Consider the following 56,280-nt stretch of genomic DNA (forward strand, 5'->3'; position numbering starts at 1 on the left):
CTGTCATTGCTCCGGCGACCGCGCCGGCCAGCGTGGCGATGGCGGTGGCGGTATAGGGGTCCATGCCGCCGCTGACAAGTGTGGCCGCAGTGGCTCCACCCAAGGGAAAACTGCCGTCGACAGTGAGATCGGGGAACCGCAGGATGCGAAAAGAAATCAGCACGCCCAATGCAACCAGCCCGAAAATCAGGCCGATCTCAAGCGCACCCCATAGAGAATAAAGTGACATGTAGCAGCTCGTTGACGAATAAAAATAAACAGGCGGGCTGCTGCAACAACCCGCCTGTTCTGCCTGATCGCGATTTTAATCAATATTGGGGCGGTTCGCGGCGAAGCGGCTATTTAACGACCTTGGTGGCCGTTTTTACGAATGCCTCGGACAGCTTGACGCCCTGCTTTTCAGCAGCACCAGGGTTGACATACAGCTCGAGCTTGTCGCTGGTTTGCGAGGCAATGCCGCCCGGCTTCTCGCCTTTGAGAATACGGACGACCAGTTTGCCGGTCTGGATGCCCAGATCGTGATAATTGACACCCAACGCTGCAATGGCGCCACGCTTGACGCTGTCGGTATCCGAGGCGACGAGCGGAATCTTGGCGTCGTTGCCGACCTTGACCAGGGACTCGTACGCAGATACTACGTTGTTGTCGGTATTGGTGTAGATGACGTCAACTTTGCCCACCAGGCTTCGGGCCGCCGCACCAACGTCGACCGTGCGCGCCGCGGAGGCTTCGACCAGCGACATGCCGGACTTCGGCAGGAGTTCGCGCATGCGTTTGACCACCACGACGGAGTTGGCCTCGCCAGGGTTGTAGACCATACCCACCCGCTTGGCATTGGGCACAACCTTTTTGATCAGATCAACCTGCTTCTCGAGCGCCAGCGCGTCGGACACGCCCGTTACATTGGTGCCGGATGGCTCCATGGAGGGAACGAGCTGCGCCGCAACAGGATCCGTAACGGCAGAATACACCACAGGAATCGACTTGGTTGCCGCTACGACAGCCTGCGCCGAAGGCGTGGCGATGGCGACGATGACATTGGGGTTGTCACCTACATACTTGCGAGCGATCTGCGCCGCAATAGCGGTATTGCCCTGCGCAGTCTGGAACTGCCACTTGAGGCCGCTTTTCTCGGTATAGCCCGCCTGTTCCAGCGCTTGTTTCACACCGTCTTTCACTGCGTCGAGCGCGGGATGCTCCACAATCGAGGTGACGGCCACAGATTGCGCGCCTGCCGGCGCATGTGCCAGCACTGCAAGCGTTGCCGCGACGCCCGCGAGCAGGCGGGCCGATTTCATCAAACGCATAGGATCTCCTTCTGGAAAACGAACATCGCCGGGCCATTGCCCGCGGTGGGCGTAAGTCTAACGCGTTGGCGTGTCGCGCGCCTCAAGGATATCCCTGTTAGAAGGCGGCCGGCAATGCATGCATAGCATGGTCCGCCCTCACCGGTGACTCGATTGGCGGGCGTGGCCTCGTCGCCCTTTGTTTGTTTTACCTTTAAACAGTCAGGTAAGCGCCGCCATTCAGGCTGGCGAGCAACGCTCTGGCCCAGCGCCGCGCTGGCAAGCCATACTGGCTTTCCACACGTTCCGCCCTGCGCAGCAACTGCCCTGTCGTCACATCCAGCACCGGCCCCTTAAAAGCCAGCACCACACGATTGCCGGCATCGATTTCGGGCAGCATCAGCACACGGCCGCCAAACGCTTCGCGGATGTTGCCAATATTGCGTGGAAAACTGGCATGGTTGCCAAAAAGATTGACCGCCATGACGCCGATGTCACCCAACACCGTGCGGCAACCTTCATAGAAGCCCACGCTGTCACGCACCGGCCCTTGGGCCTCGCTATCGTACAAATCCACCATCAAGGCGCGGAAACGGCCTGCATTGGCGCCGTCCGCAACCCAGACGCCGGCGTCGGCGTGGGTAACGGTGGAGCGGCTGGCGCCCGGCAGGCGGAAATACATCCGGCAGGCCGCCGTCACGGCCGGGTTCCACTCGACCGTGACAACAGACGCAGGCGTGTGTTTCAGGGTATAGCGCAGGAGCGAGCCCGCGCCCAAGCCCAAGACACCGATTTCGTCCTGGCGGGTGGGTTCCAGGAACAGCAGCCAAGCCATCATCTGCTGGGTATACGCCAACACCAGCTCGGCCGGCCGAGCCAAACGCATGGCACCTTGTATCCATTCAGTGCCGAAATGCAGGTAGCGCACGCCGTCCTGTTCGGACAGCGTGGGTTCGTCGGACGCGTTATACACGTTCGAAAATCGCCGCAATGCCCTGGCCACCGCCTATGCACATCGTCACCAGCGCATAGCGGCCTTGCACGCGCACCAACTCGTGCAAGGCCTTGGCAGTGATGATGGCGCCGGTAGCCCCGATTGGGTGACCCAGGCTGATGCCGCTGCCATTGGGGTTGACCTTGGCCGGATCGAAGCCGAGCTCTTTGCTGACCGCGCATGCCTGTGCGGCGAAGGCCTCGTTGGCTTCGATCACATCCAATTGGCCGATATCCAGCCCCGCCTTTTGCAGCGCCAGGCGCGTGGCGGGCACCGGGCCGATGCCCATATAGCGCGGGTCGACCCCGGCATGTGCGTATGAGACCAGACGCGCCATCGGCTTGACGCCGCGTGCCTGGGCGGCGCGCGCGCTCATCAACAGCACTGCCCCAGCCCCGTCGTTGATGCCCGACGCATTGCCGGCCGTGACGGTGCCGTTTTCTTTCTGAAACACTGGCTTGAGCGTGGCGAAATTGTCGGCCGTGGCACCCATGCGCACGTGCTCATCGGTGTTGAACACGACTTCACCCTTGCGGGTCTGGCGTACGACAGGAACAATCTGATCCTTGAAACGCCCTTCGACAATGGCCTTCTCGGCACGCTGGTGCGAAGCCAGCGCCAACGCATCCTGATCAGCGCGGCTGATTTCGTATTTGCGCGCGACGTTCTCAGCAGTGACGCCCATATGCATCTTCTCGAAAGGATCGGACAACGCACCTGTCATCATGTCGAGCATGACGCTGTCGCCCATGCGCGCGCCCCAGCGGTGCGCGGGGGAAATATACGGCGCGCGGCTCATGCTTTCGGCGCCGCCCCCGACTGCAATGTCGGTATCACCCAGCATAATGGCTTGCGCCGCGGACACGATGGCTTGGAGGCCGGAGCCGCACAGCCGATTCACGTTGAATGCTGGCGTATCCTGCGACAGGCCAGCATTGAGTGTCGCCACGCGGGACAGGTACATATCGCGTGGCTCGGTATTGATGACGTGGCCGAACACAACATGGCCGACATCTGCGGGCGCAACGTTGGCGCGTTCGAGCACCGCCTTGAGCACAGTGGCGGCCAGATCGCAAGGCGGTACATCCTTAAGCCCACCGCCAAAATCGCCGATTGCGGTACGGCACGCGCCGACAACAACTACTTCTTCCATCATCGTCTCCTGTAGGTTCCGGTTGGTGACACAGACACCACGACCACCCGCTTACATACGCTGCATGCCGGCTCCGCGGCTTTGACCGGGCAGCGGCGCACCACGTGGCCGCCTGCCCGAATCGATGGTGCATAGTAACGCTTTTTTGCCGCAGATTGCGGCACTGCAACACAACAACCCGACCTGCCCTCGCCGCTGCGAATAGCAGCCCCGCGAACGTTGCGTGCCGGGCGCATAAACGCAAAAGCGACGGCATATTGCCGTCGCTTCAGACTGCCCTTCAGTAGCCGGCGATTGTCCGTCGCCCCCACATCACCCATCCAGCCCATGAGGATCTTTCAGGCCGAACGCTGTTGTTGTCATGCTGTTACATACCTATATGATGAAACAGGGTGCCCGCGCGACCTTGCGCCGGTAACGCGCGGAACACGGGGGTGGCCACCTGGCTGCGCCGCGTTATCAGTCTTGCTGAGGCTGTGCGGGCGTCGGCTTCTCGGGTTGCTGGTCCTTCGAGGATTCGTCATCGCCTTTCTGTGGCGCCACCCAGTTAAGTGGCTGAATCACAAAAGGCTGCTTTCTGGCGACTGGTTTCTTTGCCATGCATATTCTCCCGGACACAAAACATAGGGGCACCCAGCGTGCCCCACACAACACAACTATAGCACAAATGTTGAATAATAACAACATTATGAACGAAATTAGGCAATATAAACTGAATTTGATAGATGATTAATGACATTGACACTTCCGCCCTCCGTTGCCGGATGCAGATCTGTCCGTCCGCACCGTGCAAATTATCGTCAGGCAAAACAGCCTGTACCAAGCTCCACCAGCCCTTGCTGACGGCGCAGAAGAAACAACGCGTCCAAGCCCATGCGCCGCGCAAGCGCAAGCCCTTCCCCTGGCCCAGAAACCAGCAATGCCGTAGCCCAGGCATCGGCGTCTATACAATCCGGCGCCAGCACTGTGACCGACGCCACATCATTGGCCACCGGCGCCGCGCGCCGCCCGTCCATCGTATGCGACAGGCGCATACCGCCTACGTGCACCCAGTGCCGATAATCGCCCGATGTCGCAACGGCTGCATCGGCCAGCCCGATCACACCATGGGTAAGGCGAGCATCGTGCCGGGGGCTTTCCAGCGCTACGGACCACTGCCGCCCGTCGGCCTGCGGGCCGCAGGCGCGCAATTCGCCATCCAGGGCCACCAAGGCATGGTTGACACGCGATGCGCGCATGACGTCAGCCATGAGGTCGACGGCGTAGCCTTTGGCGATGCCGCAGAGGTCCAGGCACATAGGCGTACGCTTGCAGGCCCTTTCGCCCGTGAGGTCCAGTTCCAGCCATTGATGCGCTGGGCGCCCTGCGGCCCGCGCCGCCATCTGAATCGCGCTTGCGTCAGGCGTATCACGCACCGCGCCGAATCCCCATGCGTCAACGAGCGCGCCCACAGCGGGATCGAATGCTCCTGCGCTGAGCCGACCAATCTCCAGGGCGCGGGCGAGCACCACGAGCGTATCTGCCGGCAGTGATACCCACACATCGGGCGCCGCCCGATTCAGCCGCGACAGATCACTATCCGGTTTCCAAGGGGACATCTGCGCGTCAACCCGCTCCACAACATTGGCCAGGCGCTCGCGCAGCGGCGCTGGGTCTATGTCCGGCGCAAGATCGCACTGTGCCGACCAACGGGTGCCCATTACGGGCCCGTTCAGGCGCAGCCGCATGAGGCCAGGGCGTTCAACCGCTGCCAGCTCAGAAGACATCTTCGGCATAACGCCCCCCGTCTTTGAGTTGCCGAACGCTCTGGCTGATCGTGCCCAGGATGCCGTCCAGTGTTTCAACAACGCCTTGCGCCATGGGACGGCTGCCGCACACTCGCAAAACGGCGCCACGAGCAACGAGGTCCCGCACGCGGGCCGCGTCACGGCGCAGCGCGTCCTGCACATAGCCACCACCGTCGGGCACGCGGGAGAACGCCGTGCGCAGGCTGGTCAGCCGGCGATCCCCCAGCCAACTTTTTATCTCCTGGCCAAAGTAAAAATCCACGCTCGGATCCCGTGCCCCGTAGTACAGGTGCATGGGCACCCGGCGTATGTTGTCGCGGATGAAGCCCACCAACGGGGCAACCCCCGTACCGGCCCCGATCAGCACCACAGGCCGGCGCCCGCCTTCCAAGACAAAACCCGGATTGGGCTTGATGAACGCATCGACCCGATCGCCAGGCTTGAGGGCGTGAAGATAAGATGAACACAGGCCGCCCGGCATCCGGCGTACACATATCTCCAGAAAACCATCCCGATACCCGGAGGCGAGGGAGTAATAGCGCGGCACGGCAGCGCCCGGCGGCAGAATACCCACTAGATCTCCCGCCTTGAAGCGCGACAACCCGCGCCCAGCCAAGCGTTCCCACCCATTGCGGGCAGGCCAGACAAAACGAAGGATTGCCGCCGCCCCGCCGCCGCCCCCGGCGTGGTCCTGGCGTGACACCAGCACCAGCGAGGTCGTGGATGGTAAACGCGGCACATAATCAAGTGCAAGCGTTTCACCCAGCGCAGCTGCCAGCGTTTCGCCCCAGCGATAGAACTGCTGCACAGATTGCTGGTTGACGCGCTCCAGCGGAAGCAACTGCGGCCAGCCGCGTGCGCGCAGCGTACTGTCCAGGGCCTCCGCGTACGCACAGAAGGCAGCGAATTGCCGGTCGCCAAACCCCAGCACGGTGACCGGCACGTCACCCGCGGGCTGGCTGGCAATGCGCTGCAAGGCCCGGGCCGCATGCGCCGGCGCTTGTCCCTCGCCATATGTTGCCGCCAATACAAAAACCTGCCTGGTGCCTGGCGCCGTACGAAACGTTTCCAGACCCGCGGTATGAACACGATGCCCATTACGCAGCAACGCTTGATGCAAAGCGCCCGCAAAACCCCAGGTGGAACTGCTTTCGCTTGCAACAAAGATCAGCGTATCAGCCCGGCTCAGCGCGCTGTTTTCGGCAATTACAGGCCGATCGCGCCGCCCCTGCCACCACATTATCAGCCCCGTTAACCAGAACAGCGGAATACTGGCGCCAAGCACACCCAGGACCAGCGCCCAGCCCCATGCCCCCTCACCCGTATGCAATAGCGTGACCCAATCGTAAACGCGCTGCGGCAGTGTGGCGGGCTGCCATGCCAGCGTATGCCCCGTGTACCGGTCCACCCAGCCTGCGCCGTCCTCCGTCACAACTTTCCATGTGTCCTCAGGGTCAGTAGCCACCGGAAAATTCAGTTTGCGCAGCTCGCCCACGCGTAATGACTGCAGCAAAGCTAACTGTGCTGGTGTACGCTCGGCCAGCTCCACGGGGGTAGAGACCACATCAGGATCCCAGTCGGGTTCGACCGGGATCAGCGCGAATGTCGTCGCGCTCATATACAGCGCAGTCAGTGAGGACAAACACAGTACAACCAGCAAAAGCCGGCCCGCTACGACGTGAATACGCTGGGTGAGGCTGCCGCGCACCCGTCCTGCGAGCCGCCGCCATCCGCCCAACCTGCGCGCCGTGAGGACCAGCCCCGACAGAGACAGCAGCAACATAGCAAGCGCGACAGTCGCGGCACCCAGACGCCCCGCATCGCCCATCAGAAACGAACGGTGCAGGCTTTTGACCCAGCGCGCAGTACCCGAGACTTGATAATCACCCAGCACCGTGCCGTTCAGCGGATCTACGCGGGACGCCCGGGCCTGATCGCCGGCGAATGAGTACACCACAATGTCACCCGAGGGCAGGCGGCGGATTTCCTCCACTGCGGGGATGTTTGCGGAGACGCGCTCGACCAGCGTGGAGACAGGCATCGCCTGCTCCGCCGGTACGGATATCCACGCATCGCGTAGTGGATAAAAAGCGAGTATCACCCCCGTCAGTCCCAGCATCAGCGCAACAGTCCCCGCCGCCAAGCCCAGCCAGCGATGGATCAGCCGCCAGTTCATATGTGCCTCCGCCTCACTGAAGTTGATAGGTCAAGGACTGAACGTACTGCTTGCCCGCGTACGCTTTGCCCGCGCCCGCCGTGCTCAGCGGCACGCGTACTTCCGCAGGGCTGTCGCGCATGTCTTCTGCGGCGGCATCAATGCGTATCTCATAACCCGCGTCCAGTAACGCCTCGGCCAGCTCCGCCGTTACCTTGAGTGTGCGCCCTGCGCCAACACTGGCCCCCGTCACCCCGTCCAAACGCTTTGCGTCGCCCGCGGACAGACGATTCCAGTCTTTCAGGTGTTTGTAGTACTTGGCCTTGCCGCCAGCAACCCACAATGTACGGACATAAGCACCCTTGGCGTCGGTGAGATAAACCGCCAGATAAGCGCCATCGCCGCCGTAGTTTTTCAATGCGGCCGACACCGTCACCGTGCGGCTTTGCGCCAGCGCGGGTATGGAAAGTGTTGTGGCGGCCAATAAGGCTGCGATCAAGGGTTTGGACATAGACGTTCTCCTGTAAAAAAGAGGAAGGAGGCGGCGCGGCGCTGACACAGTCGGGCGGCCCGCGTGCACGCCAGGCGCGTGTATTCGTTACCGGGTGTCGGGCTCATCGCGCCCGTGCAAGCGACGCGGACGGTCACGATTGCGCCATTTCACGATCTTCAGCGTTTCGGGATCAAGCTTGGCCTTGAAGGGGCGACCTGCGCTGTCCTCGCCCCGGATTTCGTAACATCCGTCATCTATTTTGATGCTTCGTATCGTCCAGCCTTCCCGGTCCGCCAAGTCAGCCACAGCGGCGCGAGGCTGCCAACGGGCAACGGGGGCATCGCAGTCGTCAGTCGCGTGCGCAGGCGTGGCAGCCACAACCATGCATAGCAGCAGCCCGCACATGCCGGGGGATATGTAGAAATTCATTCTGGTTCTTCCCGCATCAAGCATCCAAGATTTACTTTTCTTTCTTGGCATACTAGGTAAACAAACATGAACGGGACATGAACCGTGGGTGGCGCTGCGGGTACGACACCATCGCGCCCTGCTACCATAGAGGCATTGACATCAGCACTGCCCACCGCATGAAACTCGCCACTTGGAATATCAACTCGCTCAAGGTGCGCCTTCCCCAGGTGCTGGACTGGCTGCGCCAGAATCCTGTCGACGCTCTGTGCCTGCAGGAGCTCAAGCTGCCCGACGACAAATTCCCCGTCGATGCGTTTGCCGAGATCGGCTACAAGGCGCAGTGGGCAGGCCAGAAAACCTATAACGGCGTGGCCATCGTCACGCTGGCCGAATGCAACAACGTACAGCGCAACATCCCTGCATTCGACGATCACCAGCAGCGCGTCATCGCCACCACACTAAACTGTCCAGACGGCGAATTGCGCGTCATCAGCGCCTATTGTCCCAACGGGCAATCGGTGGGCAGCGACAAATACAGCTACAAGCTGGCATGGTTCGAGGCGCTGCATGGCTGGCTCGAGTCCGAGCTCAAGCGCTACCCCCGCCTGGCAATACTGGGCGACTACAACGTGGCCCCCGAAGACATCGACGTGCACGATCCCGCCAAGTGGGAGGGCGAAGTGCTTGTTTCCGAACCCGAGCGGGCGGCTTTCCGCAAGTTGCTCGACCTCGGCCTGACAGACGCTTTCCGGTTGTTCCCCCAGGAAGAAAAATCCTTCAGTTGGTGGGACTATCGCCGTTTTGCATTTCGCCGCAACGCAGGGCTGCGCATCGATCATGTGCTGCTGTCGTCGGCCCTGCGCGGGCGCTGCACGGCCTGCACCATCGACAAGGCCCCGCGGGCCAACGAACAGCCCTCCGACCACGCCCCGGTCATTGCCACACTGGATTTCAAAGCATGAACACCTCCGCGCACAGCCGACTCGTCGATACCCTTGAGCGCGGCGTCGTTCTCGATGTGACAGTCGAGGAATTACAGTTCCGGGCCTACGTGGTGGTTAGCGAACCCGATCTCGAACGCGTGGCGGATTTCGTGCCGCGCGAGCAGTTCGAGCAGGACGGCGACCTGCACGTCGCGGCTGTCGCGGAGCCATCAGCCGCCGCCGAACAGGTAGAAGACATCGCCTTCAACATGAATCAGGGCGACGCCGCCGTCTTTCTGTGCGGCACGCAAGCCGCCTATGAAACTACGCTCGACGCGCTGGGCCTTGCACCCGCCGCAGGCACGACAGACGGCAGCGGTCGCGCACCGTTGTAAAATCCATTTCTTTGCTGATTGTTTCCGTCTGCTATGTCTCCGTCCTACCCCGGCAATGTTTTCATGGTTGTCGCCCCCAGTGGCGCCGGCAAGTCCAGCCTGGTCAACGCGCTGCTTGCCCAGGACCCTTCTATGGTGCTGTCAATATCCTGCACCACGCGCGCGCCGCGCCCAGGCGAAGAAAACAACAAGCACTACCGCTTCGTCAGCAAGGAAGACTTCCTCGCCCTGCGCGAGCAAAACGCGCTGCTCGAATGGGCCGAAGTGCACGGCAATTTCTACGGCACCCCGCGCGATCGCATCGACCACGCCCTGCGGGAAGGCCATGACGTGCTGCTCGAGATCGACTGGCAAGGCGCCCGACAGGTGCGGGCCCATTTTCCGCAGGCTGTCGGCATTTTCATCCTGCCGCCGTCGGTCGAGGCACTCGAAGCTCGCCTCATCCAACGCGGGCAAGACGCGCCCGAGGTCATCTCCCGTCGCCTCCTGGCCGCAGGCAGCGAGATGTCGCACGCCTCAGAATGCCAATATGTTATTATTAATCAAGAGTTTAGCACTGCATTAACAGAACTCTCCCAGATCGTCGCGGCCGCCCGTCTGCGCTATCCGGCGCAAGCGTTGCGCAATGCCGAACTGTTCTCGCAGCTGGGTATAAGCAAAACGCTTGCCTGATATGCATACCCTGCTACTATTTACATAATCGCCCGCTTGCCCGATGGCTGCGGGCAACATTGATCCGTTCGCGGATTCCGCGCCGTTCCCGATCTCACTCCCTCCCTCAACAAGGTTAAACATGGCTCGCATTACCGTCGAAGACTGCCTGGAAAAAATCCCCAATCGCTTCAACCTCACCCTCGTGGCCGCGTATCGCGCCCGCGAACTGGCGCAAGGGCACGAACCGCGGCTCGAATCCAAAGACAAGCCCACTGTAACGGCATTGCGCGAAGTCGCTGCCGGCGCCACCGGCATGGAAATGCTGCGTAAAGTTCCCACCTGACTCCCTACGAGGCGGCCTATGGCATTTTCCGCATTGCGTGGTGCGTCGTCGGGGTTGCTGGCCGCCCTGAAAAAAGGCCCACGCCTGCGCCGCAAGAAGCCCGCTGCCGTACCGCCGCAGGCCATTGCCGCCGAACCGGCGCGCAACACCATCGCTTCGCTGGCGCCGCTCACCGAAATCATCGGCCGCTATCTTGATCCGAAAGATGCCGAGCGGGTCAAGGAAGCCTATCGCTTCGCCGACCAGGCGCACCTGGGCCAGTTCCGGGCCAGCGGCGAGCCTTATATTTCCCATCCCATCGCGGTCACCGAGATCTGTGCCGGCTGGAAACTAGACGCCGACTCCCTCATGGCTGCTTTGCTGCATGACGTCATCGAAGACCAGGGCGTTTCCAAGCAAGAATTGGCCGAACGCTTCAGCCCCGACGTCGCTGAGATCGTCGACGGCGTCTCCAAGCTGGACCGCATCGAGTTCGCCTCCAAAGCCGACCAACAGGCCGAAAGCTTTCGCAAGATGCTGCTGGCCATGGCGCGTGACGTGCGGGTCATTCTCATCAAGCTGGCCGACCGCCTGCACAATATGCGCACCCTGGGCGCCGTGGCCCCCGAAAAGCGTCGCCGCGTAGCGCGTGAAACACTCGACATCTACACACCGATTGCCCATCGCCTGGGCCTCAATGCCCTATACCGCGAATTGCAGGATCTCTGTTTCCAGGCCATCCATCCCAACCGCCATGAGGTGCTGCGCAAAGCCATGCTGGCCGCGCGTGGAAATCGCCGCGAGGTGCTTGGCAAGATCTCCGATGCCGTACGCGTGGCGCTGCCCGCCGCAGGTATCGAGGCGGAAATCAGCGGCCGCGAGAAATCCCTGTACAGCATCTACCGCAAGATGGCTGAACAGAAAAAGTCTTTTTCCGATGTCCTCGACATCTACGGCTTCCGGGTCATCGTCCATACCCTGCCCGAATGCTATCTCGCGCTGGGTACGCTGCATCAGCTCTACCGTCCGGTGCCCGGCAAGTTCAAAGACTACATCGCCATCCCCAAACTCAATGGCTATCAGTCGCTGCACACCACCGTTGTAGGGCCGTACGGCACACCGGTCGAGTTCCAGTTCCGCACCCGCGACATGGATCACATCGCCGAAGAAGGCGTGGCCTCGCACTGGCTGTACAAAGAAGAAGACGTAACCCTGAACGATCTGCAGAAACGCACCCATCAGTGGCTGCAGTCCCTGCTCGATATCCAGAGCCAGACGGGCGACTCGGGCGAGTTTCTCGAACACGTCAAGGTCGACCTCTTCCCTGATGCCGTCTATGTCTTCACGCCGCAAGGCAAAATCCTCTCTCTGCCGCGCGGGGCTACGCCGGTCGATTTTGCGTACGCCATCCACACCGACGTGGGCAACCAGACCGTGGCCGCCAAGATCAATGGCGAGTTCGCCCCCTTGCGCACCGAACTCAAGAGTGGCGATTCGGTCGAGATCATCACCTCGCCGGCATCGCGCCCCAGCGCGCAATGGCTCAATTACGTGCGCACTGGCCGAGCGCGTTCCGAGATCCGCCATTATCTGCGCACGGTCAAATACGAAGAGTCAGTCGCATTCGGCCTGCGCCTGCTGAACCAAGCGTTCGACCAGCTCAAATTACCACACCCCGCCAACGACGACCCCGAATGGGAAAAGCTTGCCAAAGGCTCGGGCGCGGCCTCGCGCGACGAGATCCTGGCCGACATCGGCCTGGGCAAACGCCTGGCAGCTGTGGTTGCGCGCCGCTTCGCCCCAGAAAATACGCTGCTGGCCACCACGGCCGCCGCGGTCGACGAGATTACGGCGACCACCGGGGCCCCCATCCTCATCCACGGCAACGAAGGCCAGGCCGTACAACTGGCACCCTGCTGCGGCCCCCTGCCCGGCGACGCCATTATCGGTGGCATCCGCCTGGGCCACGGTTTGGTGGTGCACATGGAAGAATGTGCTGTGGCGCAACGCCAGCGTGCGCGCGAGCCCGAACGATGGCTTCCCCTGGCCTGGGATGTCAATACGGCACGCCACCTTACAACGCGTCTGGACGTCACCGTCATCAACGAGCGCGGCGTATTGGGCCGCCTGGCGGCTGAAGTCACTGAGGCCGATTCAAATATCATGCACCTGACCATGCAGGAAGAAGTCGGATCCACCGTCGTTCTTCACCTGACGGTGCAGGTAGACAGCCGCAAACATCTGGCGCAGGTAATACGCGCCATGCGCCACGTGCCACAGGTGCAGAAAATTGTTCGTGTAAAGGGCTGAGCACAGCCATGCAGGCCGCTGCCTCACTCGTACGGGGTCTGGCGCGGGCCGGGGACACACGCGCTGCAGTTCAGAAGGCTGGGGGCACCACCGCCAACATGGCGCCGTAAGCCAGCACACCGGCCAGGGTGGCCCAGGCAATACTGCCCACGTAACGGCGGCCCAGCCATACACCAAGCAGCCCCGCTGCGACGGCCAGCATCGAACGCATCGGCGCGGCGCCATTCACCAGCCCCCACAGCGACACCGTGAGCAGCGCCACAATGGCCGCAGGGCCGATGGCATCCATGCCTCGTCGCCACGCGCCACGCGGTTGCCGGCGGGCGCTGTTACGCATATGCCAAGCCATTGGCAGAAAGCGTACAAGGAAGGTGCCAACACCCGATAACACAGCAATCCACAGCAGACTGGTGTCGCTCACGAATGGCCTCCTGGGTCGCTCGATACGTTTGGCGGGGCGCTCGCGGCCGGAAAGCGCATAGCCAGCATGACGCCCGCAAGCATGCCGGCGATGATTGCGGCATAGACGGGGAGCACCACCAGCGCCAAGACTGCCACCGCGCAGGCGGCGGACAAGACCCGTGCCGCCACCAGATGCCGGATCTCCAGCAGCAGTGCGAAGAATAGTGCTGGCAGTACGAAACCCAGGGTATCGGACAGCCAGGGCGACTGGGCCAGCCAGTCTTGCCCGAACCAGGCGCCAGCTGCAGTGCCCGCCACCCAGGCGCTATAAGCACCCAATTGCAGGCCCGCATACCAGTATTCGCGCACAGAGGCCGCGCACTGATGCAGCCTGGCCATCGAGGCAGCAAATACCTCATCGGTGAGCCCCGCTGCAAGCACGCCGAGCGGCAGGCGCCTGTGCGCTGGATCCAGGCGCCCAAGCACGGCGGGCCCATAGAAAAGATGGCGCAGATTCATGAGCAGCACAATGCTCACAATGGCCGCGGGCGCGGCTCCTGCGGCAAGCAGGCTGACAAGGATGAACTGGCTGGCGCCGGCGTAGACCAGCAGGGAAAGCAGCACAGCCATATAAGGCGGCACACCAGCGTGCACAGCGGCAAGGCCGAAGGAAATGGCGACCGGCACGTAACCGATGGCAATGGAAAGGCTGTCGCGCAAGCCCGCGCGTATCGCCCGGGCGGGTGTCCCGCCGCCGGGCGATGCGTCAGGGCTGGTAGGCATTTATGAAAATGGCCGGGTCCACGCGCGCATTGTTCAGACTGACGTTCCAGTGCAAGTGTGGCCCGGTGGCACGCCCGGTTGCACCCACACGCCCGATGACCTGACCACGCTTGACCGACTGGCCTTTTTTTACATCGAAGGCCGAGAGATGGCAGTACATTGTGACCAGGCCCTGCCCATGATCAATGAAGATGGTCTTGCCGTTGAAGAAGTAGTCGTCGACGATAGTGACGAGGCCATCTGCGGGTGCCTTGACCGGCGTGCCGGTCGGAACGGCGAAATCCAGCCCGGAATGGGGGTTGCGCTCCTGCCCATTGAAGAAGCGTCGGAGACCGAAACGGCTCGACAACCGCCCGCCGTCCACCGGCCTGTCGAGCGCGATATTGCTGGGTATGCCGGGCCTGAAGCTGGCGTATGCCGCTATCTGCGCCTTGTGCTCACGCTCGTATCGCGCGAGTTGTTCAGGATCGGGCGTAACGTGTTTTTGGCTCTTGAGGGTAATGTGCTGGCTGGGGTATTCACGGCTGCCTACCGTGAAGCCAACGCTGCGTGTGCCTGCCGAACTGGCCAACGCGAGCGACGCCTGGCCCGGACGGGTCTTGAGATCGAGCCCTACCAAGGCGATCCACTGCCCGTCGCTGTCACGCAGCACCATTACGGGTTCGCCCTGATAAGTGGCTGTGCCACCACTTGCGCCCAACGGCACCACCGCCACGCCGCCCGGCACGGGGCGGTTGAGCAAACGCGCGATATAGCCTTGCGCACTGACAGACAGCGGCGCCAACAGCATGCCTACCGCCAGAAGGACGGGGAGCGCGCCTTGCACCGCAAGCGCACGAACGTCTGAGAACAGCGACTGGCTCCGGGTTGCGGCAGGCATGAATCAGCCTTCCCTGCTTTCGCCCTGGATGGCCTTCTCGGCTTCGGGCAGCACCTTGACACCCATCCGCTGGCGCATCACCTCGAGCACGGCTTTCTCTTCGGCCTGGCCCCACACACGCGAGAGATCGCTCTGCAAACCGGCCAGTTGCGGACTGTCGACAGTACCGGCCTGCGCGCCTTCAATACGCACCACCACATAACCCTGCGGACCTGTTACGCCCTGGAACGCGGGCAACTTGTCGGCCGGCACCGCGAACGCGGCGTCTGTGATCACCTTGGGCAAGCCCTTGGGATCGATGCGGCTGACCGACTGTACAGTACCAAAGCCTTCTTCTGTTGCGGGGCCAGTTTCACCATTGCGCAGCGCCGCCAGCAATTGTTCGCCGGCCTTGGTGGCAGCCTGCAGCGCACGCTCGGCTTTGAGCGTGGCGCGGATATGATCGGTGACCTGCGCCAGTTCGGGCACATGGGCGGGAATGACTTCGTGGGCACGCACAACCAGCATCGTATCGGGTGAGATCTCGATGACGCCGGAATTCTGCTTTTCGTTCAAGACTGGCGCCGAGAACAGCGCACGGCGCACACGGACGTCGTCAAGCAGTGCAGCGTCGGGGCTGGCGGACGCGGCATTGGCCGGCACTTCGTCGGCCGACAGCAGGCGGTCGCGCGTGATGCCCGCAGCGGTATGTACCTTGAGGCCCAGCGCTTGCGCGGCCGGGTCGAGACTGGTGGCGTTGTCGTAGGCCAAGCTCGTCAACTTGGTGGCCATATCGGCAAAGCGCTCGGAGCCCAACTGACGGCGCACTTCGGTTTCGACCTTGGCGCGCGCCTGCTCGAACGATTCGCCTTGCTCTGCCTGGCGTTCGTTGACACGGAATATATGGTAGCCGCTGGGGCCATCGATTACGCCGGAAATCTGGCCCGCCTGCAGCCCGAAGACAGCGCTCTCAAGGTTGGCCGGCCAGGACCCCTGCGTGATCCAGCCCAGCTTGCCGCCATCGGCCGCAGTACCGGCGTCTTGGGATTCTGCCTTGGCAACCTCGGCAAACGTATCGGGAGCCTTGCGCAAACGCTCGAGGATCTTCTGCGCCTTTTCCTGCGCCTGGGTGCGCTGCGCACCCGATGCGCCGGCCGGCACCGTAACCTGGATATGACTGACGTTGACGCGTGCAGGCCGCACATAGCGTGCCTTGTTCTGCTCGTAATAGTCGCGCAACTGCTGGTCGGTGACCGCGGGCAGGTTGCTCATGGCGGCTTTTTCGTTGAGCAGGATGTACTGCGCCGTTACCTGCTCGGGCAGCTGCAGGCTGTCTTTGTTCTTGTCGTACCAAGCCTGGATATCTGCGTCGGTGATGACAATGTCTTTCTCGTAGTCGGTAGCCGGGAAGCTGCGCAGGCGTATGCTGCGCTGCGCTGTCAGTGTGCGCTCGATGCGGTCAAGCACCTCGCCCGGCACCAGGGCGGAATCGCCGACCGGGCCTAGCACACGGTCGATGGCGAGTTCGGCCCGTTGGCCGGCCTCGAAATCGCGTGGGCTCAGGCCTGCGGACGCCAAAATCTGGTTGTAGCGTTCAGGCGAAAAGCTGCCCTCGACCTGGAATTGCGGCATGGTGGCAATTGCCTGGCGGAGCGCGGTGTCGGAAATGCTGAAGCGGTCGCTGGTGGCGGCGTTGATCAGGACCTGCCGTTCGATCAACTGATCGAGCAGCGCCTTGCGCGCCTGCGGATTGTCGACAACGGCCGGATCGAACCCGCCCTGCATGGTTTGCTGCAGTTGCCGCATCTGGTTGTTGCGCGCCTGATCAAAGACCTGCTGCGTGATCGCGCTGTCACCGACCTTGACCAGGTCGCGGTCGCCCGACACGTAGTTGGTGTAGCCGCTGACCCCGATCAGCACGAATGACGGCAGGATCAGGATCAGCAGGATCAATTGCATCAGGCGCTGATGCGAACGAATGAAATCGAACATGAATCACCCACAAGCGCCAGCCATCGGGCCGGCACACGGTTGTCTCAAAAGATGAGATGAGCGGCCGCGGCCGCGCTTAAAAATAGAACAAAAGTTTACCACCAGCGGCTGCTTCCGCCAGAACTAGCGGCCATCGAATGTGTAATCCGCCCGGCGGGGCGGATTACACAGTGGCGGAGATGACATGCGCCCTGCCGCTCGAAAATCCCGCTTCTGCAGCATCGGGACAGCATGCCGATATGGCCGAGACCGCAGGCGCCACACGGACATCGCAATGGGTGTGGGTGCCACGGGCGTTGCGATCTCGCGCGCCACGCGGACGCGCAAGGCTAAAATAGCCCGACCGCCCCGTATCACCATGGCGCAAACCGAGCACTTTCCGCCGCCCCCCTCTTTTCCTGAAGGCCGCCAAGCATGAGCACTTCCACCGTCTGGCCCTACCCGCGACTCATCGCCCACCGCGGCGCGGGCCGCGCCGCGCCCGAAAACACATTGGCCTCGATCCGCCTGGGCGCGCGGCATGGCTTCCGGATGATGGAGTATGACGTCAAGCTCAGCAAAGATGGCGTCGCCATCCTGCTGCACGACGACACCCTGGACCGCACCGCCAACGCCACCGGACGGGCCTCCGACCGCAGCTATGCTGAACTGGCCAATGTCGACGCTGGCGCTTGGCACAGTGCCGGCTATGCAGGCGAACCCATCGCTACGCTTCATGCCATTGCTGCGTTCACGATAGCCAACGGCATCGCCAGCAATATCGAGATCAAGCCCACAACCGGCAGTGAAGCCGAGACTGGCAGGCAAGTTGCTCTGCAGGCACAGGCATTATGGCGCAGCGCCGCGCAGCCGCCGTTGCTATCCTCATTTTCCGAGGCCGCACTGCAAGCGGCGCTTGAGGCGGCGCCCGCCTTGCCGCGTGCCTTGTTGTTTGAAAACGAGCTGCCGCCGGACTGGCGCGCTCGGCTCGAGCGGCTGCAATGTATCGGTGCCAACCTCAATAACAAGCACACCACCCGCCCCGCCGTGGATGCGCTACTGTCTGCAGGCTATACCGTCGTTGTCTGGACAGTGAACGACCTTGCCCGCGCACAAGAATTGCTGCGCTGGGGCTGCCATGCCATCGTGACGGACGAAATCCTCACGTTTTCCCCCGAACACTTTGCCTGACCGGAATCCACCTTGTTCAGCTACCGCCACGCCTTTCATGCAGGCAATCACGCCGACGTGCTCAAGCACGCCATACTGGTTCATATTCTGGAGTACTTCAATCGAAAGGACAGCCCCTACTGGGTGATCGACACGCATGCGGGCGCCGGCCTGTACGACCTACGCAGCGACTGGGCGCAAAAAAATGGCGAGTTCATCGACGGGCTGGATCGCGTGCTGGGCGCGCCGGACGCGCCGCCCATCATTGCCGCCTATCTCGAAGCCATCGAGCATTTCAATCCCGACGGGGTGGCCAACTTCTACCCCGGCTCACCTTGGCTGGCGCTGCACGCCATGCGCGACCACGACCGCCTGCGCCTGTTTGAAATGCACCCCGCCGAAATCGAGGTGCTGCGTCAAAACCTGCACAGCCAGGGGCGCGCCACGCAACGTATGGTCACGGTGTACGAGGCCGATGGCTTCAATGGCCTCAAAAGCCAGTTGCCGCCGGGGCCACGGCGCGGCATCACTATCATCGATCCGTCCTATGAAGACAAGCACGATTACCGCAAGACGCTGCACGCGCTCAACGAAGGCCTCAAGCGCTTCGCAACAGGCTGCTTCGCCGTGTGGTACCCGTTGGTGCAGCGACGCGAAGCCACAGACATGATCCGTGCGCTGGAACGCCTGGAGGTAGATTGGGTCAACGTATCCCTCACGGTACGCAAACCCGCCAGCGACGGCTTTGGTTTGCACGGCAGCGGCATGTTCGTGGTCAATCCGCCCTGGACGCTCTATAAAGAACTTGAACAAGCCATGCCGTGGCTGGTGGAAAAGCTGAAGCAAGATGACCGCGCCGGTTTCGCGCTGAAGCGGCGGGAAGGGTGAAGGAGAACGGCCCGGGCAAGCGCTTGGGTGCCGTACAGATCAGAATTTTTCGTGCTCTTTAAGGTAGCGCCATTTGCCCGGCGGCAGGTCGCCCAGCACAACGCGCCCCATGCGTACGCGTTTCAGGCCTACCACCTTGAGCCCCACCAGCTCACACATGCGACGGATCTGGCGTTTCTTGCCTTCCCTCAGTAGAAAATGCAGTTGGTCTTCGTTTTGCCAACTGACTTTGGCGGGCCGCAAAGGCTGGCCGTCCAGCGACAGGCCATGGTTGAGCAGCGCCAGGCCGTTACCGGCCATACGCCCTTCTACCCGCACCAGGTATTCTTTTTCGATGGACGAGTCTTCACCAACGAGCTGGCGCGCAATACGGCCGTCTTGCGTCAGCACCAACAGCCCGGTGGAATCGATGTCCAGCCGGCCGGCCGGCGCCAGGCCACGCAAATGCGACGGATCAAACGCCAATGGGGAATGATCGCCCCGGTAGCGCGACGCGGCAGTGATGAGCGACACCGCCGTGCGGTAGCCCCCTTCTGCCTGGCCTGACACATAGCCCACCGGCTTATGGAGCAAGATGGTGACGCGGGATGTCTGGCGCCGCTGCGCCTGACGATCGAGCGTGATTGTTTGGTGCGGCCAGGCTTTGCTGCCCAGCTCATCGACCACCCTGCCATCCACGCGCACCCAACCGCGTTCGATATAGGCATCAGCCTCGCGGCGTGAACACAAGCCGCGCTCGGCCATGAGCTTCGAAATACGTACTTTTTCTTCCATAACCTGGATCTGTGACTCTTTGTTGAATTTTAACCGGCCCCGTGTGGTAGCCTGTTTATGCAATTTGCGATAATACGGCCATGCAACCCGCCCTTCCGCCTAACTGCGACTGGCACCCTGAGCCATCGCCTTCGTTTACCCAACATCAGAAATACTGGCTGTTTCGCCCCGGCGCCCTGACCGCGGGCCTGCGCAGGCTCGGCGACGTCAGGCTGCGCGTGGCGGCCGAGTACGCCTCGGGGCTTGCGCCGTCCGAAGCCTGGATGCTTGCACGCCGTGTGCACAGCCCGGTTTGGGTGCGCGAAATCATCATGGCCATCGATGGTGTCGACAGCGTGTTTGCCCGCAGCTTTACGCCGCTGCGCGCCTCGCATGGCTGGTGGCAAGGCATGCGCCGGCTGCGCACACGCCCACTGGCCGACATGCTGTACCACAACCCTCAGATCATCCGTTCGCCATTTTTGGCTTGCAGGTTGCGGCCGCAGAACCCGCTGTACGGCACTGCCGTGCGCATCCTGGGGCCTCATTGCCCGCCCGCGCAAAAGATACTGGCACGCAGTTCGGTGTTCTGGCGCCAGGGCGAACCGCTGCTGGTGGCCGAAGGCTTTCTGCCGCAATTCTGGGGCATGGCGGCCCGCGCCGCCTTCGACCGCAGCCTGGCCCTGCACGAAATCTAACATAAACGCGAACAGGGCCTCGGGCCCGCCATATGCCCGGCACCGCGCCCGCACGGCGCGAGCCTGCCCGAGAATGCTGCTGTGGATCAACCCGCTCGCGCGGGGCTCTTGTAAAACGGCAACTGCCTTGCTGCTGTCGCGGGAAGATCAACCCGCTCGTGCTGGGCTCCAGTCTTGCAGCCGCAGCGTCAAACTGTCGGTGTCCGAAGACACCAGTACGCCGTCTTCATCCACGCTGACGTGCAGCGTCATGGCGCGCTGCGCAAATGCCGCCAGTGCACGGGCGTCTGCCGGATCCACAGCCAAGATCGTGATGGCCGGGACGCGAGCCGCAATGGCTGCTTGAACGCCGCGCCACCAGACCTGGCTGGCATGGCCGCCATAGCACAGCACCGCGACCTGGGCCGACTTGCCCGCCGCCTGCAACAGCCGGCGCTCGTCGGGATGCCCAAGCTCGATCCAGCATTGGATGCCGCCGGTAAGGTCTTTACGCCATAGTGCGGGCTCGTCCGTGGCGCTCAGGCCGCGCGTGAAGGCTAGCTGCTCGTCGGCATAGAGGGCAAACGCGAGCAGGCGCAGCATCATGCGCTCGTCGGTTTCGGAAGGATGGCGGGCCAGCGTCAGGGTATGGCTGGCATAATAGCCGCGCCGCATGTCGGCGATATGCAGATCGGCCTTGAAAATAGTGGCGCGCAGAGCCATAGAATAGACGCGCGCGCCTACAGCGCATCGATGCCGCTTTCGCCGGTGCGGATGCGGATGGCCTGCTCGACCGGGCTGACAAAGATTTTACCGTCGCCGATCTTGCCTGTGTAGGCGGCCTTGATGATGGCATCAATGGCGGTGTCGACCATGGCAGCCGGCAACACGACTTCGATGCGGATCTTGGGCAGGAAGTCGACGACGTACTCGGCGCCGCGGTAGAGTTCGGTGTGGCCCTTCTGGCGGCCGAAGCCCTTGACCTCGGTGACCGTCAGGCCGTTTACGCCAATATCGGCGAGGGCTTCGCGCACTTCGTCGAGTTTGAACGGCTTGATGATGGCCGCGATCTGTTTCATGTGTCTGGCTCCGCAATAAAGCGAAATTATCGCATGACGCGCCGGCCGCGTCAGAGCATCGGCGGCCCGCCGGATTGCGGCGGCGACGCGGCGCCCGCGCCCGGATGGCGCCAAGCCGCCGCCAGGTCCCCGCCCGATGGCGCTTGGTACAAGCGCAGCGACATCTCGGGCAAAATGGCCAGCAGGTGATCAAAAATATCGCCTTGGATGCGTTCGTAATCGACCCACGCGGTATTGGCGGAGAAGCAATAAACCTCCACCGGCACACCCTCCGAATCCGGCTCCATCATGCGTACAATCATCGTCATGTCCCGCCGCAACGCCTCGTGGTGCTGGAGATAGGCCAAGGCGTAGGCCCGGAAAGTGCCCAGGTTGGTCAGCCTGCGCCGGTTGACCTCTTGCGCACCCAGCTCGCCCAGTGCGCGATTGCTTTCCTCGAGCTCGCGCTGCTTGCCTGCCAGGTAGTCGCGCAGCAGCGCAAACCGGCCCAGGGCCACAATCTCTTCCTCATCCAGAAACCGCACCGTGCTGGCGTCGATGCGCAGGGTGCGCTTGATGCGCCGGCCGCCCGATTCGAACATGTAGCGGAAATTGCGGTAACTCTCGGAGAACAGCTTGTACGTGGGGATGGTAGTGACTGTCTTGTCCCAGTTCTGGACTTTGACGGTATGCAGCGCCATGTCGATTACAAAGCCGTCCGCACCCGCCTGAGGCATCTGGATCCAGTCGCCGATGCGCAACATATCGTTGGTGGTCATCTGCGTGCTGGCCACCAGCGACAGCAAGGTATCCTTGAACACCAGCAGCAGCACGGCAGACAATGCTCCCAGGCCGGAAAGCATCAGCAGCGGCGAGCGATCGACCAAAAGCGAAATGACCAGGACGAAGCAGATTATCCACAACAGGATTTTGCCGAGCTCGAGATAGCCCTTGATCGAACGTGTTTGCGCGCGCCGGGTTTCGGCATAGACGTCCTGCCAGGCCGACAATGCGCCACTGAGCGCCTGGAAGATGAAAATGAGGCCCGCCGCCAGAAAAACCTTGGCGATGATCGCGCTGTATTGCGGCTGCAGCGGCAGCAGGCCGATATTAACGACAACCACCAGCAGGGGCACCGCGTAGCTGATGCTGCGGAAGACCCGGCGGCGCGACAGGGCTGATGCCCAATCATCGCGCCCCATCGCTGTGAGCGTGCGGCGGGCGATGGTGGCCAGCACCCGCGCAGTAAGCCAACCGGCCAGCGCCATCAGCAGCGCAAGCGCCAGCAGGCCGACGGCGACCTGCCCCCAGAGCGTATCGGGCAGATAGCCGGCCAATTGCAGATCGGCCAGCCACCTTGCGGGCAAAGCGTCTTTTTCCATAATGGGCGTAAATATAACGCACCCGTTGTCCCTTATTAACGCAACCGCTCTCCCTTATAATTGCCCCACTATGGCACAAAACACTTCTTCCGACCTGCAGAATCAGTTTGCAAACAAGGCGCAGGCCTGGTCCGCCCGCTTTTCCGAGCCGGTGTCCGATCTGGTCAAGCGCTACACCGCGTCTGTCGATTTCGACAAGCGGCTGGCCGTTTTCGACATCCAGGGTTCGCTGGCTCATGCCGACATGCTGGCTGCCGTGGGCGTCATCAGCACCGACGACAAGGCTGCCATCGAACAGGGCATGGCCACCATCCTGGCCGAAATCCAGGCCGGCGGTTTTGAATGGTCGCTCGATCTGGAAGACGTACACCTGAACATCGAAAAGCGTCTGGTCGAGCTCATCGGCGATGCCGGCAAGCGCCTGCACACCGGCCGATCGCGCAACGACCAGGTGGCTACCGATATCCGCCTGTGGCTGCGCAACGAAATCGACATCGCGCTCGACCTGCTGCGCCAGTTGCGCCTGCGCTTGGCCGAACTGGCAAGCCATCACGCGGCCACTATCATGCCAGGCTTTACACACCTTCAGGTGGCACAACCCGTCACCTTCGGGCACCATCTGTTGGCCTACGCTGAAATGTTTGGCCGCGATGCCGAGCGGCTGGCCGATTGCCGCCGCCGCGTCAATCGCCTGCCACTGGGTGCCGCCGCCCTGGCCGGCACCACGTTCCCCATCGACCGCGAACGCGTGGCCAAGACGCTGGGCTTCGACGCCGTCTGCCGCAACTCTCTTGACGCCGTGTCCGACCGCGACTTCGCCATCGAGTTCTGCGCAGCCGCGGCGCTCATCATGACGCATATCTCGCGCCTGTCCGAAGAGCTGGTGCTCTGGATGAGCCCGCGCGTGGGGTTCATCGACCTGGCCGACCGCTTCTGCACCGGCAGTTCTATCATGCCGCAAAAAAAGAACCCTGATGTGCCCGAACTGGCGCGCGGCAAGACAGGCCGCGTCAACGGCCACCTTATTGCACTGCTGACACTGATGAAAGGCCAGCCGCTGGCCTACAACAAAGACAACCAGGAAGACAAAGAGGGCTTATTCGACGCCGCTGACACGGTCCGCGACACGCTCACCATCTTTGCGGACATGGTGGGCGGCATCAAGGTCAAACCGGAGGCCATGCGCAGCGCCGCGCTGCAAGGCTATGCCACGGCCACAGATCTGGCCGATTACCTGGTCAAGAAAGGCGTGCCCTTCCGCGATGCCCACGAAACCGTGGCCCACGCCGTGCGCGCCTGCGAAGACAAGGGCTGCGACCTGGCCGACCTTTCCTTGCAGGAGCTCCAGCAGTTCCATGCCTCCATCGAGGCCGACGTGCATCAGGTGCTTACGCTTGAAGGGTCGGTGGCGGCCCGCAACCATATCGGCGGCACGGCGCCTGAACGCGTCAAGGCCGAGGCCGAGCGCCTCATCGCCGAAACGCGCGGCTAGTTTCAACCCGCCACGCTACCGACTGCTAACGCCGATATACCAACTGCCCCGCAGCGGCTGGACTTCAATCCAGTTACTGCGGGGCGAATCATTTATAAACGCGATTTCTTTGCCGCCGGCCCGCGCAAGGCCCGCAAGGGCCAAGCGTGCAGCCTCTGCGAAGCAGGAACCCACCGAAGCGACGCACAGCAGCCTTGCGCCGCTGTGAGCGCCGTAGGAATCCCCTTTCTTTAGGGAGGGGAGAATGCCAATCAGGCCTGGAATACAGCAATGGATTCGACGTGCCCGGTATGGGGAAACATATTGATGACGCCGGCGGCGGCCAGGTGATAGCCGCCCTCTCGCACCAGGATACCTGCGTCACGCGCCAGTGTGCCGGGGCTGCATGACACGTATACGATGCGTTGCGGCCGTTCGTGCGGCGCCAGCGCAACCAGCGCCCGGGATACCGCTTCGGCGCCGTCGCGCGGCGGGTCGATCAGCATACGGTCAAATACGCCCAGGCCGCGCAGCCATGCCTCGTCCACTTCAAACAGATTCAGGGTGGCAAATTGCGTCTTGCCCTCAAGGCCATGATGTTTCGCCGCCTCGAGCGCGCGATCGGTCAGCGCTTTGCTGCCCTCCACGCCTATGACGTGCGCCGCCCGCGTGGCCAGCGGCAGCGTAAAGTTGCCCAGGCCACAGAACAGGTCGGCGACACGGTCGCCTGGCTGCGGATCCAGCAGGCCGAGTGCGCGAGACACCAGCGCCTGATTGATCTGGTGATTGACCTGTGTAAAGTCGGTAGGCTTGAAGGGCATGCGCAAGCCAAACTCAGGCAAGGCATAAGCAAGGCGATCCGCGTCGGCCGCATCCAGCGGGTGGACGGTTTCGGGCCCCTTGGGCTGCAGCCACCAGCATACGCTGTGCTCGGCGGCAAACGCGCGCAGACGGGCGACATCGCCGGCGGACAAGGGTTCCATGTGGCGCAACAGCAGGACTGTGGTGCCGTCGCCTACCGCCACCTCGATTTGCGGAATGCGATCGGGTTGGTCAAGCTGGCCAACCAGCGCCCGTAGCGGGACGAGCAGCGCCGACACATGCGGCGGCAGCACCAGGCACCGCGCCATGTCGGCCACATAACTGCCTCGCCGCTCGCGAAACCCAACCAGCACGCCACCTTTCTTGCGCACCACCCGCACCGACAGGCGGGCGCGGTAGCGATAACCCCAGGCGGGGCCATGCATGGGTGGCAGCATGCGCTCGGCGCGCACTTTGCCAATATGCGCCAAGGCGTCTTCCAGCACACGCTGTTTCACGGCGACCTGTGCCGAAGGCTCCAGATGCTGCATGGCACAGCCCCCGCAGACGCCGAAATACGGACAGGGCGGCTCGACGCGCTGCGACGACGCGCGCACGATGCGCTCAACCCGAGCGGTATCGTATGAAGGCTTGCGCCGTGTGACGGTGACCTGCACACGCTCGCCGGGCAGCGCCCCTTCGACAAAAACAACCTTGCCCTCGCGACGCGCAATGCCACGCGCTTCGAGATCCAGGGATTCGATATCCAGTACTTCCAGAGTCATGTGTGGGGTGTCCTGATCAGGCAGGCGGGAATTTTAACTCCGATATGACGAGGCTGCCCGCCAGTATACGTACTGGCGGGCAGCCTTCCTCAGCCTGCCGCAAGAAACTATCAGGACGCGCTGGCCCCCGCCTTGGGCGCAGCTTGTGTGGCGCCCTGCTGCCCGGCTTCGGCGGCGTGCTTCTGGTGCCGCTCGGCGGCCCGTTGAGCAAACTTCTCCGTGCGATCGGCCAATTGCTTGGCGATTTTTTCGTGCTGCGTGGCATCCAGTGCGTCCCAGACAGCAAGCCACTTTTTATCCTGCTCGGCCCGCTCGGCCTGCGCTTTTTCGTGCATGTCGCGCTGCTGTGCCAGCGCGGACTTGGGATCAAGTTTTCCCGATTTCAGTTGCTCGGCGCGTGCCTTGTGTACATCGCTCATGGCGTCGCGGTGTGCCGTGCGCGCTGCCTCGCCGGCACTCTTGGCATCCGCGATCAGCGCCTTCTGCTTGTCGGTGAGATTGAGCGTTTCCACGAACGATGACTTCAGCGGGCCATAGCCCGGCACCCACAAGCCGACATCACGCATTTGGCGATGATGCTTGCCGTGCATGCCGCGGCCGTCACGCATGCCATGATGGCCGGAGTGCGGCGCCACAACCTGTTGCTCGCTACCCGGCGTGGCCGTGGTTGCAGGGGCAGCCAGCGTCTGGCCGGCCCCGAGGGCCAGTGCGACTGCAGCGGCGGCGATTTTGGCGGTGAAGGAAAGCGATTTGGCTTGCATGTTGAGGTTCCTTGGTGTGTATTCGGGAGCCCTCAGTATGCCGCCACAGGCGTTTCTCGCTTGTTTCATGCACGCATGCAATTCTTTCAGCCTGTTGCGCGCTTGGGGTTCGCCCCTGCAAACCTAGGCCGCGCCGGTGTCTTCCCAGGCCGCCAGATACTCGCGCCAGTGCGACGCGTCACTGGCCCGCAGCGTGTCGCGCACCAGCGCAACCTCGGCCTCGTAGGCTTCACGGTGCAGTTCGCCACGCAGAAAGCAGAAACGACAGTACACCAGCCAGGTATTGACGACATCAGTTTCGCAATATGCACGAACTTCGTCTGCCCGCCCTTCCGACCACGCACGCCACACTTGGCTGCCGTCCATGCCGAGCTTGCCGGGAAACCCGCAGAGCTTGGCCAACTCGTCGAGCGGCGCATTGGCCCGCCCGTTGTATTTAGCCAGCACGTCCATCAGGTCGATGTGGCGGTTGTGATAGCGGCTGATGTAGTTGTTGAACTTGAAATCGCGATCGTCGTCGCCCATGTCCCAGTAGCGCGGCGCCTGCACCCCGTGGATGAGGCTGCGGTAGTGCAGCACCGGCAGGTCGAAGCCCGAGCCATTCCAGCTGACCAGACGCGGTGTGTAGCGTTCGATGGTCTTGAAGAAACCGGAAATGAGCACGGATTCGGGATCATCGGCATTGCCCAGCGTTTTGACGCGAAAGCCCTGGTCGTCGCGAAACACACAGCCCACCACCGCCACCTTCTGCAAGTGCAAGGGCAGGAAGTCTGTGCCATGCGACGCCATGCGGGCGGCCATGGCCGCCTCGATGACCTGCGCATCTGTCATGGATGCATCCCAGTCGGGATTTAGCCTGCGCAGGCCCTGAGCGTCGGGGATGGTTTCGAGATCGAAGACCAGGACAGGCGTCATCGTACCGGCAAATAAGCCATGGGGTTGGCGGGCGTACCGCGGCGCCGGATCTCGAAGTGCAGACGGGGCGAGCTTGTATCGGTTTGGCCCAAGGCAGCGATTTTGTCGCCCTTTTTGACCTGTTGGCCAGTTTTTACCAAGAGCTGGTCGTTATGGGCATAGGCCGTCACGAAACCATCTTTATGACCAAGCAGGATGAGGTTGCCCAATCCCCTGACCCCATTGCCGGCGTACATGACATTACCATCGGCCGCCGCATAGATGGGATCCCCGATCTTGCCGGCAATGTCTATGCCCTTGGTATTGCTGTTGAAGCCCTGGATGATGTCGCCCGACGCAGGCCAGCCCCAGCTTACCAAGGCTGCGTCGTCGGCGCGTGCGGTGGTGGTGGGCTCGGCGGTTTCGACCGGCGTGACGGGGATGGCTTGGGCTGGGCCGGCGCTCGAGGCGGGCGCGGGGCTGGGCGCCGGGGCGGAGCCATTCAGGCGTAGCACCTGGCCAACACGCAGCACATTGCTGTTGCCGATGTTGTTCAGACGGGCCAGTTCGCCGACATCCATGTTGTTGGCTTGAGCGATCTTGTACAGCGTGTCGCCCGGCCGCACGGTATACGTTGCCCCGCCCGTTGAAGGCGCGGCAGAGGACGACCCTGCGGACATATCGGCGATGGGCGCGCGCTTTGACGTGGGCGCGCAGCCGGCAAGCAGCGCGCTGCCCACAACGGCAACCAGCGCCAGCCTTCGAAAGCCCGACCGCATCGTATTTCTGGATGTCAGCGCCACTTGGGACGCCGCAGCCACTGCATACATAGAGTTCTCCTGGCTAATAGGATTGGAGGCCCGAGCGCAGCGGCACGAAACGCACCGGCTCGAGTTCGGTACGGCGCCAGGATGTGGCGCCTGTACGCTCGAGCAGGATCAGGCGTTGCGCCGTCGTGCCCTCGGGAGCAATCAATCGGCCCCCAATGGCGAGCTGCTCAAGCAGCGCCTGGGGGATTTTAATTCCGGCCGCGGCGACGATAATTGCGTCAAAAGGCGCCACACCGGGTAAACCTGCCATGCCATCGCCGAAGATCAACCGCACGCGCGACACAAGCTTCAGGGCTCGCATCCTGTCGCGCGCGGGATCATACAAACCGCGTATGCGCTCGATGGCATGCACTTCTTTGATGAACTGCGCCAGCACGGCAGCCTGATAGCCGCAGCCAGCGCCTACTTCCAGTACTTTAACCGGAACCCGATTTTCGCACACCGCCGCGATCATGCGCGCCACGACCCATGGCTGGGAAATCGTCTGGCCGTGGCCAATAGGCAGCGCGGCGTCCTCGTAGGCACGGCTGGCCAGCCCTTCGTCGACGAAAAGGTGGCGCGGCACGGCGCGCATCGCCTCGAGCACCCGTTCATCGGCAATACCGCCGCTGCGCAGGCGCTGCACCATATTGGCTCTCAGGCGGTCGGAATTCAGACCGAGGTTGGACAGCTGACGCCCGGTATCCGCCGGGCGAATCAGCGCCGGCGGCGGCGCGGAGGCTTGCGACGCCAGGCGATGAGGCGCCGAGGGCCGCCCTGCCGGTACCCCGCCCTGTGCGTTGGCGGCCCACGCTGGACGCGGGGGCGGCGCGGCGGCGTCGCCAGCGGCAGCCTTGTCGAGCGGAACGGCCTTGACGATGCGCGTATTGCTGTTGGATGCGGACACACCGCCGCCGAGGCTGGAGCGCCCGAAACGGTTATGCGTGCCGGCCCGGAAGGGCGAAGGGGCTAGGGGTTTGCGCATAGCGGCTTTGCCCAGGCCCGGACATCATCGAGTTGTTGATAATTCGTGAGATCGAAGCGCAGCGGCGTAATCGACACGGTGTTTTGCTCGATGGCGCCAAAGTCGGTGTCTTCGGCCGCGTCGGAGACGCTGCCCACAGGGCCGATCCAGTATACGGTGTCGCCATAGGGCGTGCTGGTCTTGACGACTGGCTCGGAGGGATGCCGCTTGCCTAGCCGCGTGACGCGCATATCGCCCATGGCATCGCCCGGCACCGCGGGAATATTGACGTTGAGCAGGAAATTGCCGGGCAGCGGGGATTCGGTATAGCGTTGCACGACGCGCCGCGCAACCGCGGCGGCCGCATCGAGGTGGTCCCAGCCCTTGCGTACCAATGAAAACGCAATGGAAGGGATGCCGAACAGATAGCCTTCTGTGGCGGCGGCGACGGTGCCCGAATAAAGCGTGTCTTCGCCCATGTTGGCGCCGTTGTTAATGCCAGAAACGACGAGATCGGGGCGGAAATCGAGTAGGCCTGTAAGGGCGATGTGGACGCAGTCGGAAGGCGTGCCGTTGACGTAGTGATAGCCATTACCAGCCTGGCGCACCCACAGCGGCCGATTCAGAGTGAGCGAGTTGGACGAACCGCTGCAGTTGGTTTCGGGCGCGACCACCGTCAGTTCGCCGAGCCCGTCGAGCGCGCGCACGAGTGCCTCGATACCGGGAGCGTTGTAGCCATCATCGTTGGATACCAGTATGCGCATTGCCTTTCACAGCCATCAACCGAACGTAGCGAATTGTACCTGTTGGTTTTGGTATTTTGTGCGGCACGGGTAGAATCGGGCCGCGGTCACTCTTCGAAAACATACCATGTCCATCGTCATCGCCATCGCTCTTGTGGTTGCCGCCTATCTGGCCGGCTCCGTCCCCTTTGCCGTCGTGGTCAGCCGCGCCATGGGGTTGGCAGACCCGCGCAGCTTTGGATCGCGCAACCCTGGGGCCACCAATGTGTTGCGTACAGGCAACAAAACCGCTGCGGCGTTAACCTTGCTCGGTGATGCCGCCAAAGGCTGGTTGGCGGTTTTTGTGGCACAAATCATTGCTGAGCAAACTGACCTGCCGGCCACCGTGGTGGCGTTGTGCGCAGTGGCAGTGTTTCTGGGGCACCTGTACCCCGTTTTCCTGGGCTTCAAGGGCGGCAAGGGTGTCGCCACGGCCTTGGGGGTGTTACTGGGCATCAGCCCCTGGCTGGCGCTGGCCACGGCGGGCACCTGGCTGATCATGGCTTACGTCACCCGCTATTCGTCACTCTCGGCCATTATTGCCGCCGTATTCGCGCCGCTGTACTACCTGTTCGGCGGTGGCGTCGCTTGGCGGTTCGAGCCCGCCTACGCTGTAGCCATCGTGGTGATCAGCGCCCTGCTGATCTACCGCCACAGCGCCAACATCAGTCGCCTGGTCCAGGGCAAGGAAAGCCGTATTGGTGGCAAAAAAGCAGAACAGGGTGGCAAGGGGCCCCACACCCCGGCACGCCACCGCCCGCGCAAGTAAGGCAAGCGGGCCCGCCTTGCGGCCGAAACACATTAAACAGCGGCCGGCACCCCGATACAAACGTCCTGCAGATCCCAGCGCGGGCGCACCGTAAAGGCATGGCCGGCTTCGGCCAGGTCGACCAACCCCGCGTTCACCCGGCAGGCGGCCGCATAAGCGATCATCGCGCCGTTGTCGGTACAAAGCGCCAGAGGCGGGAAGAATACCTCCCCACCGAGCTTGGCCATGGCGGCCGTGAGCCGCTCGCGGAGCATGCTGTTGGCGCCCACCCCACCCGCGACCACCAGACGCTTCATGCGCGAAAGCTTGACCGCCTTGAGCGCCTTGGCAGCCAGCACGTCCACAATGGCCGCCTGCGTCGCCGCCGCAAGGTCGGCACGCTGTTGGTCGGAGACCCCGCCGGGCTGGCTCTGCAACGCCTTCATACGGGTGAGAACCGCCGTCTTCAGGCCACTGAAGCTGAAATCGAGATCGCCGCTGTGCAGCATAGGCCGCGGCAAGTCGAACGCCTGTGCATTACCCTGCTCCGCCAGACGCGCCAGTTCGGGGCCGCCGGGATAACCCAGACCCATCAGCTTGGCGCTCTTGTCGAAGGCCTCGCCGGCCGCGTCATCGAGCGTTTCGCCCAGCAGCCGGTAGGCGCCCACCCCGTCAACCCGCATGATCTGGGTATGCCCGCCTGACACCAGCAGCGCCACGAATGGGAAGCGCGGGCTGGGTGTCGCCAGCATGGGAGAGAGCAAATGGCCTTCGAGGTGGTGAATAGGAATGGCGGGCAGGCCCCGCGCCCAAGCGAACGACTGCGCCACGCTAGCGCCCACTAGCAACGCACCCGCAAGCCCGGGCCCAGCCGTATAGGCAACCGCATCAATGTCATCCAGCGCAAGCCCCGCTTCGGCCATGACTTGGCGCGCCAGCGGCAGCACCCGGCGGATGTGGTCGCGCGAGGCGAGTTCGGGCACCACGCCACCATACTCGCGGTGCATGGCGATTTGCGTATGCAGCGCATGCGCGAGCAAGCCATTTTTGGTGTTGACGAGGGCCACGCCCGTTTCGTCGCACGAGCTTTCGAAACCAATGATATTCATGCCGCTAGTTTACAACCGCCCGGGCGGGAGGCTTAGAATGCAGACAACCCGATGCCGCCTAACTACACTGCTCTACTCCTTGCCGCCTCAACCGCGCAGCGCATGGCCCCGCAACGCCCCGGCAGATATGCGGGCTGATGTACACTGAAGGATCAAACAATCCAGAACAAGCGGCTTTCGGCAAACAGAAAGCCGCTTTTTTCTTGCAAGGATAATGATGAGTACCGTCAATTTCGATAAAGAAGGCTTCCAGCAAGCAGTTGAGAACGGCGATCCACTGATTGTTGACTTTTGGGCGCCGTGGTGCGGGCCCTGCCGCAGCTTCGCGCCGGTATTCGAGCAAGCATCCGAAAAGTACCCCGATTTCACCTTCGCCAAAGTCAATACCGAAGAACAACCCGAGCTGGCCGGCGCGCTCAATATCCGTTCTATTCCAACGCTGATGGTGTTCCGCGAGCAGGTGCTGCTGTTTTCGCAGCCCGGCGCACTGTCGGCCTCGCAGTTGGAGGAACTGATCACGCAGGTAAAAGGGCTGGACATGGCAGAAGTGCACGCCGAGATCGCCGCCCAGAAAGAAAGCGGCAAGCCCAACGGACAAGGCTAACGCCAGATACCCGTGGCCGGGTGGCACATCAGTGTGAGGCCGGCGATTTGGTCGCATTGAGCCGCTCGCGGCGAACAGCATCTAGGCGGCGGCACAGGGCGCAGGCCGGTTTCGCCAGCGATTACGCAGCGCCGCCGGTTTTGGTGTTGTCTGCCACGACCCAGCCGCCCTGCCCTCGGGTCAGGTCAGCGAAGCGTTCGGCCAGCTCGGGCGCCTTGTCGCGCGGCACCATCAGGCGCCAGCATACGCCCACGGCGTCGAAGTTTTCTTCGATAATACGGGCGTCGTGGCTGGCTAGGCGCGCACGCACCAGCGCCATGTCCGCAAAGCTGCACCGGCAGGCAATTTCAATTTCGTCCACAATAGGCAGCCGCGCAGCCCTTCGCAGGCATTCGGCCGCTACGCCGCCATAGGCGCGCACCAGCCCACCCGCCCCCAGCTTGATACCACCGAACCAGCGCACCACCAGCACTGCTACCTTATCGCACTGCTGGCCTTCGATGGCCTGCAGGATGGGTCGGCCCGCTGTGCCGCCTGGCTCGCCGTCATCGTTGAACCGATACTGCTGGCCGATGCGGTAGGCCCAACAATTGTGCGTGGCATCGACCACGCTGTGCGCCGCGATGAACTGCAGGGCCTCTTCTGGCGACTGCACCGGCGCGGCAATGGCGGCAAAACGGCTCTTGCGAATGTCTTCTTCGTACCGGGCCATGCCCGCCAGCGTATGCAGCATAACGGCCGCACCACTCAGCTTTCGATGCCCCGCGAAGCGAGATAGTCGTCGTAGTTGCCCTGGTAATCGATGATCTGGCCGTCGGGCAGGATCTCGATGATGCGTGTGGCCAGGCCCGACACGAACTGCCGGTCGTGCGAAACGAAAATCAGCGTGCCTTTGTACAGCTCAAGTGCAAACTGTAGCGATTCGATCGATTCCATGTCGAGGTGGTTTGTAGGCTCATCCAGCAACATCACGTTGTGCCGGCCCAGCATCAGGCGCCCGAAGGTCATGCGGTTTTTCTCGCCGCCTGACAGCACGCGCACCGCCTTGGAGATTTCGTCGCCCGAGAACAGCAGGCGGCCCAGAACCGAGCGAATGGACTGGTCATCATCGCCGGCCTGGCGGTAGTCGCCCAGCCAGTCGAACAGGTTTTTGTCGCTGTTGAACTGGTCGGATACGTCTTGCGCCATGTAGCCCAGGTCTGCGTTCTCGGCCCACTTCACCGTGCCCTCGTCGGGCGCAAGGTCGAGTGCCAGCATGCGCAGCAGCGTGGTCTTGCCAACGCCGTTGGCGCCGATGATGGCAACCTTCTGGCCCGCATCGATCATGGCCGAATAGGACTTGATGACAGGGTGATCGTAGTGCTTGGAAATATCTTCGACCGTGACAGCCAGGCGATGCAGTACTTTCTCTTGTTCGAAACGAATGTAGGGGTTTTGGCGTGAAGAAGGCTTGACCTCGACGGCGTCAGCCTTGATGCGGTCGATCTGCTTCATGCGCGACGTGGCCTGGCGTGCCTTGGATTTGTTGGCCGCGAAGCGCCGCACAAAGTCTTGTAGCTCGGCCACGCGCTCTTTGGCCTTGGCATTGGCGGCCTGCTGGCGTTCGCGCGCCTGGGTGGACGCCAGCATGTAGTCGTCGTAGTTGCCCGGATAGATGCGCAGCTCGCGGTAGTCCAGATCGGCCATGTGCGTGCAGACCTGGTTCAGAAAGTGGCGGTCGTGGCTGATGATGATCATCGTGCTCTGATAGCCGTTAAGCACGTCCTCAAGCCAGCGAATGGTGTTGATATCCAGGTTGTTGGTGGGTTCGTCCAGCAGCAGCACATCGGGGTTGGAAAACAGCGCCTGCGCCAACAGCACGCGCAGCTTCCAGCCGGGCGCGATCTCGCGCATCGGCAAGTTGTGCTGCTCGACCGGAATCTCCAGCCCCAGCAGCAACTCGCCCGCGCGCGCCTCAGCCGTGTAGCCGTCGTATTCGGCGAACTTGGCTTCGAGGTCGGCCGCACGCATGTAGTCTTCTTCGCTGGCGTCGGGATTGGCGTAGATGGCGTCGCGCTCGGACATCACCTGCCACATTTCAACGTGACCCATCATCACGACATCGAGCACGCGCACGTCTTCATAGGCAAACTGGTCTTGGCGCAGTTTGCCCAGGCGCACGCCGGGGTCGAGCGAAACGTTGCCCCCGGACGGCTCCAGATCGCCCCCGATGATCTTCATGAAGGTTGACTTGCCGGAACCGTTGGCGCCGATGAGGCCGTAGCGGTTGCCTTCACCGAATTTGACGCTGACGTTCTCGAACAGGGGTTTGGGGCCGAACTGGATGGTGAGATTAGCGGTGGAGATCACGTTATGGGGTACTTTGTATGAAAAAAGTCAGTAAACCGGTGAGTTTACCAAGCACACCGTGTTTATGCCGACCCCGACGCGGCGGGCGGGCTGCGGCGATGAAAGACAGGCCAAACGACCCGCGACCGCAACATTGTGCAGCATGCGTGCGCTGCAGGTGTGATGTGTGCGGCCTGGATGCGGGCTGAGTGCGGGCTGAGTGCGGGCTGAGTGCGGGCTGAGCGCGGGCTGGATGTGGCGCGCGGGCGATCAGTACTACATGGGCGCGACACCGCCGCGCCCTGCATCAGTGGATGCCGTGATCAGTGATGATGCTCGTCGATAACCAGGTGCGCCAGGCCGTGTTCGGTGGCGATGCCCACCTTGCGGCCCACCGGCAGCGTAGCTTTTACTTTCACATGCCCATATGGCAGGCCAGTGACCACCGGCACCTTCACATTGGCGCGCAGCCAAGCGACCACGGAGGGCATATCGTAGCCATTGTCGTGGGCGGCCAGGCGGTAATCAGTGAAGCGCCCGAGCACGATGGCCTTCTGGCGCGCCAGGATACCTGCATGCAGCAGTTGCGTGAGCATGCGCTCGACCCTGAACGGATGCTCACTGATGTCTTCGAGCACCAGAATGCCATTTCGGATGCGCGGCAGATAGGGCGTGCCGACCAGCGAAGCAACCATGGCCAGGTTGCCGCCCCACAGCACGCCGCGTGCATCGACCGGGTCGGCGTCGGGTGTTTCGAAGCCCAGCACCTCGAGTTCGCCACGCATGGCCTCGCCGAACAGATCGGCAGTGAGGTCATCCAAGCGCGGCCCGCCAAAGTCGTAAAGCGCCATCGGGCCGGTGAAACTCTCGGCGCCTGTCTGGGCCAGCAGCGCCAGGTTGAAGAGCGTGAAATCGCTGTGGCCAACAAAAACCTTGCCGCTGTCCGCCACCGCCTTCCAATCGATATGGTGCAGCAGGCGACTCAGGCCATAGCCGCCGCGCGTGGCCATGACCACCGGGTGCTTCTGCTTGAGGGCGCGTGTAATCGCCGCCAGGCGCTGCTTGTCGGTGCCCGCGAACCGTTCGTACACCGCGAGTGCGGTGCGGTCTATGGCGATGCGATAGCCCAGCTTTTCGAGCCTGGTGCGGGCCTTCTCCAGCGCCTTGGGCTCGGGCACGGCGCCGGAAGGCGAAATAAGATAGATGCCTGAAGGAGCGCGGTGGCGATGGACTTGGCTCGCCTGGCCGGGTGCATGGCTCGCGTGGCCGTGCTCATCGTCGGCATGTTCATGCGTTTGAGCGCCCTTGCCAGTCGCCTCGATACCATCCCCAGGTTCGCCGTCGCCATGATCGCGCGAATGCGCATCTGCATGCGCGTGCTCGAGCGCCTTGCGCGCGCGAGAGATTTTTGAGGGGCGTCGAGTTTGCGACGTAGCCATGGATGGACTCGCTTAAGGAGAGAGAAAATGGAACAGCCGTATAGTAATACAGGCCTTAGACTTCTTTGGCCGCGCGGCGGCGCGCCCGGAAGAAGTCGCGCAGCATATCGCTGCAGGCGTCGGCCAAGAGGCCGCCTTCAACGCGCGTATGGTGGTTCAGCCGATGCTCCTGGTGCAAGCTGAGCACGCCGCCGCAGGCGCCCGTCTTGGGGTCGGCAGCGCCAAATACGACGCGCGCCAGGCGGGCATGCAGCATGGCACCCATGCACATCACGCAGGGTTCGAGCGTGACGAACAAGCTGGCGCCTGGCAGGCGATAGTTGCCCAAGCGTGCGGCGGCGTCGCGCAAGGCAACGATTTCGGCATGCGCACTGGGGTCGTGATCGCAGATGGTGCGATTGTAGCCTTGGCCAATGACGCATCCGTCGGCATCCAGCACCACCGCGCCCACAGGCACTTCACCGGCCAGGCGGGCCAGGTCGGCCTGCGCCATGGCCAGCCGCATAGCCGCTGCGTCGGCATCGTCGAACACTGGCGTATCAACCACGATAGGTCCGGCTGTTCAGCGCCATACGGCCGGCCAAACTTTCGACAGCCTCTTCCAACCATTGATAGAGTTCGGCTTCGTCATCGTAACGGGCCTGGTTGAGGTTGGACACCCGCCCTTCCTGGATGAAGCCCCAGGCCCGGCTGCGCTTGTCGCGGTGCCGAGGGTCCCAGACACCAAAGGCAACGCCACCAGAGCGCCGGATCAAGGAAAAACACGGGATGTCGGTGTACCCGTCGCCCACGAAAATCATCTGCTCGAACGGCACGCGGAGTTTTTCAGCCGGCACCTTGCGGTTGACCTCGAAGGGTTTGTTGCGTGACTGGGCGCCGATGATGCCTTTTTGGATATGGAACAGATACCGCGTTTTGTCGGTAAAGCTGACAATGCGCCGCGGGAAATGAATGCCGCCTTCGTCGGGGGCATAGACGAATTCTGACGCCCAGATGTCTGTGAACTCGTGCGCGATACGGGTGCTGCGCACCACATCGCCGATGCCGCTGGAAATCAGGTAGAACTCGAGCTGTACATGGGGATGCCGCGCACGCACCATGGCGCGCAGGCGTTCAAACAGCGTATCCACACCACTGTGCAGCGGCAGGCGGCGCCCCCAGTCTTGCAGGCGCTCGCGGGTGATGGCGCCGTACTGCCCCCGCTGCGATAGCTCGATCATACGGTACAAGTAGGCGGGCACAGGATCCCAATCGTGCTGATTGAGCAGTGGGCCGACGTCTTCGGCCCAGAAATGCGCTGCGTCGACACCGATATCGGCCAGGAAGCCAGAGGTGCTGTCGGGGGCAAGCGTATCGTCGAAATCGAAAACCAGGGCAATGACGTCGGACATGGCAACGGGGAGCACGGGGCGGTAATGCAATACCCCGCAGTGCTGTTTAACTGAACACGTGCAGTTTAACCGGCCCGACGCCGCATGCGCCTGAGGACGCGTGGAATCAGCGCGGGAAGGTCTTCGGAAATAAGCCCAGGCCCGAACAGGCGAGCGGCCTCGCCATGTATCCACACCGCCGCTGCAGCCGCCAGATAGGGCGGCATGCCCTGCGCCAGCAAGCCCGCCACCATGCCGGCCAGGACGTCGCCCGTACCGCCTGTGGCCAGCTCGGCCGGCGCATTGGTGTTGATGGCCGCCCTGCCGTCGGGCGCCGCGATGACTGTATCGGCGCCCTTGAGCACGACCACCGCGCCGCTCTGGCGGGCCGCGGTGAGTGCGCGGCTGAGCTTGTCGCCCTGCGCATCGAAAATACGGTTGAATTCGCCCTCGTGCGGGGTGAGTACGCAAGGCCCGTTGATGGCACCGAATAGCGTATCGGGATCGGGCGCAAAGACACTGATGGCATCCGCATCCAGCACCACTGCGCGCTGGCCGGACAGAGCCTGCAGCGCATGCTTGCGGGTGAGGTCGGACACGCCTGCGCCAGGGCCGACCACCACGGTATTTATGCGGGCATCGGCCAGGATGTCTTCGAGCGTACCGCTTTCTTTCATGGGATGAACCATGATGCTAGTGAGCGACGCCGCATAGACTGCCCAACTGACCAGCGGCGCCGCAACGGTAACCAACCCCGCACCCATGCGCGCACAAGACTGCGCCGCCAGGCGGGCCGCCCCCGTCATGAGCCGCCCGCCGGCAATCAAGGCATGGCCACGCATGTACTTGTGCCCGACGGCTTGCGGCCAAGGATAGGCGGACAACCATAGAACTGGGTCGTTCTCGAAAACCGAAGGCTGGACCGCTTGGAGTACAGATGCCGGAATGCCGATGTCGACCACAGCAAGGTCGCCACACAGCCCTCGGCCGGGTTCGAGCACATGGCCGGTTTTTTTGCGAAAGAAGGTGACAGTAAGGGCAGCCTGTACGGCCATCCCGCGGACCACCCCGCTGGCACCATCAACGCCGCTGGGGATATCCACCGCGCACACCGGCAGGCCCCGCGCTTGCACCGCCTGCAGCACATCGGCTGCCGCACCCTCGATCGGCCTGGCGAGGCCTGCGCCAAATAGCGCATCGATAACCAGCTCCATGCCATCGAGCACAGACGGTTGCATGGTTTCGATCGGGCCCTCCCAGGCGTGGGCGTGCAAGGCGGCATCGCCGGAGAGATGTTCGCGTGTGCCAAGCAGTGCAAGCCGCACAGGCCAGCCCGCAGCATGCAAGTGACGCGCCGCAACAAAGCCGTCGCCGCCATTATTGCCTGGGCCGCAGAGCACCACGATCGGGCATCTGGGCCAGCGCCCTACTATCGCGTTGGCAACCGCCGCGCCGGCGGCCTCCATCAGTGCGGCGCCGCTGACGCCGGCATCAATGGCGCCTTGATCGGCCACCGCCATCTGGCGTGGCGTCAGCAGCGCTTGGCGCAAGATTTTGTGCGTATCCGCCCCCCCCGGGCCTGCCAGGCCGATGGATGGTGGATGAAAAAAAGTATCGTCTGCTGTCATGCTAGCGCTTGCCCCCGCGCGGGCGACGGGACACGCCCCGGATGTGCTATTGTGCCCCAGAGCCACAGGAAAATCACGCATGCAGCCAGTCATCTCAATACGCGGTCTGGGCAAAACCTACGCCTCTGGATTCCAGGCCCTCACAGATATCAACCTCGACATCCGGCGCGGCGAAATCTTCGCGCTGCTCGGCCCCAACGGGGCAGGCAAGACAACACTCATCAGCATCATCTGTGGCCTGGTCAATGCCACCACCGGCACTGTGCGCGCCGATGGGCATGACATCGTGGTCGATTACCGCGCCGCACGGGCGCGCATTGGCCTGGTGCCGCAAGAGCTCACCACCGACGCCTTCGAGTCCGTGTGGGACACGGTCAGCTTCAGCCGCGGCCTGTTTGGCAAGGCGCCCGACCCAGCCCACATCGAAAAGGTGCTGCGCGCACTCACACTGTGGGACAAGAAGGACAACAAGCTCATTACACTGTCAGGTGGCATGAAGCGGCGGGTACTTATCGCCAAGGCCTTGTCGCACGAGCCGCAAATATTGTTTCTGGACGAACCCACGGCAGGCGTCGATGTCTCGCTGCGCCAGGAAATGTGGGCGTTGGTCCGCCAGTTGCGCGGCACGGGGGTAACCATCATCCTGACCACCCACTACATCGAAGAGGCTGAGGAAATGGCCGACCGGGTGGGTGTGATCAACCACGGCCGCATCATCCTGGTGGAAGAAAAACGCGAACTCATGCGCAAATTAGGAAAAAAACAACTCATTCTGCAGCTGCGCGACGCCCTGTCAGCGCTGCCCGCACATCTGGCGCCCTACCAGCTCGCCCTGTCGGACGATGGTCGCGAAATTATCTACACTTATGACGCACGCCAGGATCACAACGATATCGCCGCCCTGCTTCAGGCCCTGGATCGTGCCGGCGTTCCGTTCTCCGACCTGCGCACCACGCAGAGCTCTCTCGAAGATATCTTTGTGAGCCTGCTGCGCGAACCCGCGCCGCAGGCTCAGCCCGTAGCAGTATCCGCCGTCGCACCCACTGGAGCCCAGCCATGAACGTGCATGCCATGCGCGCTATCTATCGCTTCGAAATGGCGCGGGCCTGGCGTACGCTGCTGCAAAGCCTGATCGCACCGGTCATCTCCACCTCGCTGTATTTCGTAGTGTTCGGTGCGGCAATCGGCAACCGCATCACCCAGATCGACGGCATCAGCTACGGCGCTTTCATTGTGCCCGGCCTGATTATGCTGTCGCTGCTCACGCACAGTATTTCCAACGCCTCTTTCGGCATTTATTTTCCACGCTTTACGGGCACCATTTACGAAGTGATGTCGGCACCGCTTTCCTACCTGGAAATCACCATCGCCTATGTGGGCGCCGCAGCCACCAAATCGCTGATCCTGGCGGCCATTATCCTGGCCACGGCGGCGTTCTTCGTGCCGCTGCACATTGATCATCCGCTGTGGATGATCGGTTTTCTGGTGCTCACCTCCGTTACCTTCAGCCTGTTCGGCTTCATCATCGGCATCTGGGCCGACGGCTTCGAGAAGCTGCAACTGGTGCCATTGCTTATCGTCACACCGCTCACCTTCCTGGGCGGCAGCTTCTATTCGATCGACATGCTGCCGCAGTTCTGGCAAAAGGTTACTTTGCTGAACCCGGTGGTGTATCTGGTGAGCGGTTTTCGCTGGAGTTTTTTCGGCAAGGCGGATGTCAGCCTATGGCTCAGCCTGGGCATGACGCTCTTGTTCCTGGGGCTCTGTGTGGCGCTGGTGGGGTGGATCTTCAGGACGGGCTATCGCCTCAAACCTTGAACAGTACGGCCTGCGTGGGCGCGCAACGCGGCCGCCTGGCCGCCGCGTTGCGCAGCGGATCAGTCGCGAAAGTTGTTGAACTGCAAAGGCAGGTCTACATCAGACTTTCGCAGCAAGGCCATTACCGCTTGCAGGTCGTCGCGCTTTTTGCCAGTGACGCGCAGTTTATCGCCGTTGATCTGCGCCTCGACCTTGAGCTTGGCGGCCTTGATCTCGGCAATCAACTTCTTGGACACAGCCTGCTCGATGCCTTGCCGCACGGTTACCTTGCGCCGCGCGCCGGCCACGTTCTCCAGCGCGTCGCCCACTTCCAGGCAACGCACGTCGATGCTGCGCGCCGAAAGCCGCCCACGCAGGATATCCAGCATCTGGTTGAGCTGGAACACACTGGGCGCTGACTGCGTCACCACATAGCCCTCGAGCTCGAAGGTGGCGTCGGTGCCCTTGAAGTCGAAACGGGTGGACAGCTCGCGATTGGCCTGATCGACCGCGTTGCTCAATTCGTGCTTGTCGACTTCAGACACCACATCAAAAGATGGCATTCGTATATTCTCCCGAAAAATAAAAAAGCGGGCCGCGACGGCTGCGGCCCGCCCAGCATCCTGCGCCTACTTCGCCGGCGCGGCGTCCAGCGCCTCGGCCTGTTTACGCAGCTCGAATTTCTGGATTTTACCGGTGGACGTCTTGGGCAGCGTCTGGAATACCACAGTACGCGGCACCTTATAGCCCGCCAGATGCTTGCGACAGTGCTCCGTGATGTCGGCAGCCGAAACTTGGGCACCCTCTTTCAGTTCGACAAAGGCGCACGGAGTTTCGCCCCATTTTTCGTCGGGGCGCGCCACCACCGCTGCCGCCAGCACAGCGGGATGACGATACAACACGTCTTCCACCTCGATAGACGAGATGTTTTCACCGCCCGAAATAATGATGTCTTTGCTGCGATCTTTGATTTTGACATAGCCATCGGGATCCATCACCGCCAGATCGCCGCTGTGGAACCAGCCGCCCCGCAGCGCCTCTTCAGTCGCCTTGGGGTTCTTGAGATAGCCCTTCATGGTGATATTGCCGCGGAACATGATTTCGCCCATGGTCTCACCATCGGCCGGCACTGGCTGCATGGTGGCGGGATCCATGACGCTGATACCGCGCTCCAGATGGTAGGTAACCCCTTGGCGTGCGTTCAGCCGCGCCCGGTCGCCGATGTCGAGATCGTTCCAGGCGTCGTGTTTGGCGCACACGGTGGCCGGCCCGTAGACCTCAGTCAGGCCGTAGACATGTGTCAGGTCGAACCCCAGGCGCTCCATGCCTTCGATCATTGATGCGGGCGGCGCGGCGCCGGCCACCATGGCCTTGACGCCGGCCGGGATACCGACCTTCATGGTGTCCGGCGCATTGACCAGCAGGCTGTGCACAATGGGCGCGCCACAGTAGTGCGTGACCCCATGCTCGCGGATGGCATCGAAAATGGCCTGAGCCTCGACCCTGCGCAGACAGACGTTGACCCCCGCACGGGCCGCGACCGTCCAGGGAAATGTCCAGCCATTGCAATGGAACATGGGCAGCGTCCAGAGGTAGACGGCGTGCTTGGGCATGTCCCATTCCAGGATATTTGAGATGGCGGCGACCGCCGCGCCCCGGTGGTGATAGACCACGCCCTTTGGGTTGCCAGTGGTGCCGCTGGTGTAGTTGAGCGCGATGGCGTCCCATTCGTCGGTGGGCAGTTCCCAGACGTAGCCTGGATCCCCTTGTGCCAGGAAGTCTTCATAGGCGACTTCGCCCACGCTTTTATGGGTGCCCGTGAAGAGCGGATCCGCAACGTCGATCACCTTGATGGGGGCTGACGCCTTGCGCAAAGATAATGCCTTTTGCATGGTGGGGGCGAACTCAGTGTCCACAATCACCACCTTGGCCTCGCCATGGTCGAGCATGAAGGCGATCATGTCGGCATCAAGGCGGGTGTTGAGCGCATTGAGCACTGCGCCGGCCATGGGCACGCCGAAATGTGCCTCGACCATGGGCGGCGTATTGGGCAGCATGACCGCTACCGTATCACCCTTGCGTACGCCTGAGGCCGCCAAGGCGCTGGCGAGCCGGCGACAACGCGCATAGGTTTCGGACCAGGTGCGCCGCAGCGCCGAAGGCCCCGAACCATGCACGACCGCAAGACGATCGGGGTACACCTGCGCGCTGCGCTCAATGAATGACAGCGGAGACAAGGGTGCGTGGTTGGCCGGTGTTTGCGGCAGATCCTGGTCGAATATGCTTGACATGGAACTCTCCTGATTTTTCCGGAAAATGATAGCCCCCATGCACCTGTTTGACCATCCGCAGTGACACCTACCGCGAAACCCGGCGCGCAGCGCGCAGATGAGGAAGGCTGAATGGCGACCATCCCTGCCGCATAGCAGCCGCCGACGCGAGAATCAGCACCACGCCAACCCATTGCAACCATCCAAGCCGGTGTCCGAACGCGACCCAGTCGACCACGATGGCGACAATGGGATAAATAAAGGACAGTGCCCCGGTCAATGCGGTGGGCAGGCGCTGAATGGCGCTGTACAGCAGCACATACATGAAGCCTGTATGCACGACACCCATGGTCGCCAGCAGCGCCCACGCCCGCCCATCGAGCGACGGCATGCCCTCCCAGCCGGCAAATGGCGCCATGAGCAACGCGCCGGCGAGTACCTGGATCAAGGCAATCAGATGCGGCGGTGTGCCGGTGAGGCGCTTGACCAACAGCGCCGCCACTGCATAAAGGAAGGCGGCACCCAAGGACAGCAGCACGCCGTAGAGATAGTTTCCGTGCCCATATGTGGGGCCGCCATGCTGTTGCGTAATGGCAAGCATGCCGCCAAAGGCGACCAGCAGCCAGAGGATTCTGTCGGCGGTCACCCGTTCGCCAAGAAACAGTACACCCAGCGCCACCAACATAAACGGCTGAGTGTTGTAGACCGCTGTGGCAATACCTATCGATGCGCGTGAGTATGCGGCGAACAACAGCAGCCAATTGCCCACGATGGCCAGGCCACTGATGACAGCCCAACCCAGGCCGGCGGCGGATATTGCATCGCGCCGCAGCATGCCCATCCCGCCGCAGATCAGCAGCAAGGTCATCGCACCGATCGCGCAGCGCCAGAACACGACGTCAGCCAATGGCTGGCCCGAACTAAGCACAAACCAGCCTATGGTGCCGGAAACCAGCATGGCGGCCGTCATCTCGAACGAGCCGCGCCGTATGGATGCATCCATGATGATCTACTCCAGAGTATTTACACGCGGAAACCGCAAGGTTGACCTCGGGCCTTGGCCACTCTGCATTGGGTGTCGTTTTGAGTGCCTGCCGTCTCAACCATTGGCCAGCACTGCTTGTCCGTTAACACCAGGCCCGGGCGAGACCTATTTTCGACGTCTTTTTCATGGCCTTTAGTGTGCAGCCAAATCGCCAGTCGCACCATGGAATTGATTAAGCGGGAAATGCATTTCGCCTGTTTCTCGAAAGCAAAACTTGCCTTATACCTTACAGGTGCGCCATCATGGCAAAACCGAGGCCGCTGGTGTGCGCCAACGGCCTCGGCGGTGCCCTTCCATCACACGCATTGCTCAAGGTTGATTCACGCGCCCGATCAACGAGCGGGCGGTTTACCGCCCATGACCACCTATCAAGGGGACCACATGACCGACGACATCGACCACATCCTGCTCAACGCCCTGATGCAAGACAGCCGACTGTCTATCAAGGCACTCGCGCGCCTGAGCGGCCTGTCATCCCCCAGCGTGTCCGAACGGCTCAAGCGCCTGGAAGAACGCAACATCCTTACGGGCTACACCATCACGATCAACCCAGTCGCATTCGGCTATCTGCTGCAAGCCATCGTGCGTATCCGCCCCCTGCCCGGCCAAATGCACACCGTCGAGCGCCGCATCGCCGCCACGCCCGAATTTACCGAATGCGACAAAGTAACGGGCGAAGATTGTTTCGTTGCGCGGCTCGACGTCAAAAGCATGGCGCAGCTCGATGCCATACTCGATACCTTGGCCGACCACGCACAAACCAGCACAGCCATCATCAAGTCCACCCCAGTCGCCCGTCGTCTTCCACCCCTGACGGCCGCGCCAAAAGGTTGAACCGAGCCCTTGGCCTGTTATCCCGCACGGCCTCGCATTTCTTGTCCCCCTGGTATCGGCGGCAGCTGCCCACCTCTCCCACCTCTCCTTCCACCCCACGCTCCGTTTCGGGTAATTCGATATGTGTGAAATGTTTTTGCATTTTTTTTGCTCTTCCTATAGGATGTCCAACAACCAACAAATAAATCAATTGTATGCAGCCCTACTTGCGGTCTGCAGTGCACCAGGAAAAGCATGAGGAGCTGCATATGAAACCATTGGCGCGTTTTACCGTACTCGACCTGACCCGCGTGCGCTCGGGGCCGGCGGCCGTCAGGCAGTTTGCCGACTGGGGTGCCAACGTAATCAAAATCGAAGAGCCCTCTACCGCCGCGGATGACAAGCCAGGCGGCTCAGCCCAGTTTGCCGATTATCAGAACACGCACCGCAACAAAAAGAGCATTTCGCTCAATTTGAAGCATCCAAAAGGCAAAGCCCTCTTCCTGGAACTGGTCAAACAGGCCGACGTCATCGTCGAAAACTACCGCCCCAGCGTCAAATTCAAGCTAGGCATCGATTACGAGAGCCTTCGCAAGGTCAACCCGCGCATCGTCTACGCCAGCGTGTCGGGCTTCGGGCAGGATGGCCCCTATGCAGACCGTCCGGGGCTGGATCAGATCGCCCAGGGTATCGGCGGGATCATGTCAGTGACGGGCGAACCCGGTCGCGGCCCCATGCGCGCCGGCATCCCCGTTGCAGATCTGACCGCAGGCCTGTTCTGCGCCATCGGTATTTTCATTGCCTTGCTCGAGCGCGAACAGTCTGGTGAAGGCCAATGGGTGCAAACCTCGCTGTTGCAATCGCAAGTGTGGATGATGGACTTCCAGGCCATGCGCTGGCTGATGAACAAAGAAGTGCCCGGCCAGAGCGGCAACGATCATCCCACCAGCAGCCCCACCGGGGTGTTCCCGACCGCCGACGGGCACATGAATATCGCTGCGATGGGCAATGGCATTTTCGCGCGGCTGTGCAAGGTGATCGGCGCCGAAGAACTGCTGGAAGACGAGCGCTACGCCACGGTGCCGCTGCGCGCCCGCAATCGCCCTTCTCTGAATGCCGCCATTGGTGCGCGTACGCAGATGAGGCCGACACATGAATGGATAGACCTGATGAATCAGGAAGGGGTGCCCTGCGGTCCTATCCTGACCATGGACAAAACGTTCGAGAATGAACAAGTACAGCATCTGAACATGGCTGCCCCGCTGCGCCATCCCGAGCTGGGCGACATCAAAGTAATGGGGCAAGCCATCCGCTTCAGTCGCTCGGATACCGGCGAATACGTCCATGCCCCGGCGCACGGCGAGCACAATACAGCCGTCTACGGCATGCTGGGCCTGTCAGCCGGGGAGATCGACGCACTGAGGGCGGAAGGGGTGATATAACAGCCCGTCATTCATTTCACGAGGTGCGCCATGTTTACCGCATTCGAACGGCCGGACAACCTGCCCGATGCTATTGCCCGACAAATTCGCCTGAAAATTCTATCGGGCGACTTCAAGGAAGGCGAACGGCTGCCCACCGAGCATGATCTGGCCAGACAGTTCAGCGTCAGCCGCAATGTTGTGCGCGAATCCATCGCCCGCCTGAAACTCAATGGCTTGGTTGAAACACGCCGGGGCGTGGGCACTTTTGTGGCTGGCAATGCCAATGGCCGTCGGTTCGAAATCATTCAAGACGACTTGTTGGACATTGAGCAACTACTGCAAGTCTCCCAACTACGCGTCGAAATCGAAGCTGGCGCTGCGGCACTGGCGGCCAAAGCGCGCACGCCCGCACAACTGGCCGCGCTGGAAGCCGCGCTGCGTAAAACCGACGAGGCTGGCAAAGACTGGGAACGCGCTGCCGATGCCGCCCTCGCGTTTCACATGGCGATTGCGCACTGCGCCAACAACCCGTATTTCATCCGCCTCATGGAGCACCTGAGCTATGTCATCCACAACGCGGTGCGCACGCTGCGCTACCACCACAGCGGCACGGCTCGCATCGGCCATGTGGATGCCGAGCACCAGGAGATCTTCGACGCCATCAAGCGCCAGGACAGCGATGCTGCTCGAGCCGCGGTGCGCAAACACCTGAACAACGGCATTACCGCATACATGAATAAGGAACAAACATGACCCGCCGCCAGCGTATTCTGCAAAACGAGCTCTGTGAGCAACTCATCGTGGAGAAAGAAGGCCCATCCGGCTGGATCACCTTCAATGACCCGGATCGCCACAATGCCATCTCCTATGCCATGTGGGACGGCATTCCGCTGGCGTTGACCACCTTTCAGGACGATCCGGAGATCAAAAGCGTCGTGTTGACCGGTGCAGGTGAAAAGGCGTTCGTCAGCGGCGCGAACATTTCGCAGTTCGACACCTTGCGCACGGGCAGCGACGCCGTCGAACAATACGAGATCGTCGCCGAACGCGCCCAGCTCGCGCTGCGCGATTTCCCCAAGCCGCTGCTGGCACGCATCAATGGCTACTGCATAGGGGGCGGGCTCAATATTGCCCTATGTTGCGACTTGCGCATCGCCAGCGACGGCTCCTCGTTCGCCATTCCGGCGGGCAAGCTGGGCCTGGGCTACCGCTTCAGTGCGATCCAGAATCTTGTGCGTGCCGCGGGCACTGCCAATGCGCTCGAAATATTCCTGACGGCGGACCGCTTCCCCGCCAGGCAAGCGCGCGAAAAGGGCCTGCTGCACGCGGTGACGACACGCGACGAGCTGGACACCTGTGTAGCGGCCTACCTGGACAAAATCAACGCGCTCGCACCGCTGACGCTGCAGGCAGGCAAAAAGATGATCAATACCCTCGCCGACCGCTGCGAAGAGATTGACCTGGACGAAATGAAAGCGCTGGTGATCCAGTGCTTTGAAAGTGACGATTACAAGGAAGGCAAACGCGCCTTCGCCGAAAAACGGCGGCCCGATTTCAAAGGCCGCTGAACCACCTCATCGACAAGGAGAAGAGGATGACATCATTGAAGCATGTACTGCCGGCGCTGGCGCTGGCATTTGCGGCAGGCAACGCTGCGGCAGCCTATCCCGAGCAGCCTATCCGGCTGGTGGTGGGCTATGCGGCGGGCGGTACAACAGATATTCTTGCCCGCGCCCTGGGCGAACAACTGGCTACAGCGCTCAATGCTTCCGTCGTGATCGAGAACAAGCCAGGCGCCGCCGGCAGCATAGGCGCGGCCTATGTGCAAAATGCCAAGCCTGACGGCTACACAGTGTTTATTGCCACTGTGTCCAGCCACGGCATGAACCCGGCCCTGTACAGCTCGCTCAATTACGATCCGGTCAAGGGCTTCGCGCCCGTCTCAATGCTGGCGTCTATCCCGCTCGTGCTGGTGGCCGATCCAAAGCGCGACTATAAAACGGTGGACGGGCTGGTGAAGGCCGCCGCCGACAAACCCGGAACGTTGAACTACTCAACCAGCGGCAACGGGTCTCCGGTACATATCGCTGCGGCGATGTTCAGCGATGCCGCTAACCTGGACGTGGTCCATGTGCCCTACCGTGGCGGCGCCATGGCCAACACCGCGATCATGAGCGGCGACGCCCAGTTCACGTTTGCCACACTGCCGGCCGCCCTGCCGCTGGTCAAGGCTGGCAAGCTTGACGCGCTCGCCGTCACCACCAAAGCGCGCTCGCCCCAGCTGCCCGACATTCCCACCATGGCCGAGAACAGCAAGTTCGGCAACTATGAGATCAACACCTGGAACGCGCTGCTTGCGCCCGCCGGCACACCCGACGAAGTCATCAAGACGTTGAATGCCGCCGTGGTGAAGGTCATGAGTTCGCAGAAGCTACAGACCACTTTCCGGCATGAGGGCGCAGAGCCCGCCAGCAGCACACCCGAAGAGCTCAAGGCTTTCATCGATAGCCAGATCGGCTACTGGCACAACGTCGTCAAGAAGCTGAACCTGCAAATCAGCTGAGGCATCGTCGCCTGCGCACCGTGATACCTTGCGGATCTGGTGCGCAGCGCCATGCGGCACATAGGCCTGCGGTTTTTTCGAACACCGCGATCGAATATTTGAACTGGATCGAGAAGGCGCGCGCGACGTAGACTGCTTGTTGTTTTCAACGAGGCAGTGATGATTGCGAACGCATTGAAAGGTATACGCGTCGTGGATCTGTCCCGCATTCTCGCGGGGCCATGGTGTACACAGAACCTGGCGGATCTGGGCGCGGAAGTGATCAAGATCGAAAAGCCGGGCGCCGGGGATGACACGCGCGCCTGGGGGCCGCCGTATCTGGAAGGCCCGGATGGCCAGACGATGTCGGCCTATTTCATGTGCTGCAATCGCGGCAAACGTTCGGTATGCCTGGATTTCAAGAGCGACACCGGCCGTGCGCAGTTGCTGAATCTTATTCGTGACGCGGATGTGCTGGTCGAGAACTACCGCGCCGGCACACTCAAACGCTACCAGCTCGATTATGACAGCCTCAAGGCCATCAACCCGCGCCTGGTATACGCATCGATTACCGGCTACGGCCAGACGGGGCCCAAGGCACAGCGGCCAGGCTATGACTATATTTTCCAGGGTCTGGGCGGCTTGATGAGTTATACCGGACACGCCGACGGTTCGCCTGGTGCAGGCCCCCTGCGCACCGGCGTCGCGGTGGTGGACATTTCGACCGGTATGTATGCCACGTCCGCCATCCTTGCTGCGCTATTCCAACGCCAGCAAACCGGTCAGGGCGTCTGGCTGGACCTCGCGCTGCTGGATGTTGCCGTGGCGATGAATGCCAACCAGGCGGCAAACTATCTCGTCTCGGGCAAGAACCCCGAGCGCAGCGGCAACGCACACCCCAATCTGGCACCTTACGAGGTTTTCCGCGCTGCAGACGGCTACTTCATCCTGGCCATCGGCAATGACAGCCAGTTCGGTAAGTTCTGCGTCTTCAGCGGGCACCCCGCGCTGGCAGAGGATCCCCGTTATGCCACTAACAGCGCGCGGATACAAAACCTGGCGTCGCTGCGCGCCGAACTCGGTCGCATTATCGCCGAGCACCCCCGCAAGTACTGGACTGACGCGCTGGACGAACTCGGCATATCCTGGGGCGCCATCAACACACTCGAGGATGTGTTCAACGACGAGCAAGTCCGGCACCGCGGGATGTTGAATACCGTGCACCATCCCGTGATGGGTGAAATGCGGCTGGTCGGCAACCCCATGCTGGCCGCATCGCGCACCCTCGCCGCAACCGCCGCGCCGCCGCTTCTGGGCGAGCACACCCGCATGCTTGAAGACCTGGCCTGAACGCCAAACCACCAATCTAGAGGAGCCCCCTATGACTTCGACATTCGTAAGCCGCTGGTCCGTACGCACTGCAACCGGCACCTGTCTGATCGCCCTGGCCTCATCGGCATTGGCCGCCTATCCGGATCAACCCATTCGCCTGGTCGTACCCTACGCCCCCGGCGGCACCACTGATCTGATCGCCCGCATTGTGGCGCCCAAGCTGGGCGAAGCGCTGGGCCAGCCGGTGGTCATCCTGAACAAGCCCGGCGCGGGCGGCGCAATCGGCAGCGCTTCCGCGGCTCGCGAAAAGCCTGACGGCTATACCTTGGTCATGGCCGTTGAAAGCTCACACGCGGTAAACCCCAGCGTGCAGAAAACCTCTTTGTACGACCCCGTGAAAGATTTTTCACCCATCAGCAACTTGGCCAATGTGCTGGGTGTGCTGGATGTCAAGGCAGACTCACCCATCAAGACTTTCCAGCAGTTGGTCGATACACTCAAGGCCGAGCCCGGCAAGCTCTCTTTCGGCTCATCCGGCAACGGCGGCTACAGCCATCTGTTCGGCGAGCGCTTCAAGAGTGCCACGCAAACCCAGATGCTGCATGTACCCTATAAAGGCCTGGGCCCGGCGCTGACCGACCTGCTGGCGGGGCAGATCGACGTCGTGTTCGACAACCTGCCCTCTTCCGCCGGCCAGATCAAGGCTGGCACGCTGCGCCCATTGGCCGTGGCCGCACCCGCCCGCATCAAGCAAATGCCCGATGTGCCCACTTATGCAGAAGTGGGCTACCCTCAACTCAATACGCCTTCCTGGTTTGGCCTGGCGGCGCCAGCCGGTGTACCGGATGATATTTTGGATACGCTGAATGCAGCCGTGAAAAAGGCGCTTGCAGACCCGGCAGTTGTCACGCAGATCGAGCAACAAGGCGCGGTGCCCGACTATACATCGCGCGATGCCTTCAAGAAGCTGATTCAGGACTCCAACACACGCTGGCAGCAAGTCGTCACCGATATCAAGTTCGAGAAACTGTGAGAAGGCACACCATGGACAGCACACAATGGGCACATCACGCCGACCTGAGCATTGACGAGCAAGGCATCGCAACCTTGCGCATCGCCAATGCCGGTACCCTGAACATTCTCGGTACGCCTGTCATCGCCGCGCTCAGGCAGGCGCTGGACGCCATCTCGCAGGATTCCCGGGTGCGCGTCGTCGTGCTGCGCGGGGACGGCGATAAGGCCTTTGTTGCTGGCGCCGATATCAAGGAGATGGTCAACTTCGACACTGCGTCGGCCACTGCCTTCATCGATGGGCTGCGTCAGTTGTCGGACGCGGTGCGGGCGCTGAAGGTTCCGGTCATCGCAAGAATACCTGGCTGGTGCCTGGGTGGCGGCCTGGAATTCGCACTCGCTTGCGACCTGCGCATCGGTTCGGAACAGGCCAAACTGGGTATGCCGGAAGTCAAGGTCGGGATCCCCTCCATCATCCACGCCGCCCTGCTTCCCCGCCTGGTTGGGCAGGCGCGCGCCAATTGGATGCTGCTGACGGGCGAGATTATCGAGGCGCGCGAGGCGCTGGCCTACGGGCTGCTGGACCGCGTCGTGCCGGCTGATCAGCTCGATGCCGAAGTCGCGCGTGTAGCGCAGCTGCTGGCGGGTTTTGGCCCCACAGTGCTCGCGCAGCAGAAGCGCCTGCTGCGCGAATGGGAAGACCAACCGCTGGAGACCGCCATCCTGAACGGTGTGCGGGAATTCGCTCAGGCCTTCGACACCGGCGAACCGCAGCATTACATGGGCGAGTTCGTGCGCGCAAAGCAGCAGAAGGCCTGATCCCGAGCCGAAGCAGCAGCCCTGTCGGTCGTGCCGCGCGCCCGCATCATTAATCATCGGGCGCGCAGGCGGTCGACCGCACTCATGTGAACCGCCGCAGTGGGGCCGCGCCACGGTCATCTATGCAGGCTGAAAAGCCGTTACGATGTAGTGTACCGGGACGGCCCGGCACGCTACCGGTACGGAGGCCGGCCTTGCATTACGAACTGAAAGACTTGCGCCTGTTCCAAGCGATTGCCGAAGTTGGCAATCTGTCGACGGGCGCGGCGGCCATGCACATGACAGCATCGTCCGCCAGCTATCGCCTCAAGAACCTCGAGTATGCTGTCGGCAGCCCTGTGTTTCTGCGCACCCCGAAAGGCATGAAGCTTACGCCCGCGGGCGAAGTGCTGGCCAAACACGCCAGAAAACTGCTTTCAGATGTGGAAACCATGCATAGAGAGCTTGGCGACTATTCCACCCGGCTGCGGGGCAGCGTACGGTTGCTGGCCAACAGCAGCTCGCTCAATAGTTTCATCATCCCCAGCCTGGCCCGCTTTCTGGTTTCCAATGCAAGCATCAACGTCGACCTGAAAGAAAAAGAGAGCCCGACGATCAGCCAGGCCATCGAAGAAGGCCAGGCCGACATCGGCGTTGGGGCGGGCCTCGAAGAGCGGCCCGGCCTGCGTCGGGAGTTATATGCCATCGACCGTCTGGTATGCGCCGTCGCGCCCGACCATCCGCTTGCCGGCGCAGTCACGGCATCGTTTGAGCAAATACTTGCGCACGACCTGGTATCGCTGGAGCGCAGCAGCAGCAATTTTCTGTATCTGAGCAATCAGGCGCGGATTTCCGGTAACCCGATGCGTGTGCGGGTTCATGTGCAGAATTTCAGCGCTGTGTTGTACATGGTGGAGGCTGGAGTCGGCGCGGCCATTGTGCCTGCCAGCGTGGCGGCATCTGCAACACACCAGGGGCGGATCGCAACGCTGGAGATCATCGACCCCTGGGCGGCACGCGAGCTGTACCTGGTACATGCCCTGCAACCTGCCCAGCCCGACCTTGTGCGCGAGTTTGCCGCGATCCTACTGAACGACCCCCAGATCGTCGCCGCGCGTGGCGGCGCCTAGAACTCGGCCGATGCCGTAACCATGAGGGAGCGCGGAGAGCTCAGCGAGAACGCGCCCCACTGCGAAACGCCCGACCAGTATCCATTGTTGAACGTGTTGTGCAGCGTACCCTGCAAAGTAACGGGCGTACCACTGACACGGGTACGGTAGCGGGCGCCCAGATCCACCCGCGTCCATGCGGGGAGCAAGGCCGTATTCTGTTGGTTTGCGTATTGGCTGCCGGTATACACCACGCCGCCGATAAGCGTCAGGCCCGCCAACCAGGGGGTATCCCATTCGAGCGCTGCGCTGGCGCGCCGGTTGGGCGCACCAATGGGACGATTGCCGGCAACACCCAGGCGGCTGGTATGCGTTAGCCTGGCGTCCAGCAGCATCAAGCTAATCAGCGCACGCAAGCCGTTCGCCGGTTCCCCCTGCAGCGAGAACTCCAGCCCACGGTTGCGCTGTTCGGCAGTGACGCCGAAAACCCCACCGTCTATTTCGCCGGCGGGACGGATAATCTGGAATGCACTTACCCCGGCGTTGAAGTGTTCACCCTCGAACTTGACGCCCACTTCGTGCTGGCGCGACGTGTACGGTGCAAATGTTTCGCCGGCGTTGCTGACGGACAGCGGCGCCACATCGCCCTTGTTCAAACCTTCGATATAGCTGGCATAGACCATGGTGGTGCTGGTGGGGCGAACGATCAGACCAACAGACGGGGTGACGGCGCTTTCGCGATAACGGGACGCCAGCGCTCCGGTACCGGTGCTCCAACTTCTTGATGAGATGTGCTGATGGCGCAGGCCGGTAATGATCCGGATGCGGTCGTCGAACAAGGATAATGTGTCGGACACCGCAAGGCCGCGCAGACGCGTGAGCGCCACGCGCAATACCGAGTTGGGGCCCTGCAAGTACTGATCAGGGTACTGTACCGGCGCATAGAGATTGGATCGCAGACTGGTGCCGTTACGCATCCCGAATCCGTTTTCGATTTCCAGGGTACTGGCTTCCACCGTGACTGCGTGGTCGATGCGGCCGGTGGCAAAACGGGTACGTATACCTGCGTTGGCAGTTTCACGCGTTACTTGGAACACCGCGCTGCGCGGCGTCGTGGAGAAATCGCCGCGCTCGTTGGACAAGACCATCTGCTGATCGAAGATGCGGTCAACTTCGGAAAAGCCACGCCCCAAATTGGCGAACAGGGAGGACTGCTCGCCGACGCGGTACTTCAGCCCCAGCAGTACGGATCTGTCTTCAAGGGTGGACCAGCCCCACTTCTGGGTGGGGTTGGCTGAGCCATCTGGCGCGTCGGGCACCTGCACGCCCGGCGCGACCGAATAGACCCGCGAGGGGGCCTTCCAGTGGTCACGCTGCCAGATGGTATCCAGCGTTGCGCTCAGACGCTCCCCCTGGTAGTCTAGCCCCAGTGCGCCAACGGATGTTTTGCGTTGCTGGTTATCGACCCCCGTGGCACCCGCCTGATGACTGCTGTTCAAGCGGACACCCACTTGGCCATCGGCTCCGAAGCGGCGGCCGATATCCAACTCCACCCCGCCCATCGATTCAGAGCTGTAATTGGTCGAAAGACGGGTGAGCGATTCGGTAGCTGCGCGCTTGGGCACGATGTTGATCACTCCACCCACGCCGCTGTCTGGCAGCATGCCATATAACATGCCTGTGGCGCCCTTGAGCACCTCAATACGCTCTACGTAGGGGGTAAGGATGCGGTAATTTGGCGCGATGCCAAAGACGCCGTTGAAGGCCGTTTCTCCAACATTGCCCTCTCCTATTGGAAAGCCGCGTATCGACAGCGAATCGACCATGCCGCTGGTCTGGCTGATGGCGACCGAGGCATCATACGCGAGCACTTCCGCAACGGTGGTGGCTTGAGTACTCTCGATGAAACGGCTGGTGTAGCTGACGAGGTTGAACGGCACATCCATAACATCCTGGGTACCAAGCATGCCCGCAGTCCCGCCGCTAGCGGCCAACCCACCTGGCAGTGCGGCCGGCATCGCTTGCGCATCGCCATGCACGGTAACGCCGGGAAGACGGGAGATTTCAGGGGCTGCCGGTACCTGTGCCACCGCTGCCGGCAAATACAGGCTCGCAAACGCCACGCCTAAGGCAACTATGGCCCGCGATAATGCAGTCAGGGAAAGAGCTTCTTCGGCTGCGCATGCCCGCACGCGATATCTGTTGATGCAATCGAAACAACATTTCATGATGACGCTGGCCTCTCTGGCGGGCAGCACGCAGCCCGCGCATTAGTTAAAAGCCAAGATCATAAACGAGAATGATTCGCACTTACAATAAAAGGACGCCAGTTATTGCGCATAAGGCTACAACCAGCAGCGGCGATAGCCTCGCCACGACCAGCAGGCCGAAGGCGGCCAAGGCCACGGCGAACTGCAGCCGGCTATGTATTGCGCTGGTCCAGACCGGGTCGTACAGCGCGGCGCCCAGTATGCCGACCACGCTGGCGTTGATGCCCGCCATCGCGCGGCGCACAGTGGTGTGCTTGCGTACAGCGTCCCACCAGGGCACAGCGGCAATCACCAGAAGAAAAGCGGGAAGGAAGATAACACCCAGGAACAGTAGCCCACCAACCCAGCCATGCAGCGGCCCTTGCCCGACCGCCCCCAGATAAGACGCAAAGGTGAACAACGGCCCCGGTACAGCCTGCGCTGCACCGTAACCCGCAAGAAAATCTGTATTGCTAACATACCCGACAGGCACAACGGTATCCTGCAGCAGCGGGAGCACAACGTGCCCACCGCCGAACACGAGTGCGCCCGCGCGATACACGCCGCTTAT

57 protein-coding genes (2 of these 57 running past the window's edge) are annotated in these 56,280 nt (G+C 62.1%); 22 read left to right on the top strand and 35 right to left on the bottom strand.

The annotated features are described in order from the left end of the window. From LOL23_RS02650 to LOL23_RS02690, 9 genes are all read right to left on the bottom strand, one after another. Nucleotides 1-229, bottom strand: partial view of an ABC transporter permease gene (locus LOL23_RS02650; RefSeq protein WP_160976673.1) — the beginning only. It extends 662 nt beyond the left edge of the window; the window shows 229 of its 891 coding nt (coding positions 1-229); it begins with the start codon at nt 227-229; its stop codon lies beyond the left edge, outside the window. A 109-nt stretch (nt 230-338) separates the two neighbouring features. Beyond that, on the bottom strand, nt 339-1,298 hold the full coding sequence (locus tag LOL23_RS02655) for an ABC transporter substrate-binding protein (protein ID WP_237173191.1): 960 nt from the start codon (nt 1,296-1,298) through the stop codon (nt 339-341). A gap of 202 nt (nt 1,299-1,500) precedes the next feature. After that, nucleotides 1,501-2,259, bottom strand: coding sequence for a class I SAM-dependent methyltransferase (locus tag LOL23_RS02660; protein ID WP_160976677.1), 759 nt, complete (start codon nt 2,257-2,259; stop codon nt 1,501-1,503). After that, nucleotides 2,252-3,433, bottom strand: coding sequence for a beta-ketothiolase BktB (gene bktB, locus LOL23_RS02665; protein ID WP_160976679.1), 1,182 nt, complete (start codon nt 3,431-3,433; stop codon nt 2,252-2,254). The genes LOL23_RS02660 and bktB overlap by 8 nt, the downstream gene beginning before the upstream one ends. A gap of 459 nt (nt 3,434-3,892) precedes the next feature. Then, nucleotides 3,893-4,033, bottom strand: coding sequence for a hypothetical protein (locus LOL23_RS02670; protein ID WP_160976681.1), 141 nt, complete (start codon nt 4,031-4,033; stop codon nt 3,893-3,895). 200 nt (nt 4,034-4,233) lie between these two features. Then, the gene (locus LOL23_RS02675; RefSeq protein WP_160976683.1) at nt 4,234-5,208 is read right to left on the bottom strand and encodes an FAD:protein FMN transferase; all 975 of its coding nucleotides are present in this window, start codon (nt 5,206-5,208) and stop codon (nt 4,234-4,236) included. Beyond that, nucleotides 5,189-7,396, bottom strand: a complete 2,208-nt coding sequence (locus LOL23_RS02680; RefSeq protein ID WP_160976685.1) for a PepSY domain-containing protein — start codon at nt 7,394-7,396, stop codon at nt 5,189-5,191. The genes LOL23_RS02675 and LOL23_RS02680 overlap by 20 nt, the downstream gene beginning before the upstream one ends. A gap of 13 nt (nt 7,397-7,409) precedes the next feature. After that, on the bottom strand, nt 7,410-7,886 hold the full coding sequence (locus tag LOL23_RS02685) for a DUF2271 domain-containing protein (protein WP_160976687.1): 477 nt from the start codon (nt 7,884-7,886) through the stop codon (nt 7,410-7,412). 87 nt (nt 7,887-7,973) lie between these two features. After that, entirely contained in the window at nt 7,974-8,297 is a 324-nt protein-coding gene (locus LOL23_RS02690) for a PepSY domain-containing protein (protein ID WP_237173118.1), read from the bottom strand. Between the two features lie 158 nt (nt 8,298-8,455). Between LOL23_RS02690 and xth the strand changes: the two genes are divergently transcribed. The 5 genes from xth (at nt 8,456) to LOL23_RS02715 (ending at nt 12,883) form a co-directional block, all read left to right on the top strand. After that, a complete protein-coding gene (gene xth / locus LOL23_RS02695) occupies nt 8,456-9,241 on the top strand; it encodes an exodeoxyribonuclease III (RefSeq protein WP_160976689.1) in 786 nt (261 codons plus the stop codon). Then, the gene (locus LOL23_RS02700; RefSeq protein ID WP_160976691.1) at nt 9,238-9,597 is read left to right on the top strand and encodes a hypothetical protein; all 360 of its coding nucleotides are present in this window, start codon (nt 9,238-9,240) and stop codon (nt 9,595-9,597) included. The genes xth and LOL23_RS02700 overlap by 4 nt, the downstream gene beginning before the upstream one ends. Before the next feature lie 33 nt (nt 9,598-9,630). Next, a complete protein-coding gene (gmk, locus tag LOL23_RS02705) occupies nt 9,631-10,269 on the top strand; it encodes a guanylate kinase (protein WP_237173119.1) in 639 nt (212 codons plus the stop codon). 121 nt (nt 10,270-10,390) lie between these two features. Further along, complete coding sequence (rpoZ, locus tag LOL23_RS02710; protein WP_160976693.1) at nt 10,391-10,594, top strand: DNA-directed RNA polymerase subunit omega; 204 nt, start codon at nt 10,391-10,393, stop codon at nt 10,592-10,594. Between the two features lie 18 nt (nt 10,595-10,612). Beyond that, entirely contained in the window at nt 10,613-12,883 is a 2,271-nt protein-coding gene (locus tag LOL23_RS02715; protein ID WP_160976695.1) for a RelA/SpoT family protein, read from the top strand. A gap of 70 nt (nt 12,884-12,953) precedes the next feature. Here the strand turns inward: LOL23_RS02715 and LOL23_RS02720 are convergent, their stop codons facing one another. The 4 genes from LOL23_RS02720 to LOL23_RS02735 all read right to left on the bottom strand — a co-directional run bounded on the left by LOL23_RS02720 (nt 12,954) and on the right by LOL23_RS02735 (nt 16,919). Continuing rightward, the gene (locus tag LOL23_RS02720; protein ID WP_160976697.1) at nt 12,954-13,304 is read right to left on the bottom strand and encodes an AzlD domain-containing protein; all 351 of its coding nucleotides are present in this window, start codon (nt 13,302-13,304) and stop codon (nt 12,954-12,956) included. Next, nucleotides 13,301-14,068, bottom strand: a complete 768-nt coding sequence (locus LOL23_RS02725) for an AzlC family ABC transporter permease (protein ID WP_160976699.1) — start codon at nt 14,066-14,068, stop codon at nt 13,301-13,303. Before LOL23_RS02725 ends, LOL23_RS02720 begins: the two co-directional genes overlap by 4 nt. After that, nucleotides 14,052-14,858 carry a peptidoglycan DD-metalloendopeptidase family protein gene (locus tag LOL23_RS02730; protein WP_237173192.1) on the bottom strand — a complete coding sequence of 269 codons (807 nt, stop codon included), beginning with the start codon at nt 14,856-14,858 and terminating at the stop codon, nt 14,052-14,054. The genes LOL23_RS02725 and LOL23_RS02730 overlap by 17 nt, the downstream gene beginning before the upstream one ends. Before the next feature lie 93 nt (nt 14,859-14,951). Beyond that, complete coding sequence (locus LOL23_RS02735; RefSeq protein ID WP_237173120.1) at nt 14,952-16,919, bottom strand: SurA N-terminal domain-containing protein; 1,968 nt, start codon at nt 16,917-16,919, stop codon at nt 14,952-14,954. 414 nt (nt 16,920-17,333) lie between these two features. On the opposite strand from LOL23_RS02735, the gene ugpQ reads away from it, so the two are divergent. Together ugpQ and LOL23_RS02745 are read left to right on the top strand one after the other, a co-directional pair. Next, on the top strand, nt 17,334-18,089 hold the full coding sequence (gene ugpQ / locus LOL23_RS02740) for a glycerophosphodiester phosphodiesterase (RefSeq protein ID WP_160976703.1): 756 nt from the start codon (nt 17,334-17,336) through the stop codon (nt 18,087-18,089). Between the two features lie 12 nt (nt 18,090-18,101). After that, complete coding sequence (locus LOL23_RS02745) at nt 18,102-18,956, top strand: 23S rRNA (adenine(2030)-N(6))-methyltransferase RlmJ (RefSeq protein ID WP_160976705.1); 855 nt, start codon at nt 18,102-18,104, stop codon at nt 18,954-18,956. A gap of 39 nt (nt 18,957-18,995) precedes the next feature. Here LOL23_RS02745 and LOL23_RS02750 read toward each other — a convergent pair whose 3' ends face one another. Then, nucleotides 18,996-19,730 (bottom strand): pseudouridine synthase, encoded by a 735-nt coding sequence (locus LOL23_RS02750; RefSeq protein ID WP_160976707.1) that lies wholly within the window; start codon nt 19,728-19,730, stop codon nt 18,996-18,998. An 80-nt stretch (nt 19,731-19,810) separates the two neighbouring features. Between LOL23_RS02750 and LOL23_RS02755 the strand changes: the two genes are divergently transcribed. Beyond that, complete coding sequence (locus LOL23_RS02755; protein WP_160976709.1) at nt 19,811-20,407, top strand: chorismate--pyruvate lyase family protein; 597 nt, start codon at nt 19,811-19,813, stop codon at nt 20,405-20,407. 147 nt (nt 20,408-20,554) lie between these two features. Here the strand turns inward: LOL23_RS02755 and LOL23_RS02760 are convergent, their stop codons facing one another. Genes LOL23_RS02760 through LOL23_RS02770 form a run of 3 tightly spaced genes read right to left on the bottom strand, consistent with a single transcriptional unit; the run spans nt 20,555 to nt 22,826 of the window. Beyond that, complete coding sequence (locus LOL23_RS02760; protein WP_160976711.1) at nt 20,555-21,109, bottom strand: YaeQ family protein; 555 nt, start codon at nt 21,107-21,109, stop codon at nt 20,555-20,557. 17 nt (nt 21,110-21,126) lie between these two features. Next, nucleotides 21,127-21,465 (bottom strand): P-II family nitrogen regulator, encoded by a 339-nt coding sequence (locus tag LOL23_RS02765; protein WP_160976713.1) that lies wholly within the window; start codon nt 21,463-21,465, stop codon nt 21,127-21,129. 50 nt (nt 21,466-21,515) lie between these two features. Further along, nucleotides 21,516-22,826, bottom strand: a complete 1,311-nt coding sequence (locus LOL23_RS02770; protein WP_160976715.1) for a mechanosensitive ion channel family protein — start codon at nt 22,824-22,826, stop codon at nt 21,516-21,518. A gap of 70 nt (nt 22,827-22,896) precedes the next feature. On the opposite strand from LOL23_RS02770, the gene argH reads away from it, so the two are divergent. Next, the gene (gene argH, locus LOL23_RS02775) at nt 22,897-24,318 is read left to right on the top strand and encodes an argininosuccinate lyase (protein ID WP_160976717.1); all 1,422 of its coding nucleotides are present in this window, start codon (nt 22,897-22,899) and stop codon (nt 24,316-24,318) included. 251 nt (nt 24,319-24,569) lie between these two features. On the opposite strand, the gene rlmD is transcribed toward argH, so the two are convergent. From rlmD to surE, 6 genes are all read right to left on the bottom strand, one after another. Further along, nucleotides 24,570-25,883, bottom strand: coding sequence for a 23S rRNA (uracil(1939)-C(5))-methyltransferase RlmD (gene rlmD / locus LOL23_RS02780; RefSeq protein ID WP_237173121.1), 1,314 nt, complete (start codon nt 25,881-25,883; stop codon nt 24,570-24,572). 110 nt (nt 25,884-25,993) lie between these two features. Next, the gene (locus LOL23_RS02785) at nt 25,994-26,644 is read right to left on the bottom strand and encodes a hypothetical protein (RefSeq protein WP_237173122.1); all 651 of its coding nucleotides are present in this window, start codon (nt 26,642-26,644) and stop codon (nt 25,994-25,996) included. A gap of 123 nt (nt 26,645-26,767) precedes the next feature. Beyond that, complete coding sequence (locus LOL23_RS02790) at nt 26,768-27,559, bottom strand: 3'-5' exonuclease (RefSeq protein WP_160976723.1); 792 nt, start codon at nt 27,557-27,559, stop codon at nt 26,768-26,770. Next, nucleotides 27,556-28,368, bottom strand: coding sequence for a peptidoglycan DD-metalloendopeptidase family protein (locus LOL23_RS02795; protein WP_237173123.1), 813 nt, complete (start codon nt 28,366-28,368; stop codon nt 27,556-27,558). The genes LOL23_RS02790 and LOL23_RS02795 overlap by 4 nt, the downstream gene beginning before the upstream one ends. Before the next feature lie 13 nt (nt 28,369-28,381). Further along, nucleotides 28,382-29,332: a protein-L-isoaspartate(D-aspartate) O-methyltransferase gene (locus tag LOL23_RS02800; protein ID WP_237173124.1), complete on the bottom strand. Its 951-nt coding sequence runs from the start codon at nt 29,330-29,332 to the stop codon at nt 28,382-28,384. Beyond that, complete coding sequence (surE, locus tag LOL23_RS02805; RefSeq protein WP_237173125.1) at nt 29,317-30,075, bottom strand: 5'/3'-nucleotidase SurE; 759 nt, start codon at nt 30,073-30,075, stop codon at nt 29,317-29,319. Before surE ends, LOL23_RS02800 begins: the two co-directional genes overlap by 16 nt. Before the next feature lie 106 nt (nt 30,076-30,181). Between surE and plsY the strand changes: the two genes are divergently transcribed. Continuing rightward, on the top strand, nt 30,182-30,862 hold the full coding sequence (gene plsY, locus LOL23_RS02810) for a glycerol-3-phosphate 1-O-acyltransferase PlsY (RefSeq protein ID WP_160976727.1): 681 nt from the start codon (nt 30,182-30,184) through the stop codon (nt 30,860-30,862). A 32-nt stretch (nt 30,863-30,894) separates the two neighbouring features. On the opposite strand, the gene tsaD is transcribed toward plsY, so the two are convergent. Next, complete coding sequence (gene tsaD, locus LOL23_RS02815) at nt 30,895-31,950, bottom strand: tRNA (adenosine(37)-N6)-threonylcarbamoyltransferase complex transferase subunit TsaD (protein ID WP_160976729.1); 1,056 nt, start codon at nt 31,948-31,950, stop codon at nt 30,895-30,897. A 217-nt stretch (nt 31,951-32,167) separates the two neighbouring features. Here tsaD and trxA point away from each other — a divergent pair, with 217 nt between their 5' ends. Next, entirely contained in the window at nt 32,168-32,554 is a 387-nt protein-coding gene (gene trxA / locus LOL23_RS02820; RefSeq protein WP_160976731.1) for a thioredoxin, read from the top strand. Between the two features lie 121 nt (nt 32,555-32,675). On the opposite strand, the gene LOL23_RS02825 is transcribed toward trxA, so the two are convergent. The 6 genes from LOL23_RS02825 to LOL23_RS02850 all read right to left on the bottom strand — a co-directional run bounded on the left by LOL23_RS02825 (nt 32,676) and on the right by LOL23_RS02850 (nt 39,319). Then, nucleotides 32,676-33,287 carry an IMPACT family protein gene (locus LOL23_RS02825; protein WP_160976733.1) on the bottom strand — a complete coding sequence of 204 codons (612 nt, stop codon included), beginning with the start codon at nt 33,285-33,287 and terminating at the stop codon, nt 32,676-32,678. Between the two features lie 14 nt (nt 33,288-33,301). Next, entirely contained in the window at nt 33,302-34,903 is a 1,602-nt protein-coding gene (locus tag LOL23_RS02830) for an ABC-F family ATPase (RefSeq protein ID WP_160976735.1), read from the bottom strand. A 302-nt stretch (nt 34,904-35,205) separates the two neighbouring features. Further along, nucleotides 35,206-36,321: an LD-carboxypeptidase gene (locus LOL23_RS02835; protein ID WP_160976737.1), complete on the bottom strand. Its 1,116-nt coding sequence runs from the start codon at nt 36,319-36,321 to the stop codon at nt 35,206-35,208. Between the two features lie 55 nt (nt 36,322-36,376). Beyond that, nucleotides 36,377-36,826: a tRNA adenosine(34) deaminase TadA gene (gene tadA, locus LOL23_RS02840; RefSeq protein ID WP_237173193.1), complete on the bottom strand. Its 450-nt coding sequence runs from the start codon at nt 36,824-36,826 to the stop codon at nt 36,377-36,379. Between the two features lie 34 nt (nt 36,827-36,860). Then, a complete protein-coding gene (locus LOL23_RS02845) occupies nt 36,861-37,712 on the bottom strand; it encodes an HAD family hydrolase (RefSeq protein ID WP_160976739.1) in 852 nt (283 codons plus the stop codon). Between the two features lie 65 nt (nt 37,713-37,777). After that, nucleotides 37,778-39,319 carry an NAD(P)H-hydrate dehydratase gene (locus LOL23_RS02850; protein WP_160976741.1) on the bottom strand — a complete coding sequence of 514 codons (1,542 nt, stop codon included), beginning with the start codon at nt 39,317-39,319 and terminating at the stop codon, nt 37,778-37,780. A gap of 79 nt (nt 39,320-39,398) precedes the next feature. Between LOL23_RS02850 and LOL23_RS02855 the strand changes: the two genes are divergently transcribed. Together LOL23_RS02855 and LOL23_RS02860 are read left to right on the top strand one after the other, a co-directional pair. Continuing rightward, on the top strand, nt 39,399-40,379 hold the full coding sequence (locus tag LOL23_RS02855) for an ABC transporter ATP-binding protein (protein ID WP_160976743.1): 981 nt from the start codon (nt 39,399-39,401) through the stop codon (nt 40,377-40,379). Continuing rightward, nucleotides 40,376-41,137 carry an ABC transporter permease gene (locus LOL23_RS02860; protein WP_160976745.1) on the top strand — a complete coding sequence of 254 codons (762 nt, stop codon included), beginning with the start codon at nt 40,376-40,378 and terminating at the stop codon, nt 41,135-41,137. The genes LOL23_RS02855 and LOL23_RS02860 overlap by 4 nt, the downstream gene beginning before the upstream one ends. Before the next feature lie 59 nt (nt 41,138-41,196). On the opposite strand, the gene LOL23_RS02865 is transcribed toward LOL23_RS02860, so the two are convergent. The 3 genes from LOL23_RS02865 to LOL23_RS02875 all read right to left on the bottom strand — a co-directional run bounded on the left by LOL23_RS02865 (nt 41,197) and on the right by LOL23_RS02875 (nt 44,389). Further along, nucleotides 41,197-41,679 carry a YajQ family cyclic di-GMP-binding protein gene (locus LOL23_RS02865; protein ID WP_160976747.1) on the bottom strand — a complete coding sequence of 161 codons (483 nt, stop codon included), beginning with the start codon at nt 41,677-41,679 and terminating at the stop codon, nt 41,197-41,199. A 66-nt stretch (nt 41,680-41,745) separates the two neighbouring features. Next, nucleotides 41,746-43,407 (bottom strand): acyl-CoA synthetase, encoded by a 1,662-nt coding sequence (locus tag LOL23_RS02870; protein WP_160976749.1) that lies wholly within the window; start codon nt 43,405-43,407, stop codon nt 41,746-41,748. A 67-nt stretch (nt 43,408-43,474) separates the two neighbouring features. After that, on the bottom strand, nt 43,475-44,389 hold the full coding sequence (locus tag LOL23_RS02875) for a DMT family transporter (protein ID WP_237173126.1): 915 nt from the start codon (nt 44,387-44,389) through the stop codon (nt 43,475-43,477). Nucleotides 44,390-44,788: 399 nt separating this feature from the next. Here LOL23_RS02875 and LOL23_RS02880 point away from each other — a divergent pair, with 399 nt between their 5' ends. The 9 genes from LOL23_RS02880 to LOL23_RS02920 all read left to right on the top strand — a co-directional run bounded on the left by LOL23_RS02880 (nt 44,789) and on the right by LOL23_RS02920 (nt 53,481). Next, a complete protein-coding gene (locus LOL23_RS02880) occupies nt 44,789-45,265 on the top strand; it encodes an Lrp/AsnC family transcriptional regulator (protein WP_237173127.1) in 477 nt (158 codons plus the stop codon). Between the two features lie 248 nt (nt 45,266-45,513). Continuing rightward, the gene (locus tag LOL23_RS02885; RefSeq protein ID WP_160976753.1) at nt 45,514-46,686 is read left to right on the top strand and encodes a CaiB/BaiF CoA transferase family protein; all 1,173 of its coding nucleotides are present in this window, start codon (nt 45,514-45,516) and stop codon (nt 46,684-46,686) included. A gap of 30 nt (nt 46,687-46,716) precedes the next feature. Next, nucleotides 46,717-47,421, top strand: a complete 705-nt coding sequence (locus tag LOL23_RS02890) for a FadR/GntR family transcriptional regulator (RefSeq protein ID WP_160976755.1) — start codon at nt 46,717-46,719, stop codon at nt 47,419-47,421. Then, nucleotides 47,418-48,236: an enoyl-CoA hydratase gene (locus tag LOL23_RS02895; RefSeq protein WP_160976757.1), complete on the top strand. Its 819-nt coding sequence runs from the start codon at nt 47,418-47,420 to the stop codon at nt 48,234-48,236. The genes LOL23_RS02890 and LOL23_RS02895 overlap by 4 nt, the downstream gene beginning before the upstream one ends. A 26-nt stretch (nt 48,237-48,262) precedes the next feature. Continuing rightward, on the top strand, nt 48,263-49,231 hold the full coding sequence (locus LOL23_RS02900) for a Bug family tripartite tricarboxylate transporter substrate binding protein (protein ID WP_237173128.1): 969 nt from the start codon (nt 48,263-48,265) through the stop codon (nt 49,229-49,231). 159 nt (nt 49,232-49,390) lie between these two features. Continuing rightward, nucleotides 49,391-50,560: a CaiB/BaiF CoA transferase family protein gene (locus tag LOL23_RS02905; protein WP_160976761.1), complete on the top strand. Its 1,170-nt coding sequence runs from the start codon at nt 49,391-49,393 to the stop codon at nt 50,558-50,560. A gap of 31 nt (nt 50,561-50,591) precedes the next feature. Further along, nucleotides 50,592-51,575: a Bug family tripartite tricarboxylate transporter substrate binding protein gene (locus LOL23_RS02910; protein ID WP_160976763.1), complete on the top strand. Its 984-nt coding sequence runs from the start codon at nt 50,592-50,594 to the stop codon at nt 51,573-51,575. A gap of 11 nt (nt 51,576-51,586) precedes the next feature. Then, complete coding sequence (locus LOL23_RS02915) at nt 51,587-52,372, top strand: enoyl-CoA hydratase (protein ID WP_160976765.1); 786 nt, start codon at nt 51,587-51,589, stop codon at nt 52,370-52,372. 194 nt (nt 52,373-52,566) lie between these two features. Then, the gene (locus tag LOL23_RS02920; protein ID WP_160976767.1) at nt 52,567-53,481 is read left to right on the top strand and encodes a LysR family transcriptional regulator; all 915 of its coding nucleotides are present in this window, start codon (nt 52,567-52,569) and stop codon (nt 53,479-53,481) included. Here LOL23_RS02920 and LOL23_RS02925 read toward each other — a convergent pair. Further along, complete coding sequence (locus tag LOL23_RS02925) at nt 53,478-55,583, bottom strand: TonB-dependent receptor (RefSeq protein WP_237173129.1); 2,106 nt, start codon at nt 55,581-55,583, stop codon at nt 53,478-53,480. The genes LOL23_RS02920 and LOL23_RS02925 overlap by 4 nt on opposite strands. A 187-nt stretch (nt 55,584-55,770) precedes the next feature. Continuing rightward, on the bottom strand, nt 55,771-56,280 hold the 3' end of the coding sequence (chrA, locus tag LOL23_RS02930; protein ID WP_160976771.1) for a chromate efflux transporter. The gene runs 681 nt beyond the window's last position; 510 of the gene's 1,191 nt are visible here — the last part of the coding sequence; its start codon lies beyond the right edge, outside the window — the gene reads right to left on this strand; it ends in the stop codon at nt 55,771-55,773.

This window comes from Paracandidimonas lactea, assembly GCF_021653995.1.
GTDB lineage: Bacteria > Pseudomonadota > Gammaproteobacteria > Burkholderiales > Burkholderiaceae_B > Allopusillimonas > Allopusillimonas lactea.

Coding starts and splice junctions, on each gene's coding strand:
- LOL23_RS02655 (WP_237173191.1), bottom strand. CDS start 1,298: ATGAAATCGGCCCGCCTGCTCGCGGGCGTCGCGGCAACGCTTGCAGTG.
- bktB (WP_160976679.1), bottom strand. CDS start 3,433: ATGGAAGAAGTAGTTGTTGTCGGCGCGTGCCGTACCGCAATCGGCGAT.
- LOL23_RS02670 (WP_160976681.1), bottom strand. CDS start 4,033: ATGGCAAAGAAACCAGTCGCCAGAAAGCAGCCTTTTGTGATTCAGCCA.
- LOL23_RS02675 (WP_160976683.1), bottom strand. CDS start 5,208: ATGCCGAAGATGTCTTCTGAGCTGGCAGCGGTTGAACGCCCTGGCCTC.
- LOL23_RS02680 (WP_160976685.1), bottom strand. CDS start 7,396: ATGAACTGGCGGCTGATCCATCGCTGGCTGGGCTTGGCGGCGGGGACT.
- LOL23_RS02685 (WP_160976687.1), bottom strand. CDS start 7,886: ATGTCCAAACCCTTGATCGCAGCCTTATTGGCCGCCACAACACTTTCC.
- LOL23_RS02690 (WP_237173118.1), bottom strand. CDS start 8,297: ATGAATTTCTACATATCCCCCGGCATGTGCGGGCTGCTGCTATGCATG.
- xth (WP_160976689.1), top strand. CDS start 8,456: ATGAAACTCGCCACTTGGAATATCAACTCGCTCAAGGTGCGCCTTCCC.
- LOL23_RS02700 (WP_160976691.1), top strand. CDS start 9,238: ATGAACACCTCCGCGCACAGCCGACTCGTCGATACCCTTGAGCGCGGC.
- gmk (WP_237173119.1), top strand. CDS start 9,631: ATGTCTCCGTCCTACCCCGGCAATGTTTTCATGGTTGTCGCCCCCAGT.
- rpoZ (WP_160976693.1), top strand. CDS start 10,391: ATGGCTCGCATTACCGTCGAAGACTGCCTGGAAAAAATCCCCAATCGC.
- LOL23_RS02715 (WP_160976695.1), top strand. CDS start 10,613: ATGGCATTTTCCGCATTGCGTGGTGCGTCGTCGGGGTTGCTGGCCGCC.
- LOL23_RS02725 (WP_160976699.1), bottom strand. CDS start 14,068: ATGCCTACCAGCCCTGACGCATCGCCCGGCGGCGGGACACCCGCCCGG.
- LOL23_RS02730 (WP_237173192.1), bottom strand. CDS start 14,858: ATGCTGTTGGCGCCGCTGTCTGTCAGTGCGCAAGGCTATATCGCGCGT.
- LOL23_RS02735 (WP_237173120.1), bottom strand. CDS start 16,919: ATGTTCGATTTCATTCGTTCGCATCAGCGCCTGATGCAATTGATCCTG.
- ugpQ (WP_160976703.1), top strand. CDS start 17,334: ATGAGCACTTCCACCGTCTGGCCCTACCCGCGACTCATCGCCCACCGC.
- LOL23_RS02750 (WP_160976707.1), bottom strand. CDS start 19,730: ATGGAAGAAAAAGTACGTATTTCGAAGCTCATGGCCGAGCGCGGCTTG.
- LOL23_RS02755 (WP_160976709.1), top strand. CDS start 19,811: ATGCAACCCGCCCTTCCGCCTAACTGCGACTGGCACCCTGAGCCATCG.
- LOL23_RS02760 (WP_160976711.1), bottom strand. CDS start 21,109: ATGGCTCTGCGCGCCACTATTTTCAAGGCCGATCTGCATATCGCCGAC.
- LOL23_RS02765 (WP_160976713.1), bottom strand. CDS start 21,465: ATGAAACAGATCGCGGCCATCATCAAGCCGTTCAAACTCGACGAAGTG.
- LOL23_RS02770 (WP_160976715.1), bottom strand. CDS start 22,826: ATGGAAAAAGACGCTTTGCCCGCAAGGTGGCTGGCCGATCTGCAATTG.
- argH (WP_160976717.1), top strand. CDS start 22,897: ATGGCACAAAACACTTCTTCCGACCTGCAGAATCAGTTTGCAAACAAG.
- rlmD (WP_237173121.1), bottom strand. CDS start 25,883: ATGACTCTGGAAGTACTGGATATCGAATCCCTGGATCTCGAAGCGCGT.
- LOL23_RS02785 (WP_237173122.1), bottom strand. CDS start 26,644: ATGCAAGCCAAATCGCTTTCCTTCACCGCCAAAATCGCCGCCGCTGCA.
- LOL23_RS02790 (WP_160976723.1), bottom strand. CDS start 27,559: ATGACGCCTGTCCTGGTCTTCGATCTCGAAACCATCCCCGACGCTCAG.
- LOL23_RS02795 (WP_237173123.1), bottom strand. CDS start 28,368: ATGTATGCAGTGGCTGCGGCGTCCCAAGTGGCGCTGACATCCAGAAAT.
- LOL23_RS02800 (WP_237173124.1), bottom strand. CDS start 29,332: ATGCGCAAACCCCTAGCCCCTTCGCCCTTCCGGGCCGGCACGCATAAC.
- surE (WP_237173125.1), bottom strand. CDS start 30,075: ATGCGCATACTGGTATCCAACGATGATGGCTACAACGCTCCCGGTATC.
- plsY (WP_160976727.1), top strand. CDS start 30,182: ATGTCCATCGTCATCGCCATCGCTCTTGTGGTTGCCGCCTATCTGGCC.
- tsaD (WP_160976729.1), bottom strand. CDS start 31,950: ATGAATATCATTGGTTTCGAAAGCTCGTGCGACGAAACGGGCGTGGCC.
- trxA (WP_160976731.1), top strand. CDS start 32,168: ATGAGTACCGTCAATTTCGATAAAGAAGGCTTCCAGCAAGCAGTTGAG.
- LOL23_RS02825 (WP_160976733.1), bottom strand. CDS start 33,287: ATGCTGCATACGCTGGCGGGCATGGCCCGGTACGAAGAAGACATTCGC.
- LOL23_RS02835 (WP_160976737.1), bottom strand. CDS start 36,321: ATGGCTACGTCGCAAACTCGACGCCCCTCAAAAATCTCTCGCGCGCGC.
- tadA (WP_237173193.1), bottom strand. CDS start 36,826: ATGCGGCTGGCCATGGCGCAGGCCGACCTGGCCCGCCTGGCCGGTGAA.
- LOL23_RS02845 (WP_160976739.1), bottom strand. CDS start 37,712: ATGTCCGACGTCATTGCCCTGGTTTTCGATTTCGACGATACGCTTGCC.
- LOL23_RS02850 (WP_160976741.1), bottom strand. CDS start 39,319: ATGACAGCAGACGATACTTTTTTTCATCCACCATCCATCGGCCTGGCA.
- LOL23_RS02855 (WP_160976743.1), top strand. CDS start 39,399: ATGCAGCCAGTCATCTCAATACGCGGTCTGGGCAAAACCTACGCCTCT.
- LOL23_RS02860 (WP_160976745.1), top strand. CDS start 40,376: ATGAACGTGCATGCCATGCGCGCTATCTATCGCTTCGAAATGGCGCGG.
- LOL23_RS02865 (WP_160976747.1), bottom strand. CDS start 41,679: ATGCCATCTTTTGATGTGGTGTCTGAAGTCGACAAGCACGAATTGAGC.
- LOL23_RS02870 (WP_160976749.1), bottom strand. CDS start 43,407: ATGTCAAGCATATTCGACCAGGATCTGCCGCAAACACCGGCCAACCAC.
- LOL23_RS02875 (WP_237173126.1), bottom strand. CDS start 44,389: ATGGATGCATCCATACGGCGCGGCTCGTTCGAGATGACGGCCGCCATG.
- LOL23_RS02880 (WP_237173127.1), top strand. CDS start 44,789: ATGACCACCTATCAAGGGGACCACATGACCGACGACATCGACCACATC.
- LOL23_RS02885 (WP_160976753.1), top strand. CDS start 45,514: ATGAAACCATTGGCGCGTTTTACCGTACTCGACCTGACCCGCGTGCGC.
- LOL23_RS02890 (WP_160976755.1), top strand. CDS start 46,717: ATGTTTACCGCATTCGAACGGCCGGACAACCTGCCCGATGCTATTGCC.
- LOL23_RS02895 (WP_160976757.1), top strand. CDS start 47,418: ATGACCCGCCGCCAGCGTATTCTGCAAAACGAGCTCTGTGAGCAACTC.
- LOL23_RS02900 (WP_237173128.1), top strand. CDS start 48,263: ATGACATCATTGAAGCATGTACTGCCGGCGCTGGCGCTGGCATTTGCG.
- LOL23_RS02905 (WP_160976761.1), top strand. CDS start 49,391: ATGATTGCGAACGCATTGAAAGGTATACGCGTCGTGGATCTGTCCCGC.
- LOL23_RS02910 (WP_160976763.1), top strand. CDS start 50,592: ATGACTTCGACATTCGTAAGCCGCTGGTCCGTACGCACTGCAACCGGC.
- LOL23_RS02915 (WP_160976765.1), top strand. CDS start 51,587: ATGGACAGCACACAATGGGCACATCACGCCGACCTGAGCATTGACGAG.